Source organism: Psychrobacter sp. CCUG 69069 (genome assembly GCF_021023115.1).
Lineage (GTDB): Bacteria > Pseudomonadota > Gammaproteobacteria > Pseudomonadales > Moraxellaceae > Psychrobacter > Psychrobacter namhaensis.
In genome coordinates this window covers 1-57,671 of the sequence record NZ_QQAI01000001.1, presented here as the reverse complement: position 1 = coordinate 57,671, position 57,671 = coordinate 1, and the positions used below count along the sequence as shown (strand labels likewise).

Below are 57,671 nucleotides of genomic sequence, written 5' to 3'. Positions count from 1 at the left end.
AAACAGGCGGATTGGTCAGCTTCTACGGCAATGACTTTGACATGGGGGGCAACTTCTCCCAAGAACGCCGCGACACCTGAGATCAGGCCACCACCGCCAACCGCAACGAAAACATAGTCCATGCTGCGCCACTGCTGGGTGAGCTCCAGTCCAATAGTGCCTTGTCCGGCAATGACCAATTCATCATCATACGGCGGGATAAAGGTGAGTCCCTCGCGTTCAGCACGGTCAATCGCGTAACGGTTGGCTTGATCAAAGCTATCACCATGCAAATCGACGTTACCACCTAATGCTCTAACCGCATCTACTTTGATGTCAGGTGTGGTGGTTGGCATGACAATGATATTGTTGAGTGATAACTGGCGGGCAGAGTAGGCAACACCTTGCGCGTGATTGCCAGCTGACGCGCAAATCACCCCACGCGCTTTTTGCTCATCGCTCAGTTGGCTAATACGGTTATAAGCACCGCGCAATTTAAAGGATTTGACGGGCTGTAAGTCTTCCCGTTTGAAGCGAATGTCATTGGCAAAACGTTGGGTCAGCTTGGGTGCCGCTTCAAGTGGTGTTTGAATAGCAACGTCATAGACGGTGGCTTGCAGTATGGCTCGTACCCAGTGTGACAGCATAGTAATTCCTAAACAAAACGTAGATGAATGTAAAAAGTATAAGTGAATATAAATAATGAAATAGATTAGCCTATGCTGATTTTGATTGTCTTGCAAGACACAATTGCAGTTTTTGCAGCAATTTGATGGCTTGACGTCTATTAATTGAGGCCACGAAGGGCTGACACAGCTTTTTTTACCTAAAAAACTTGAATCATATTAATATGTCTGTATTATTGGACATATGGAAATAACTACTGCTATCGCAAGCTTTGCTGCGCTCTCTCAAGACACTCGTTTACAAGCTTTCAGGCTACTTGTCAGTCAAGAACCTGAGGGGCTGCCTGCGGGTGAAATAGCTCGGCAGCTATCCGTGCCGCACAATACGATGTCAGCGCACCTGTCGGTGTTGGCAAGAGCAGGATGGGTGGTCTCAAAAAGGCACAGTCGTCAGATAATCTATCGTGCTTCGTTGTCACACATGGAGGCGGTTGTTCAGTTTTTACTACAAGATTGCTGTGCAGGACACCCAGAATTGTGTGCATCGCTTCTGGATAGTTTGAGTGGATGCGAGGCAGTTAAAGCAGAGAGCCAAAATAATGATGAGTACATACCCTAACAAACGTAACGGTCAAATAGATGAGAGTGCCATGAAAACATTGAACCCATTAATTTTTCACAATCCTAATTGCGGTACGTCCCGTAATACTTTGGCTATTATGAAAGCGTCAGGTGAAGAGCCAGAAGTGGTGGAATATCTTAACACCCCACCAACACGTGACTACTTGGTTGAGCTATTGGCAAAAATGAAAATCTCTCCAAGAGAGCTTCTAAGAAGCAAAGAGCCAATCAATAATGAGCTGGGTCTGGACAATTCCAATGTCTCTGATGATGACATTATCGATGCAATGATTGCCCATCCTATTTTAATCAATCGTCCTATCGTCGTCACCGATAAGGGAGCAGCATTATGCCGACCTTCAGAGCGAGTGTTTGCGTTGCTAGAAAATCCAGTGAGTAGTTTTACGAAAGAGGACGGTGAGGTGGTTTATCATGACAAAGGCTAATACAGTGCCGATGAGCCTAGATGATTTGCCCAATATTGACCCAAAGAACATACAACCCATTGATGTTGAGTCTTTAATTGGTATGGACGATCCACGTCATCCGCCCAAAATACTAGTGTTGTATGGATCTCTACGCACACGCTCTTTTTCTAAACTGGCAGCCGAAGAGGCGAGCCGTTTACTGCGCTGGTACGGCTGTGAGGTCAAAATGTTTGACCCATCAGGCTTGCCGCTACCTGACTCAGTAGATGCAGAGCATCCCAAAGTACAAGAGCTGCGAGAGCTGGCACAGTGGTCAGAAGGCATGCTTTGGGTAAGTCCAGAACGTCACGGTAGTATGACCAGTATCATGAAAGCGCAAATTGATTGGATTCCGCTGTCACTTGGTGGCGTGCGCCCGACCCAAGGTAAAACGCTTGCTGTGATGCAAGTAAGTGGTGGCAGTCAAAGCTTTAACACAGTTAATCAGCTCCGTATTCTTGGTCGTTGGATGCGCATGATTACCATACCGAACCAATCCTCTATCCCAAAAGCCTTTTTAGAGTTTACCGAGGATAACCGTATGGATATGTCCCCATTATATCTGCGTCTTGTTGATGTTTGCGAGGAGTTAGTGAAGTTCACTTGGCTTACGCGTGGACGCTCAGCTTATCTAACGGACCGCTATTCAGAACGTGTAGAAAGTGCCGAGGCAGTCTCGCAGCGGGTGAATCAAAAGTCACTTTAATCTCATTACTACCTTTCTTGTACTCAACTGACTCTGCTTAATAAGGCGGTTTAATGCTCGCATTCACTATTTTTATCGTCACGTTGGTTTTAGTGATCTGGCAGCCTAAAGGATTGGGCATTGGCTGGAGTGCACTTGGCGGGGCATTGGTCGCCTTGGCTTTTGGTGTCGTGCAGCTGTCTGATGTAGGGATCGTTTGGGATATTGTCTGGGACGCAACTTTTACCTTTGTAGCGCTGATCATTATCTCGCTTATCTTAGATAAGGCGGGTTTTTTTGGTTGGGCAGCATTGCATGTAGCAAGGCTTGGCAATGGACAAGGGCGCTTGCTATTTCCTATGATTGTGATTTTAGGCGCATTTATATCGGCATTTTTTGCCAATGATGGGGCAGCGTTACTACTAACGCCTATTGTTATTGCCATTTTGCTGCGACTGAAGTTTTCGCCGCCCTCTGCTTTGGCTTTTATCATAGCCACGGGCTTTATTGCCGATACGGCCAGCCTGCCGTTAGTGACGTCTAATTTGGTCAATATCGTTAGTGCCAACTATTTCGATATTGGCTTTGGGCGTTATGCAGCAGTTATGGTGCCAGTTAACATCGTGTCTGTGATAGCAACGCTAGCGGTACTATGGGTTGTCTATTCTCGTCATATTCCAACACATTACTCCATCACCAATCTGAGCGCGCCTGCTTCTGCTATCGAAGATCCCTTAGTATTTAAGGCCGCTTTTCCACTGCTCGCACTGTTGCTGATCGCTTACTTTGCGACTGAGTCGTTAGGTCTGCCTATCTCTCTGGTCACAGGCGCCGCCGCGTTGTTACTCCTAGCAATTGCAAGTCGCTTTTGGCAAGGCGGTCGCGGAGCAGTTGTTTCTGTACGCAATGTCGTCAGTAACGCGCCTTGGCAAATCGTACTGTTTTCCATCGGTATGTATTTAGTCGTTTATGGCTTGGGCAATGCAGGACTAACCAGTTATGGCGCCCAAATTTTGACTTGGTTGGGGCAGCAGGGCGCGGTTACAGCAACGTTAGGTACGGGGTTCTTATCTGCTATTGTGGCTTCTGTCATGAATAACATGCCAGCAACGTTAGTAGGTGCACTGGCTATTGATAGCGCGCAAGTGCCTGCTGCAACTCGAGAGCTGATGATTTATGCCAATGTGATTGGGAATGATTTGGGACCAAAATTCACACCCATTGGTAGTCTGGCGACGTTACTATGGTTACATGTATTGGCAGACAAAGACTATAAAATTAGCTGGGGCCAGTATATGAAAATTGGACTGCTTATCACGCCGCCAGTATTATTTGCAACGCTGTTGGCTTTGGTGTTTTGGTTGCCTTACCTGTCTGGTATATAAAGTAAATTTGGAAAATCGAATGCAATGAGCAATGATTACAACGCCGATTACGCTGACATTCAGTAAAGTCATCGGTTATAATAGCCGCGCATTTTACCGCTTTTAGCCTTTTATTTTTAAAACAGTACGTTTATTTTACCAAGGATTTATGATGAGTGATCAGCAAGCACAAAAGCAAGCCGCCGCCAAAGCTGCTTTAAGCTATATCGAAGATGACATGATACTTGGCGTAGGAACGGGTAGTACGGTCAACTGTTTGATAGAGCTGTTGCCGACACTAAAGCTTGCTGGAGCCGTTGCAAGCTCGCAGGTGACGGAAGATAGATTACGTGCACTTGGTATCGAGATAGTAGATTTGAACTTTGCCGGTACGCTTGATGTTTATATTGACGGCGCTGATGAAGTCAACGCGAATCTGCAACTGATAAAGGGTGGTGGCGGCGCGCTCACTCGTGAAAAAATCGTGGCCGCGGCGTCCAATAAGTTTGTGTGCATGGTAGATGCCAGTAAAAGCGTTGAGACATTAGGACGCGCGTTCCCAGTACCGATAGAAGTACTACCGCAGGCGCGTTCTTACGTAGCACGCCAGTTGGCTAGTTTGAGCGGTGAACCAGTGTACCGTGAAGACTTTGTCACTGATTATGGTAATGTGATTCTTGATACTTATGATTTGGATGTTAGTGATCCGGTAGCGCTTGAAAAAACCCTTAATAATATCGTCGGCGTCGTCTGTAATGGTATTTTTGCGGCCAATCAAGCAGATGTACTGCTCAAGGCCAGCAGTAACGGGGTAGAGACATTCACTCGTTAATTAGTCATTAATGGTTGTACAAAAAGTAAAAAGGCAGATCACGATAAATGTGGTCTGCCTTTTTTCTTTTTTTCTGTATTGTGTGATTGAGAAATGGCTTTTAATGATAGCTATTGGTTTAGGTAGACAGCTTAATTTTGTCTTTTAGTAAAAACTCCATCAGGGCTTTTTGTGCGTGTAAGCGGTTTTCTGCCTCGTCCCACACCACTGACCGTGGGTCATCTAGCATATCGTGAGAGATTTCCTCGCCGCGATGCGCAGGCAAGCAGTGCATAAACACCACTTCAGGGTCGGCTTTGTCCAGCAATGACGGTGTTACTTGATAAGGCGCAAAACGGCGTGCGCGGGTATTCTGTTCAGATTCTTGCCCCATACTGGCCCATACATCAGTGACGATTAAGTTAGAGTCTTTTGCTGCATCTTGGACGTTTTCTACCAGGCTTACGCAATGAGAGAAACGTTCCATCAGTTTTGGGTCTGGCTCAAAGCCATAAGGCGCGGCCACACGTAGCTCAAAGCCAAATTGATTGGCCGCCTGCATAAAGGATGAGCACATATTGTTGCCGTCACCGACCCACGTTACGATCTTGTTTTCGATACTACCGCGATGCTCATAGTAAGTCTGCATGTCAGCAAGCAGCTGGCAAGGATGAAATTCATCCGTCAGGGCGTTAATAATGGGGACACTGGAGTATTCTGCAAAGGTTTCCACTTTTTCATGGCCAAAGGTGCGAATCATGATGATATCGACCATGCTTGAGATCACGCGTGCTGAATCTTCTAATGGCTCGCCGCGTCCAAGCTGGGTATCATTTGGCGATAAAAAGATCGCACTACCGCCAAATTGTCCCATACCCGTTTCAAAAGAAATACGCGTGCGGGTAGAAGATTTTTCAAAAATCATACCAAGCGTACGACCAACAAAGGGCTGATATATCTCGCCCGCGTGTTGCATCTTACGTAATTCGCTGGCACGTTTGATAAGGGTTTCTAGTTCTTGTTTGGTTAAATCAGATAGGGTCAAAAAATGGCGCAAACTCATAGTAATCCTAGCAGTCGATCGCAGTCAATGAAACGTTATCAGTCTTCAATAGCATCGCGTCAGTGCGTATACTGGGGTGACAACAAACTTTTAGTATAGCGCAATTACTTCCAATGTAAACGTCCAATTTGCTATGAGTGATAAGCCACTTAAGCGAACAGTAAGTTCATCGTTGTCTGATGATGATTATGCTTGTACACGCTTTGGCCGTATGCTTAGGCGGCATAGCAGCTCATAACTGATAGTATGGGCATGTGCTGCAACCTCATCGACGTGCGGGGCGTCGCCCCAAAGGATGACCTTGCTATCTAATAAGGACGTGTTGTCTGGTACTGCGCTGACATCAATGACAATCATATCCATCGCCACACGCCCAAGCACAGCGCACGGGTAGCTTCGGTTATTCGTACTATCAATAACAGACACATAAGCATCCTCACTAACCACACGAGGATAGCCGTCTCCATAGCCAATACTCACTAAGGCTGTTTCGGTGTCTTTTTGTGCGATCCAGCGACTACCATAGCCGATAGCGTCGTTCGCACTGACCGTTTGTAGAGCAATAATCTGTGCGCTAAAACTCATGGCTGGTTGCAAGTCTAATTCCTGCGCGCTTTTATCAATGACAGGGGCGCTACCATACAAAATAATACCGGGACGTACCCAATCATAATGATGATCTGAGAAGTTTACCACGCCAGCTGAGTTGCACAACGAGCCCTTAACGTCGTTGCTAACGGTTTCTTTTAACGTCGCTAACATATCTTTAAAACGCTGAATTTGCACTGCATTTAGTGGGTGATTTCGGTCATCAGCGTTGGCAAAATGGGTGGTTAAAATCAGTTGGTAGCCTGCCGCATGCAGGTGTTTAGCAGCGGCAATCACGCCTTCAGCATTGAAGCCTAAGCGGTTCATACCAGTATTGTATTTTAGCCAAACCACACGAGTTGCGCTTGCAGCTGGTGGAACGTTGTCCAGTGCCCACTCCAATTGTGGCACATGGTGAATCACGCAACTCACCTCATGATCAATGGCCTGCTGCCACTCATCAGCCGTAAATGCCCCTTCTACCAAACCAATCGTTTTGTCCCATCCCAACTGTCTGGCTTCTAATGCTTCTATCAAAGTAGCGACACCGATACCATCTGCTTGCGTTAACGCTGGTAGTACGGCTGCCACCCCGTGACCATAAGCATTGGACTTCACCATAGCAAGGACTTTGGAGTGTGGCGCCCGTTTTTTAACTTGATTGAGGTTGTGAGTGATGGCTATTGGTTTGATAGTAATGGTACGCATAATTGGCTTCTTTATTAGCAAAATTATAGATGAAGGTATAAAGCCAGTGACGCATCAATCAGGCTGAGGCATCACTGGCTATTGTTATTACTCACTGTTTAGGGGTGTTAGTGGCTTATGGTTGCGCGTTTCTTTTTATTTAGACAGTTACTCATCATTCTCGAAACTAACCCCTTGATAATACTCTGGCGTTAAATTAATAAAGCGGGTAAATTGTCCTTCAAAGCCCAATCGTATGGTGCCAATAGGGCCGTTACGCTGTTTACCAATAATGATTTCAGCCACACCTTTATGGTCTGAGTTTTCATTGTAAACCTCATCGCGATAGATGAACATAATCAAATCGGCGTCCTGCTCAATGGCCCCAGATTCACGTAAATCTGACATAATAGGTCGCTTATTGGGACGGTTTTCTAGACTACGGTTAAGCTGGGATAGAGCAATCACTGGACATTCAAGCTCACGTGCCAGCGCTTTTAAGCTACGAGAAATCTCAGAAATTTCGCCAACACGGTTGCCATCTAAGCTTGGTACTTTCATTAATTGGAGGTAATCGACTACGATAGCACCCAAACGCCCGTCATGGTTTTTGGCAATACGGCGACAGCGTGAACGCATCTCAGACGGTGGCAGTGCCGTGCTGTCATCAATATATAAGTGTTTAGATTGCAAATGCTGAATGGCATTCATCATTTTTGCCCATTCATCTTCGTTCATTTGCCCAGAGCGTAGGTGGGTTTGGTTAATCGCACCCCACGATGATAGTAAACGCATGACGATAGACTCAGCGGGCATTTCCATCGAAAATACCACGACTGGCAAGTCTTCATTAAATAAGATACCTTCTGCTAAGTTCATCGCAAAAGTGGTTTTACCCATAGAAGGACGGGCCGCCACAATAATTAAATCACCCGCTTGTAGACCTTGTGTCTTGTTATTTAGCTCAGCGAAGGGCGTTTGCAAACCAATCATACCGTCAGGATTAGACTTTAACTCTTGGATTTTGTCGATGACATTGGTCAAGACTGAAGTGATTCCAACAGGCCCACGCTGCTCAGCTCGTTTATTATGTTGCTCATTAATGCTAAATATCTTACCCTCGACATTGTCTAAAATGTCGCTGACGGTTTGGTCTTTTGGATTATAGGCGAGCGACAACATCTCGTTCCCAGTGGTAATCAGCTGGCGCAGAGTCGATAGTTCACGGACACGCTGGGCATAAGCGGTGAGGTTGAATAATGTCGCCGGGCTTTGGCTCAAAATATCCGCCAAATAACTGTCACCGCCTGCGCTTTTAAGCAATTTTTGTGCTTCTAACCAATCGTGAACCATGACCGTATCATAAGGCTCATTGACCGCGGCTAGATGCGCAATGGCGTCAAAAATATATTGGTGCCGCCCCGCATAAAAGTCATCTTTGGTGACGATGTCTGCAATCTTATCGTATGCCTCCTCGATACTCATCAAAGACGCGAGCAATGCCTTTTCGATATCGATATTGTGCGGCGGTGTTTGATTGAGTAAGTCGTCGGTTTTTTCGGTGTCTGCCATGAGTGCCCAATATTTGAAAAGTCGATATAAAAAATTATTTGTTATACGAATGTATTTTGGTGGTGATACAGCACAATAGACGCGTCAGACTGCTACGATAGAAGTATCAAAGCATGGTCTTAATGCTTGCGAGTAAATGCTACAATCAGAAGCGAAATTCTACCACACTATGACTGTTCTGATGATTATGATGACAAAATTATCTGGTGCTAAAGTCGTCAGACAACGGCTCAAAACGATAGCTTTGGTAAGAATATTATGACTAAAAACGCAATAAAATCGGTGCCTTAGATGAAAAAAAACGAGATTTCTATACAAGAAAAACAGCCGTTGCTACTGACCACGGGTGAACCTGCGGGCATTGGTATGGATGTTGTGCTGCTACTGGCGGCGGAGAATAAGTTACAAGATTTTCAGCGTCCAATTTGGGTAACGGCAGATGCTACCGCCATGCAAACACGCGCAGATGAGCTTATGGCGACAGGTGTCCTCAAACGCTGCCCCACTTGGCAAACCATTAATATAGATACTGATGATGTAAACAGTGAGCATTTAACGAAGCAGATATCACAACAAAATGCGGATGCCGATCCTGCTTTTATTCTACTGAACATTCCTTGTGCAGCGCCCGTATCTTGTGGTCAAATCAACATCAGTAACTCAGCGATGGTAGCAAAACAGTTAGAGATTGCTCATACACTAGCCACCAACAAGACAGCGGCGGCTATCGTCACAGGTCCATTGCAAAAATCAGCGTTAATAGAAGCCGGTATTAAGCTGTTAGATGGCACGATGTTCAGTGGTCATACCGAGTTTTTTATGCAACAAAGTGGTTGTAAAAAAGTGGTGATGATGCTTGCCAATCAAGCCATGAAAGTCGCGCTTGTGACCACTCATTTGCCACTCAAAGACATACCTGCGGCCATCACTGCTGACAATGTGCGACAAACGGTACAAATCGTCGTTGATGATATGCGTGAAAAGTTTGGCTTAATGCAGCCGCGTATTTTGGTCTGTGGTCTCAATCCGCATGCGGGCGAGGGTGGCCATCTTGGCGTTGAGGAGATTGATATTATCAACCCAGTGCTCAAAGAGTTTATCAAGGCTGGCGTAGATATTTCAGAGGCGATGCCTGCTGACACTTTGTTTACTCCCAGACATTTGGCAAATTGCGATGCTGTCATCGCCATGTATCACGATCAGGGGCTACCCGTACTAAAGTCGCATGGTTTTGGCGATACAGTTAATTTAACGTTGGGGCTACCTTATATTCGCACGTCAGTCGATCACGGTACTGCCCTTGACTTGGCAGGACGGGGCGGCGCAAGTGCCACCAGCTTGTACCAAGCACTCGTGATGGCAAATGAGATGGCAGACAGATCCACTGTCAGTAGACCTCTTGCATAAGGCGGTGGCTTAGTGAGATTTGTTCCGCAGTATTAGATAGCTCTAATATCAGTAATGCCTATTCACAAATTATCAAACGTTACCTAATATAAGCGGTTTCATTATAAAGCTCTATTTTGAGTGGTCTATTAATAGGTTTGGAGGGTGAAATGGTTGCTTCCCTTGGGTTATACCCTAAAATCACTAATCTAGAGTAAGCTAAGTTAATAATGAATGAGATATAACTATGCTATTACATACACATCATATAATCTAAAAATTTGATCCAAAAGGAAAGTTAACTCATCATGAACGCACGTCAACACAAGGCTCATTTTTTTAGGGTAATCATTACTTTTTTATGTCTCACGCTGTCATTAAATGCTAATGCAACAAACTCAATACTCGAAGCGGTTACCAATGCTGAAACTGAATTGGGCGCTAGAATCGGTCTAGCTGTGCATGACTTGGAAACGGGAAAACGCTGGGAATATAAATCTAATGAACGTTTTCCTCTAAGTAGTACCTTTAAAACACTTGCCTGTGCAAACGTTCTTCAAAGAGTTGATTTGGGTAAGGAAAGAATGGATAGAGTTGTGAGATTCTCTGAGAGCAATCTTGTGACATACTCCCCTGTGACAGAAAAACACGTAGGCAAAAAAGGGATGTCCCTTGCCGCGCTGTGTCAGGCTACACTGTCAACCAGTGATAATTCAGCTGCCAATTTTATTCTACAAGCCATTGGAGGACCTAAGGCGCTAACGAAATTTTTGCGTTCCGTTGGTGATGATACGACGCGCCTTGATCGCTGGGAAACAGAACTCAACGAAGCGGTGCCTGGAGATAAACGAGACACGACAACACCAATTGCAATGGTGACGACACTTGAAAAGTTACTAGTTGGCGAAACGCTATCTATCAAATCTCGTCAACAACTAGTAGCTTGGCTTAAAGGTAATGAGGTTGGCGATGCACTGTTTCGTAAAGGCGTTCCAAATGACTGGATAGTCGCAGATAGAACAGGCGCTGGTGGTTATGGGACGCGTGCTATTACTGCGGTGATGTGGCCTCCAAATCGCAAGTCTATCGTAGCCGCTCTATACATTACAGAGACAGACGCCTCGTTTGAAGAAAGAAACGCTGTCATTGCGAAAATTGGTGAGCAAATAGCGAAGACAGTATTAATGGAGAATAGTCGTCACTGACTGATAGTTCCATACCTGTATAGCGAACCGATAATATGCAATGCAAAGTAGTGTGATTGCCTGTTCTTATAACCTCAAGCCTACCTTTATTTATATTACTTTAATATGACAAAAGTTAGATAAGAATATATTGAAATAAGTAACTATTAACAATAACCTAAAATGGTAACTTTATTTAGCAATCTACTTATCATACTAAGCCATGGGGCTTTTGTCAGTTAAATAATAAATACAGTTAATTCACTCTAAAAAGAGTATAGGTGAGCTGAAAACAGTTTACATAGCCTTTGTGAAGACTTACAGATAACAAATAATTTTTCCTTAACTATGTATGTTCATCTGTTTTATTTAGGACTAAATATATCTATGGTATTAAATATTCCGAAATGAAAATTAAGGAAATTATCATGAATAATTTTAAAGAACTAAGACAGCAAATGATAAATGACCAACTTGTGGCTCGCGGCATTCGTGATCAAACTGTGCTCAATGCGCTAAATGCGGTACCACGTGAAGCTTTCATACCTGCCGATCTCGTCGAATTTGCTTATAAAGATGCACCCTTATCTATTGAGGAAAATCAGACCATTTCACAGCCTTATATTGTTGCATTGATGACGGCCGCACTTGAGTTGCAATCAGATGACCGAGTACTTGAAGTTGGGACAGGATCTGGATATGCCGCCGCCGTGCTCGGGGAGATCTGTGAGCAGGTCTATACGATTGAGCGCCACAAAGTTTTAGCCGATACAGCCCAAGCCAAGCTTAAAGAGCTGGGATATACAGATGTTCAGGTCAGGCATGGCGATGGCACGCTTGGATGGCCTGAAAATGCGCCTTTTAATGCCATTATCGTTGCTGCAGGAGGACCAGAAGTACCTCAAACGCTCAAAGAGCAGTTAGCCATTGGCGGGCGTATGGTCATTCCCGTTGGCACCTCCTTAAAGTCACAAAAACTGGTTCGTATTCAGCGCATCAGTAACAACGAATATAAAACAGAAGAATTGGAAGACGTTCGTTTTGTGCCGCTGATTGGCGCTGCAGGTTGGAAAGAGAAAAGTGATGGCACATCAAGGGCTAGGACTTTGCCTGAATTGATTGGTCAATCGAGTGAGTCTTTTACCAGTATTGATAACGTTAATCTGGATAATCTCTTAGAGCGTATCGGTGACAGCCGTGTTGTATTGCTTGGGGAGGCGTCACATGGTACTGCTGAATTTTATGACATGCGTGCCCGTATAACCAAGGAGCTCATAGAAAAGAAGGGCTTTACTATCGTCACCGCTGAAGCTGACTGGCCAGATGCCGCGCATATCAATCGTTATATTCAAGGACAACAACAGAAATCGGCGCTTCAAAATAAACCTTTTTCTAGATTTCCTACTTGGATGTGGGCCAATCAATCTACGCTTGAACTTACCCATTGGCTTCATGACTATAACAATAAAACCAAATCTTCAGAACAAAAAGTAGGGTTCTATGGTCTGGATTTATACAGCTTATATGGTTCTATTGACAGTGTGTTGGACTATTTACAAAAAGTCGATCCTAAGATGGCAAAGACTGCCCGCGAGCGTTATGGCTGTCTGATGCCTTGGTCAGATGAACCTTCTTTGTACGGTCGTGCTGTGATCACCCAGCAACACAAGGACTGTGAAATAGAAGTGCTTAGAAATTTACAGGATTTGCTCAAAAAACGTTTAGAGTATTCTGCGGCCAATGAGGAACAGTTTTTTGACGCCGAACAAAATGCTAAGCTGATAGTCGATGCCGAACATTATTACCGAACCATGTATTATGCTGAAGAGAACTCATGGAATCAGCGCGATCAGCATATGATTAAAGTCTTACAGGCGGTGCTTGATTTTAAAGACCCCAAATCAAAGGCTGTTGTTTGGGCACATAACTCTCATATTGGTGATGCGCGCGCCACCCAAATGAGCGCCCGTGGTGAACTCAACATCGGCCAATTGGCACGGCAAAAATATGGTGAAAAAGTCTATAATATAGGTTTTGGCACCGATCATGGTACGGTTGCCGCGGCTTCTGACTGGGGAGGGCCAATGGAGATAAAACAAGTTCAGCCATCGCATATTGACAGTTATGAACGTATTTTTCACGATGTTCCTACGGATAACTTTCTTTTACCCTTACGTTACCCACTGAATGAACACATCCGTAAAAAATTACTCCCAGAGCGACTAGAGCGAGCGATCGGTGTCATTTATAGACCTGAAACTGAGCGGCAAAGTCATTATTTTTACGCCTCTTTGCCATCTCAGTTTGATGAATATATCTGGTTTGATAAAACCCGTGCAGTTGAAGCGTTGACAAAAGAGATGGAAGAAGGAGCATTCGATACATTCCCGTTTGGTGTATAAAAAACGTTATGGCAAGTCGTTTGAGAACAAAAATCCATGGTGTTGGTTGCGCTACATTGCGGATGGTTTATAGATAAAGTGTCTCGAAAAAACCTCCTAATTATGAGCTGTGTTATAATTCGTTCTTATAGAAAAAGTACGTTGTTGCCACAGCGCTTAGCCCATTTATCATTTATACATGAAGACTCTTTTATGTCCAAAACTACGTTTGATGCTCAAACCATCTCCAACAGCTTAAAAGCTGCCAAACACCAACCGCGTAAACGCTTTGGTCAAAACTTTTTGCATGACACCAGTGTCATTCGCCAAATCGTTGACAGTATACGCCTAGAACGTGATGATAATTTAATCGAGATTGGGCCAGGTATGGGTGCGCTGACTGAGCCATTATTGGCAGAGGTGGAGGCGATGACGGTGGTCGAGCTGGATCGGGATTTGGCAGACAGCTTACGTATTCGTATTGGTGCCAACAGTCATCCAAATTTTACGATCATCAAAGACAATGCCATGCATGTGGATTATCGTGAGCTGTATAGTGAGGAGCGCGGTAAGCTGCGCGTGGTGGGCAACTTGCCTTACAATATTTCTACGCCGATACTGTTTCATTTGCTCAGCTATGCCGATGTGATTCAAGACATGCATTTTATGTTGCAAAAAGAGGTGGTTGAGCGTATCACCGCTGACGTCGGTAGCAAAACTTATGGTCGTTTATCGGTCATCATGCAGTATCACTGTGATACGGATTATCTGCTAACGGTTCCGCGTGGTGCATTTAATCCGCCGCCAAAAGTGACCAGTGCTGTTTTTCGCTTGACACCGCACGTTGATAAGCCCGTCGTTGCAGAAGATGAAGAACATTTTGCTATCGTTGTACGCGAAACCTTTAATCATCGTCGCAAGACGCTACGTGCTATTTTTAAGAAGTCAACTTTGTTACCGACGCTTAGCGAGGAGGACTTCTCTACTTGCGGTATCGACCCACAAGCGCGCCCTGAGACGTTAAGCGTTACAGATTTTGTGAATTTAAGCAATCGTGCGCGGCATCTAGAAGTGTAGTGAGTATTAGCTTATTGCTGTTACTTTGATGTTGGTTTTCTTGTCATTTTTACATCTAAACCATTGAGGTATTATGAGTTTTCGCCATCAGTATGTCATCGGTGACTTGCAAGGCTGCTATGCGGCCTATCTTCAGTTGCTTGAAACCTTGAATTTTGATCCAAGCCAAGACAAGCTGTGGTTTGCCGGTGACTTGGTAGCCCGCGGTGAGGACTCACTGAATACGTTGCGTGATGTCAAAGCGTTATGTGAACAAGGAGCAGCAGCGACGGTACTTGGCAACCATGACCTCAATTTGCTTGCTGTCTGGCGCGGTGCGACCAAAATCAAGAAAAAAGATAAAACGGCACCGATTTTTGCTGCTGAGGATTGCGATGAGTTGCTTGAGTGGTTGCGCCAGCAGCCGTTACTGGCTTATCCTGACGAGGATACGGTGTTGGTGCATGCTGGTATCCCGCCGCACTGGAGCATTAAGGCCGCAGAGAGCTACGCGCAGGAGTTGGAAGCACAGCTACAAAGCAGCTTAACACAGCTCGATCGGTTATTGCCGAACCTATACAGCAAACAAGCTGATGACTGGCACCCAGATATTAACGGATTTACCAAAATGCGCGCAATTGCCAATTACTTTACCCGTATGCGCTTGTGTAAGCAGGATGGGACTCTGGAGTTTAGCTTTAATGCCAGCTTAACTGAACCGATGCCAAAGGACTTTTTACCTTGGTTTGAGTGGCAAGTACCTCGCACGCGTAAGATATTATTTGGTCATTGGGCCGCGTTGCAAGGTGAGGTCGATCTTCCCCATGCTCGCGCGCTTGATGGTGGCTGTGTTTGGGGCAACTATCTATTAGCTTATAGATTGAGTGACGGAAAAGTCGTTAAATCAAGGGCGTACTGTCCGATTCCATCATCAGAGACGAACGACGACTGACTTGTTGCTATTTGAGCGGCCATGAAAGTTGTCAGGCCGTAGAAACCGCCTAAGCTGTCCGTTTAACTGGGCAGCTTGGGTGGTTTTTTAGGTTTTGGCAGTGGGGTTTTGGCATCGCCCGTGGTTTTGTTGTCGTGCTCAGCGCCACCTTGCTTATCACTAGTGTCGTTACTATTGTCGCTGTCAAAGGTATTTAGCGTTTTGGTTGCCTTGTCATACTGTATGTCATCGGTATAAGGCACGCTGTTTAGTTCTTCATCTACCAGACCATCATCAAGATCCACGACTTTCTCCGGAGAGACATGAGGCTGTGTATGACTGCCTTTGGGTTGATTGTCATAGTATATGTCTGTGTTTGTTTGTGCACTTTGCGTACTGGTTTGCCGAGATTCAGGCAGGACTCTGACGTCAGACAAGCGCCGCACTACATAATTACTGGGCAATGCTTTTCCATCTTTTTGCATTGAAGTATCGTCAAATATCATGTGTCCTTGACTATCGATACGTGCGTACTTCATGGGCTTATCACGGGGCCAGAAAAAGTCAGAAGGATGGCTAATAATATGACCAAAAATCAACTTTGTGAGGCGTCCCCACTCGAAGAAACGTACTTCTTTAGAACGCAGTGCCACAAACAATGCCAGTGAAAAACTGACTATTAGGTTGACGATACCAATAAGCGCCACACCCAGTATGGACACTAAAATAATATTCCAGCTTATTTGATCAGCCGATAAATTGAATAAGCCATGGGCTAAGTTCGCAGAGGCAAAGGCAATATGGCGAATATCAATTGGCAAGCCAAATATGTAGCCAAGGGTCGCCGTACTGCCAAGAAAGACCCCGAATAGAAAGTTACCCATAATGGCGCCTAAGTTGGCCTCTACAAACCCTCCTAAACGCTGAAGCCATGACTTGGGCAGTATCGCCTTTAGTAGTCTATGGCGTTGGATACGTGCGCCCACATGGTTATAAACCGCGAGATTGTCATAGTAGCCTGCAATCAGACCGGATAGAAACAAATAAACACCAGCAATCGCAGCATGAGGGAGGGCTAGGGAGTGAAACGGATCAAGGTCATGGAGCAGATGCCCAGCTTTTTCTGAGTCAATCATCGGCGTACCCGTATACTGTAGCCATGCAAAAGAAATCATAAGAGCAACGGGTATGGCAAGCATGACGTTACCCATGATCGCAATGAACTGAGTACGTAAAATATCGACGACCAACTCTGATAGTTTGGTCAACTGATGGGATTTTTTACCAGAGCCGTCAGAGATAGTGGAGGCGATCGCCGCCGCCGTCATGGCTGGCTGTTTGGTTGCCACTGTGCCACGAATGACATGAATAAATACGAAACCCAAACCATAAATCATACTGTTAATAAACGCGCGGCCCATCGGTGCGAGTGCCAACTGATATGCCAATATTTTGATGGTAGCCATAAAAGCAATAACGAAGCCACCAATAGATGCTTTTTTAAACATCTGTTTGTAGCCGGCTCTATCGGTACTGATATAGTGCTCACCAACGCGGCTGGCGTTTTCAGTCACTTTACGCGAGAGCAATTTGGTATTGTTATCGATCAGATAACCAATACTATAGCGGCGATTAGAAGTGGTGATTAGCGTTTGTATCAGTTCAATCACTGCACGATCACGCTTTTGATAGTCGTCTGTCACCAGTTGAGTTAAGATGCGTATGCGTTGTAAGCTTTGATCTAAACGCAGCATCATATTGGTCAAACGAATAGAGATACCCGTTTTATAGATGCGTTTGCGGACTGTGGCCACGATGTCTTCGCACTGCTCAATCATAACCAGTAATGGCGCTGGATCAACTGCATTTTCAGGCGTAATATCTGTTAAAGTATCGAGCTCATGCGCTTGCCTATACTGATTGACAAATAGCACGGCTTCTTGATTTTGAGCCACAAAAGACGCTGAGTAATTTAGAATTTGTGGATAAGACTCCATCAAGTCAGGATGCAAACCGATACCACTGACACGATAAGATAAAATGATAATAGCGTTTAAAATACTGTTTTTTGCCGTGGCCACTAAGTCTAAATGCTTTGCTTCTACTTTAATTAATGCAACCAGCTCATCCCATTTCTCTTTTTCGATATTGGCGAGCCAGCGCTCATCAGAACGCTTGCTAAACAAATATCCGACCAGCTCAACGACTGAGTCCTCTTGGGGGAGTAGTGGTAAAAATCGATGACCAACCAAACGGCGTAAACTGTTAAAAAACCCCTGATCTGACATGATACCAGTATCGGTATATAGGGCGATCTGACGATACTGGATAATAAGTCTTAAAACAAAGCTAGAAAGCCCATCTCCATACTCTGGGTGCTGATACAGGATATCAATAAGCGATTGAATCTTTTCATTCGCTAACGCAGGCTCCTTGTCGCTTACTCGCAGCTCATCTATCAAGCGTTTCAGTACCGCAGCGTCGGGCACATCGCTTAGCGCTGTAATCTGTTGTAAAATGAGTTTTAATTCTGACACGTCGCACCTTTTATTATCGTTGTTTCAATCGCTTTTATTATTTAATACTGTGCATCGTATAAGTGATAATAATAATGGCATTTGCTAAAAATTTGGTCACACCTGAGTTTAATTTGAGAGACACTTTATCTTGCGTTATTTTAATCATAACTGTGCATGGATAGTGAATTATTTTGTTAGCAGTTATTTTGACAAAAAAAAGGACAGTTATATTACTGTCCTTTTTATGAGAGAATTATCAGGCAATCACAATGACTACCTAGCTAGCAGGTACATCAAAGTAATCTAAATCAAAGTTCATCATTGGATCACTACCCGCTTTGACCATTTGTGCGTGAGCATCAATACGTGGCAAGATGCGGCCGACAAAATAATCCGCAAGCTTGGCTTTGTTGGTATAAAAGTCACCTTCTTTACCATTTGCCGCTTCCACCATCAATGCAAACATGTATGAATAGGCGAGGTAGCCAAAGGCATGCATATAGTCAACTGCACAGCCATTCACTTCATTCTTACGTTCGCCAATATTGCTAAGAACCGTTGTAGTGAGATCTTCAATCGTATCCGCCGCATCTAACGTGGCTTGTTTGATACCATGGTCTGCTTGCATGTTATTGACAAAATCACGAATCTCACCTAAGAAATGCGTGACATATTTACCATTGTTACGAGCCACTTTACGCCCTAGTAGGTCAAGCGCTTGAATACCATTGGTGCCTTCATAAATCTGAGCGATACGGGTGTCACGGACGATTTGCTCCATACCCCATTCACGGATATAGCCATGACCCCCAAAGACCTGCTGGCAATCAACGGTTGCTTCTAGCGCTTTATCAGTCAAGAACGCTTTAGCCACTGGCGTTAGTAGCGCCACACGAGCAGCGGCTGCTTTGGCTGACTCAGGATCGGTACTAAATTTTTCTTCATCAAGGTTTTTGGCAACGTACATCGCAAAGCAACGTGACGCTTCAGTATTGGCTTTGGCGTTTAATAGCATACGGCGCACATCAGCATGGTGAATAATGGCATCAGCCGGCTTTTCTGGGCTTTGTAGCTGCGTGTCGCTACGGCCTTGACCACGGTCATTGGCATATAAAGCAGCGTTTTGATAAGCAAGCTCAGAACCACCCAGGCCTTGTAGACCCATGGTAACACGCTCATAGTTCATCATAATAAACATTGAAGACAGACCGGTGTTTTCTGCACCGACCATCCAGCCTTTGGCATCATCAAAGTTCATGACGCAAGTAGCAGAGGCTTTGATGCCCATTTTGTGCTCAATAGAACCTACAGCCAACGTGTTGCGCTCGCCTAAGCTGCCATCTTCATTGACCAAGAATTTTGGTACCACGAACAGTGAGATACCTTTTGAGCCTTCTGGGGCATTGGGCGTTTTTGCTAATACTAAGTGAATGATGTTTTCAGTGAGGTCGTGCTCACCGCCAGTGATAAAGATTTTGGTGCCAGAAACATTGTAGCTGCCATCATCGTTAGGCACGGCTTTGGTCTTGATGATACCTAAATCAGTACCGGCATGTGGCTCTGTCAAACACATGGTACCAGACCATTCACCATTATACATTTTTTCTAGGTAAGTCTGCTTTTGATCTTCAGAGGCCGCTGCATTTAGGCAAAGCGTTGCACCCACTGTCAGGTTTGGATAAAGGGCAAAAGATTGGTTGGCCGTAAACACCATCTCTTCAGTAAGCATCGTGACCATCTTGGGGAAGCCTTGACCACCGTACTCAGCGTTACCACTCAAACCTACCCAGCCTGACTCCGCATACTGCTTATAAGCCTCTTTAAAGCCAGTCGGGGTGGTGACGACACCATCACCCTCAAAGGTTGCGCCTTCTTCATCACCGCTGCGATTGATAGGTAGTAGAATGTTTTTTGACAGTTTTGCCATTTCTTCTAAAATCATATCGACTGTTTCCATGTCGACATGCGCTAAGTTTTCGTTATTTTGCCAAAATTGTGGCGCTTTAAAGACATCATTTAAGATAAAGCGCATGTCATTTAGAGGGGCATTATAAACAGCCATAAACATTCCTTTGGTTCAAATAAATAAAATTGTAGTTGTTAAGAGTGTTAACGGTTCTTAAGGGATAACATTAGCGGTTCATAGTCAAAGTTTAACAAATAAGCTTGCGCGCAGGGATAATTCTTCGTGAATTGTGCGTGCACCAAAAGTTAGCAGCGACTATTGCAGTGCTTAAGCACAATGTAAACCACCGCCACGCACAAAGAGAGCCCATCAACGTCTATAAGCGTTTATAAACAATGCGACACACCTATGTCCATAAAAAATCGGCAACACACTGAAGTATGTTGCCGATAGCGAATACAGTATTTAATATTTTAGCCTGTTAATTAGAAGGCAAACTGATCAACGTCCATACTCATGTACGGCTCAACACCTGTGCTGATGCGCTGGACATGTGTGGTCGTGCGCGGTAACAACTTCGCAAAGTAGAATTGAGCGGTTTTAATCTTGGCATCATAAAATGCTTTTTCACCACTGCCGTCTTTAATAGCTGTTTGAGCAACCAGCGCCATACGAGCCCATAAGTAAGCAAGGGTCACATAACCACTGAAGTACATGTAATCAACAGCAGCACCGCCGACAGCGTCTGGGTTTTCAGTGGCTTGCATGCCAATGCGAGCCGTTAGGTCACCCCATTCTTTAAGATGCTTGGCAAGTGGGCGAATGAATTGACCCATCTCATCATTTTCTTTGTGCTCGTTGCAGAATTTTTGGATGATTTTGACAAAATTTGCAAGCAGCTTACCTTGTGAGCCCAACACTTTACGACCTAGCAGATCAAGTGCTTGGATTTCAGTGGTGCCTTCGTATAAGCAAGCAATACGCGTATCACGCACGTTTTGCTCCATACCCCATTCACTGATAAAGCCATGACCACCATAGACCTGTACGCCATGATTGGCAGCTTCAAGACCCGTTTCAGTTAGGAATGCTTTAGCAATTGGTGTCAATAGTGACAGCATTTGATCAGCAAATTTCAGATCATCGCCTTCGCCTTTTGCCACTGTATCGGCAAAATGTGCGAGGTAATAAACCAATGCGCGTCCGCCTTCAGCAAAGGCTTTTTCGGTCAATAGCATGTTACGAACGGCTGGATGTACGATAATAGGGTCAGCAACTTTATCAGGCGCTTTAGCACCGGATAGTGAACGCATGGCTAAGCGGTCTTTGGCATAAGTTAATGAACCTTGGAACGCATACTCTGCAGCGGTTAGACCTTGAACAGCGGTACCGATACGGGCAACATTCATAAAGGTAAACATGCACTGTAGGCCACGGTTTTCAGGTCCGATTAAGTAACCTGTTGCGCCATCAAAGTTCATCACACAAGTTGCAGAAGCTTTGATACCCATTTTGTGTTCGATAGAGCCACAAACGACGTTATTGTTTTCGCCTAAGCTGTTGTCTGCATTGACCATCACTTTAGGTACGATAAATAGTGAGATGCCTTTTGTGCCAGCAGGTGCGCCTGGTAGACGAGCCAATACAATGTGAATGATATTGTCTGTTAAATCGTGCTCACCGGCAGAGATAAAGATTTTTTGACCCGTGATGCTATAGCTACCATCTTCTTTAGGTTCAGCTTTGGTACGGATAATACCCAAGTCAGAACCAGCATGGGCTTCAGTAAGACACATGGTGCCTGACCATTCGCCAGTCACCATTTTTTCTAGATACGTTTGTTTTTGCTCGTCAGTACCGTGATGTTCGATGGTTTGAATGGCGCCATGTGATAGGCCAGGGTACATAGAGAATGACCAGTTGGCAGTACCAACCATCTCATTGATAACAGTAGACAATGAAAATGGCATGTTTTGACCGCCAAACTCTTCTTCAGCCGACAGAGCAGGGAAACCAAGTTCGCAATATGCGTCATAAGCTTCCTTAAAGCCTTTTGGCGTAGTCACTTTGCCATTGTCAAACTGGCAGCCTTCGGCATCACCGCTTTGGTTCAATGGTGATAGCTCGTTTTCCGCAAAGCTGGCAGCCATCTCAAACAGACTGTCCATCAGCTCGCGATCCGCTTCTTGAAAGGCCGGCAAAGTTTTATAGTGGCTTTCGCTGTCAAGTAGCTCATGCATCACGAATTGAATGTCACGTAAGGGTGCTTTGTATTGCATAACTTCCTGTCCTTTTTAGTATGTAATCGATGATAGTTCACAATAGGCACACGTCTGCACTATCACTTAGCGCATAGTCCTGCTTGCACTGAACCAATGTATTTACATAAATACTAGGCAGTAACGCAGATTGGTGACGTTATCGATTACATAAAATATGTATTGAAAAGAATGGTGATTGTCAGAGTCGGCTTGAGACTTAACAAGATCTAACAAATTCACTGTAAAAGATAGGCTTTCGTAGGCGATTATACAAGTTTGGTGACAGCACTGATAAGTCATGAACCTATGTTGCATCCGTTATGCAATCAACGTTAGACGCTAAAGCTTATGACAAATAACCGTATGAAAACACTCGTGATACTGAGAAAATAAACGTCAACGAACTTGGGGTCATTTAGTAGCGTCCTGCTGAATCAACATCTTGGTGGCAACGTCAGCGGTTACTGGTTTGCCAAACCAATACCCTTGACCATACTGACAATCCATTGCCAATAGCACGTCACGCTGCTCCTCAGTCTCGATGCCTTCAGCGATCACTTGCATGTCGAGTGCAACGGCTAGGTCTAAAATGGCTTTTACAATGGCATGCTGGGTACGATCAGTTTCAATATTCGTGATAAAGCTTTTGTCGATTTTAATAAAATCAAACGGATATTCTTGCAGATAACTTAAGGAAGCATAACCAGTACCAAAGTCATCCAACGCAAGAAAGACCCCTAGCTCTTTGAGCAAATCAAGCTGTTTTTTGACATTGGCATGGCGCTGAATTAAGGAGGATTCAGTCACCTCAATATGTAATTGATGCGCAGAAATATTATGCTGTATAAATAGCTTGCTCACCATCTCAAAAAAGTCAGGGTGGCTAAACTCAGCGGCGTCAGCATTGATACAGATGTGCTGACAAAAGCCTTGCTGTTGCCAAGCAGACAGCTGTTTGGCAATTTGGATGGCCATTTGTGAGAAAAGCTCAAACGACAGCTTATGGGTGAGAATCGCATTGATAAAATGTACTGGTTTTAGGAGTCCTCGCGTTGGATGTTGCCAGCGCACTAGAGCCTCAAAGCCCGTAATAATTCCGGTCGCTAATTCAAATTTTGGTTGATAATAAGGAACAAATTGTCCTTCCGTTGTGGCAGCTCGAAGCTCGGATTCTAACTGTAAGCTGCCATCAGTGGCTTCATCAATAGCGGTATCATACCAGCAGATATCATCTCCACCTTGCTGTTTGACATAGTGTAGCGCCTTTTCGGCTTTGGTTAACAATCCTATTAACGTGTCATCATTTTCAGGAAAATAACTGACACCAACGGAGATACGACAATAGATATTAGCTTCTGTTGCCGCATTTTCCCCTAAGGTGAAAGGGCGTTCACACATTTGCATCAGACTGTCTAGCTCGTGGCGTATCATATTGGCATCACTGCACTCAAACAGTAAGGCAAAATCATCGCCACCAAAGTGAGAAAAACAGTGCAAATTATCCAGTTTGAGTGCTTTGACACGTGTGACAAAGTCTTGTATTAAGAGGTTGATGCCATCAGGCCCTAGTAAGCTTGCAAGACTACGGTAACGGTCAATATTGAAACGCACGATGACGACTTCTTGGTAGCTGTCCAATAGCAAGTCACTGGTTTGGCTCAAAAACACTTTACGGTTCGGGAGGCCCGTCAGTTGGTCATAGTTGAGCAAATGCGCTACCTGTCTTTGGTCTTTGATGGCTGATGACACATCACGCACCATACCAACGTAATAAACAGTCTGTGCGATACAAATCTTGCGATACGTCATATGGCATTCTAGTATCTGTCCGTAGCGATTTGGCATCGAAAAATGGTTTTCATAAAAGCCACTACTGTCTAAGTGGCTAATAATATCTGCTAAAATCGCTTTTTCTTCCTCAGATAAAAATTCTGCTGCATATATACCAAGGGGCCGCCCAAGCATAAACGCCTCACGGTAGCCAATCATGATCTCGTAACTGGCATTGACCCATAAATAGCGTAAGTTAGCATCTAAGATAAATATGGCGTCATCAAGTTGCTCGCATAATTTGGCCAGCAACTGCTGTTTGTCTGCGACTGGAATAGGAGCAAAAGTAGTCATAATTGGGCTCATAACGTCAACATTAAATAATAAATAGGGTTACGCACACAGGGTCAGAATTATCAGTGGCTCAAAGCGTGCATCGTCGCCAGTGCTACCACCGGCGCAGTCTCGGTACGTAAGATCCTTGTGCCAATTTGCCATGGCTCAAAACTAACACTTGCTGCTTGCTTGCATTCATCTTGACTAAGTCCGCCCTCAGGGCCAATTAACAGCTCGATATAAGGTGTTTTTTGCTTTAGGACGGCGGGTAGCGAGGCTGGCATGGCAGATTGTCCCACTGCTGGCACGCTTAGCTGCATACGCAAGTCAGATGATTGCTGCAATATTTGATAATAAGGATCTTGGCTCAGTGTAGAGACAATGGAGCTGACATCAAGAGACTTCACAGTCATTTGCGCCTCTACAGTACTTGTATTTAGGCGTTGTAGCCACTCATGAATAGAGATAGGGGCAATAATAAGCGGCGGCCGATTGAGGCCGCACTGTTCACACGCCGCAATAGCGACTTGTTGCCAGTGAGCCAGCTTTTTTTCTACTTGTGCTGGCTTTAGATTGACCTCGCCATGATGACTGCTGAGTAATTGAATGGCAGTGACACCAAGCTCAGTCGATTTTTGAATCGCATAGTCCATTCGTTCACCGCGACTCATCACTAGGCCAATTTTAGTACGCACAGAGGCGCTGCGGTCATCCTCCAAATGAGCCAGTAAGGTCACAGAGGCATGTTTTTTACTGATGGTTTGTAGCTGTACCTGATACTCCCCGCCAAAGCCATCAAATAAGACACCTTGGTCGCCCGTATTTGCCCGTAAGACGCGGCACCAATGATGGACAATACTCTCTGTCAGCTCGATGCTAGCACCAATAGGTAAAGTGTTCAGCTGAGGGTAGCTGGGTTCTTTTTCATCATTGATGTCATTACTGGTGGCATAAAAAAAACGTCGCACAGTCGCTTAGTCCTATATTTTGAATAGTGTGTGTAAATATCTTAGCAGAATATCATTTACGTGGGTAAAGGGATTGTTGCTAGTAGAGGTTGCCGAATATTTTTTATCAACAGTTTTGCCCAAGCAATAAATAGTGGCAGCAATAAAAAAACTGGCGCTCCTAAGAACGCCAGTTATTCACTCTATGATTGAATCGTCGTTTACGCAGTCAGTCCCAGCGCTTCCACTAAGCGTTTATTGGGCTCAACTTTATTCATGCTGTAAAAATGCATGGCTGGTACACCCTCGGCGATTAAACGCTCACATAAGCGGTAAACTACATCGAAGCCAAACTCGCGAATGGCTTTACTGTCATCACCAAAGTCAGCCAGCCGTTTACGTACATAGCGAGGAATATCAGCGCCACAGCTATCAGCAAAACGCACTAGGTTGCTAGAATTGGTGATTGGCATAATACCAGCGACCAAAGGCTGGGCAGCCGTATCGATACCGCGTTTCTCTAGCGTGTCGCGCAAGTACAGATAGCTGTCGGCGTTATAGAAAAACTGCGTAATAGAAGCATTCGCACCAGCCTGATATTTATTGACTAAATTGTCTACATCAAACTCAAAACTACGCGCTTGTGGATGCATCTCAGGATAAGCGGCAACTTCGATATGAAAATGATCGCCTGAGTGTTCGCGAATAAACTTAACTAAGTCTAAAGCAAATGGCAGCTCACCCATACCAACTTGACCGGATGGCAAGTCACCACGCAGGGCTACCAAACGCTTAATGCCCAAACCTTTGTAAAGCTCCAGTAGCTCAGCGATTTCACTTTTGTCATCACCAATGCAAGACATATGCGGCGCAATGTCAGTGTCACCGCGCGCACATAAGGCTTGAACAATATTTAACGTGCGGCTACGGGTAGAGCCGCCCGCACCGTAGGTGACTGAAAAGTAGGTCGGTGACAACTTATTTAGCTCATCAAAAGTACTCAGTAGCTTTTCGTGACCTTGCTCTGTTTTTGCAGGGAAAAACTCAAATGAGAAAGCAGGCTTACTCATAGTTGCGCTCCTCAGTACGTTGACTAGTATTTATAAGCGTCAGGTTTGAATGGACCCTCGACAGGCACACCTAAGTACTCAGCTTGTTTTTGGGTCAGCTTAGTCAGCGTACCATTAAAGCCTGCCACCATAGCGGCAGCCACTTCTTCGTCAAGCTTCTTCGGCAATACTTTGACGTACAAGTTATCAAAGCGTTCATCAACTGGCAGGTCAGCGAATTTTTCTTCGAACAAGTACATTTGTGCCAATACTTGGTTGGCAAATGAGCCGTCCATCACGCGTGATGGGTGACCAGTCGCATTACCTAGATTCACCAAACGACCTTCAGCAAGCAAGATCAAATAGTCATTTTCATCATCTGAGCGGAAGATTTGATGAACTTGTGGCTTGATCTCAACCCAGCGCCAGTTGTCACGCATAAATTGGGTATCGATTTCGGTATCAAAGTGACCGATGTTACAAACCACTGCGCCAGGCTTCAACGCCGCTAGCATATGTCTGTCGCAAACATGATAGTTACCCGTCGTGGTGACGATCATGTCAGTGTTTTCGAGCAGCTGGGTATTGATATTGTCTGCGCCGCCCGTATTGTCGCCATTGAGGTAAGGAGACACGACTTCAAAACCATCCATACAAGCCTGCATCGCACAGATAGGATCGACTTCTGAAACCCGTACAATCATGCCTTCTTGACGTAAGCTTTGCGTAGAGCCTTTGCCCACATCCCCATAACCGATAACCAAAGCACGGCGACCACCAAGGAACATATCAGTCGCACGTTTGATGGCGTCATTTAAGCTGTGACGGCAGCCATATTTATTGTCATTTTTAGATTTGGTAACGGCATCATTGACGTTGATGGCTGGTACTTTTAGCGTCCCTTTGTTCAACATCTCAACCAGACGGTGGACACCAGTGGTGGTCTCTTCTGAAATACCATGGATGTTGTCAAGAAGCTCAGCATACTCATCATGAATCAGCGCGGTCAAATCACCACCGTCATCCAAAATTAAGTTGGCATCCCAAAGCTGACCTGATGCTTCGCCGCCAACGTGTACTTGCTGGCGTAGGCACCATTCATACTCTTCTTCCGTTTCGCCTTTCCACGCGTAAACAGAGATACCAGCAGCAGCAATGGCCGCCGCAGCATGATCTTGGGTTGAGAAAATGTTACATGAGGTCCAGCGTACTTCTGCACCTAGCGCGACCAATGTCTCGATAAGTACGGCAGTCTGAATCGTCATATGAATACAGCCAGCGATTTTAGCGCCTTTAAGCGGTTGCTCGGCTTCATAGCGACGGCGCAAGCCCATCAGGGCAGGCATTTCAGCTTCGGCAAGGGTGATTTCACGGCGGCCGTAATCAGCAAGGCTGATGTCAGCGACTTTATAGTCAGTGAAAGAGGGGTCGATCGTATGGGCAGATGGGGTGTTAGACACTGCGTCCATAATATGCTCCTATCAGTGGTTGAGTTATGATAAAAAGAATAAAAACGCAGGTGCCGTTATTTGCGCTGTGAATGACCAAAGAAGGATCACTAACAGTTAACCGAGCCTAACATAAGGAATGAAGAGTGGGCTTTTGAATACGAAAGCCGATATTAGTACTTATGGCGCAACACCTCTCGGAGGTCGTTATTGTAATAGATGAGGCCGAGCTTGTCACCTATTGGATAGTGTAAATGATAGGCCATGCTCGGATAGGCAGTTGCGATTTTGATAACCATAATAAAGGCCATCGATTGATGACCTTGATTCTTCTTCACTGTTATTGGCTTTTATGAATTCAAAGATTAAAACCAATTATAAGTGAGTGAGGTGAAGAAATTAGTGCCGTCTTGATTATAACGCGAAGCATATTGTCCAAAACTCTCATTAGTTGAATAGTCTACGTTGGTTAAGTTATTAATACGACTTGTCCATGTCAGGTTTGGGCTCAGATAATAATTACCGCTAATGTTGAACAACGTATAGTCATCTATAAAAGTGCTATTGTCTGCAACGTTATAGGTTTTACCCACATACTCTGCTTCAGTACGAATGTCAAAGTTTGCAGCTCGGTAACCTACATATACTAAGCCCGTATTTTCAGGACGATATACTAATTGTTTACCTTTATTAGTTCCTGACTTCTCTTCGGCATTAGTGCGAGTATATTGACCGCCAAATAAAATATTACTTAGCTGCCAGTCTGAAGTAAAGCTATAACCTGATAATCTTGCTTCATCAATGTTAAGTGCTTGATATTTTTTAATATTGTTATCGTATCTGTTATCAATAAGATTGTCGACATCACTATTAAATGCAGTCAGACGTGTGTTCTGTATGGCTGTGTTAGTCTCAATAAACGCTTCTACATTTTTACTCTTTTCAACTTTTAAATCTGCATTTGGAACATAGTAAAAGCTTTCAATATATAAGTCATTCAGAGTAGGGGCTCTATAACCAGTAGCGAAGCTAGTACCTAGACGTAAACCGGGTGCTAGCTTTACAGCGTAGCCAAGACCAAATGTAGTTTCGTTACCAAATTGTGAGTTATCATCAAAGCGGACATTGGCTTGGAAATCGTAAGTATCCTCATTCAATTGATAACCAGCAAAAGCACCCTTAATATCACGGTCATTTATTTTATACTTATCTTTACCGCTGGCACTAGGAGTGTTATCTGTCAGGTCGACTTCCTGCTGTAACCATTCTGCACCAGCTTGTACTTTTCCTAGAGGTAATTTATAAGTGCTTATTAGATTCGCTTGTTTCTGTTTGGTATCAAACGCATCACCAACTTTATTATCAAGCTTGTCTAAGCTTTGACCTGCTGATAAACGTACTGTTAACTTGTCATTTTCGTATTGTGAAAATGCTGATACTACACCATTTTCATGATCAATCTCCGCGTTTGGTCCTGGTCCAAAACTAAAATTATCAAACTCAGTAGTCGACTTAGCGAAAAGCCCAGTTGCGCCAACGCTGATATTTTGATTTAAAGGTATGCTTGCGTTTAGTGCAAAGTTATCACTTTTAAAGCCGTCGTCATCTTTATCATTGCCTGGTCGGTTTTCAAGAGCGCTGATACCTTTGGTTTGATTGCGACTAGCAGAAAGACTAAGTTTTGCGCCTTCTTCATTTACAAAATGTGCTGCTGCACCATATACATAGTGGTCATGCGATCCAACACCTACAGTAACTGAGAAGTTGGTTTGTTCAACATTATTACCTTTAGTGAAGATTTGAATAACGCCGCCCATAGCGTCAGAACCGTAAATACTAGAGCCTGAAGCACCGTATAATATTTCGATACGATCGATTTGGTCAGCAGGCAATAAGCCTAAAGCGGGTTGTCCAGTTGACATTGAGCCATAACGAATACCGTCTATTAGCACCAATACGCGTTTGCTATCATAGCCACGAAGATAAAAGTTACTGCTTTGACCCATACCACCATCTTGTTTAATACTAAAACCTGGCTGACGCCTCAGAACTTCCATTACGGTTTGGCCTTGGAAACGCTTTAAGTCTTCACTATCAATCACTCGCGTTTGCGCAATGACATTACTGGTTTTGGTAGGCGTACGCGTGGCCGTTACGACAATTTCATCAAGCTCAACCTGTGGTAACTCCTTAGCGTTGACAACCTCTATATCAGTAGTGGCAGCTGTAGCACTAACGGCACAGACCCCAAGCGCGCTTAGAATACACAACCGAAGATAAGTGGCCGAAGACGAACGTGATAAAACCATGTTTAATTCCAAATTAATCAAATAAAGACATTACAGAAGCGAGAGTTGAGCAGCTAAAAATTACAAAATGTAATAAGCAAATTATACGTCGCCATTATCTATAAAAGTGCTTCATTTATAAACCACTTTAACCTAATGTTTCTTCACGCTAAGCTGAGGGGTCTTCATGATGCATGGCTTTTGAGTATTTGAAGGCAAGTATTATCCAGTATAAGCGTTGTATATTGGCAATAGGGTGAGGTGGCCATGACAAATGAGGATATAAAGTAGCCCACACATGACTATGTGGACGATGATATAAACGGTTATAAAAACCCATAATCAAAAGTACTGCTGTTAGAAATAATTGCTATTATAGTCACAGTTTTTATCTATTTGGGTTGTAGTACTTATCAAATTAAGAGGTTTGTTTTGTCTATTGAGCGTAATCTGATTCTGAACACTGAGTTGTCTCCTCCATATCCAAGCATCAAAACGCCCTTAATGGTAATGGTGTTTTTGCTCGCGATGTTAGCAAGTCTGCTATTACCTAATCCGGCCTTTGCTGCTGAACCTGGAGCGCTTGGGATCGGGGGTAGCAGCAGTGAAGAGTCGGTAAGTACCCCGTTACCAGATTCGTTTGGGCGAGACACACCGCGGCACACGGTACAGGGGTTTATCAGTGCACTGGGCGAAAATGACTATTTGTTGGCGAGTAATTATCTAAACTTATCAAAGTCTGATAATCCGACCACCATTGTAAGGCAGTTTAAGCAAGCACTGGATGCTGGCGGCCGCTTTCAGCAGGATTTGCAGATTAACAATACGCCTGACGGTAATCTAACCGACCAATTACCACCTAGCCAAGAGAATGTTGGGGTCATTAATGTCGGGGAGAAAAGCGTGCCACTGCTACTTGAAAGAGTGGTGTCTGACCAAGGTGAGCAGTACTGGCAGTTTTCGACTGATACGCTCAGCTCAATACCAGAAGTAATAGAAAATACGGAACCAACCTTGGTGTCTCGTTACACCTTTGAGTCACTAGAAGGGAAAAAGCTCTTTGGCTATCAAATGGCTGACTTAGTGGCGGCACTAACCATGATCGTCAGTAGCTTTGTGTTCACGTATATTATGGTGTGGCTACTGTACCATCTATTGCGAATTGCCTATCCACGCGTACGCGGTGTGCCCTTACCATTACCAGACAAGGTCATACTGCCATTGGCTGTGGTTATTATGGCCCTGATATTGTCTGAGGTGATGGTTTATGCTGGCGTGTCAGTGACGCTGCGTGAGCCCATCAACCGCTTTACTGAGATTGCGTCTTGGCTTGCCTTAACTTGGCTGCTTCTTCGGGTCATCGACGCCATATTTACGCGAGCGGTCAATTTAAGCTACAAGAAAAACTATACAGAGCGAGTCTCAATTTTGGGACTGCTACGCAAGGTCGTCAAAGCCTTACTGTTAATATTTGCTGTCATTGTGATCTTTGGTAATTTAGGTTTTGACTTGACGACGGGTATTGCAGCCTTGGGTGTGGGTGGTTTGGCGTTAGCACTTGGTGCACAAAAGACCATTGAAAACCTTGTTGGTAGTGTCGTTGTAGTGGCAGACTCACCAGTACGGATAGGGGACTATTGTAAGTTTGGTACTTATGAAGGGACTGTCATTGATATTGGTATTCGCTCATCGCGTGTGCGCACATTGACACGTACTATTGTCACTGTACCAAATGGTGATTTTTCATCGATGCAGATTGAGAATTTTACTTCTCGTGATATGTTCCGCTTTTTTCATCAGTTATATCTTAAGCGTACCGCGGATATTGACGTGGTCTTCAAGATGGTAAAAGACTTAGATGAATTTATCAATGAGCACTATTTAACCAACCAAGAATGGAATCAAGTCAATATCTTAGAGCTGCGACAAGACTGCTATGTCATTCAATTGCAGGCTTACATTAATGCTAATGGTATTACTGAGTTTTATGACAAACAAAACGTTTTATTTGTCGATATATTGAACCAAGTGGCTAAATATAAGGTCGAGCACGCGCTACCAACGCAGCAGCTTATTGTTAATCAAGCGGAGCTTGAGCATCATAGGGGAAGTGGCGTTGAAGATGACGTTGCTGAATCAATAGAAGAGACGACAGACGGGCAGCCGTCTGATGACACGGATGCCTTTGCCAGCAATAACAGTGATGACCATAATGGTAATGACCATGGTGCGGTCGATTTAAATAAAGATCACGACGGCACTAAAGACGATGAAAAATCTAATCGGAAAGGGACTGGGTCAGCCAAAAGTAAAAAAAGCAGCTCATTCAGAGCGTTCAGAAATAGACACCGCCTGTTACAGAAAAGCAAATTTAAGCACGTAAGAGAAAAGTTTGGTTTCTCTATCAAAACCGCGAAAGAGGACGCCAGCCGACATTAGGGTGGCGGTGAATTTTGCCTAGCGCTTATTATGTATTCATACAAATTATGTACTGAAACAAGCTATAATAAACTTTAGAAATTATTTTAAAAAACACAGTGAATCGGCACTATGAAAATCAACAAAGCGTACAAATTTAGGCTTGAGCCTAATGCAGAGCAGGAGATTATCTTAAATAATCTTGTCGGCTCAGCACGTTTTGTTTGGAATCAAATGCTGGCAATATCGTTTGAGATATTTGCTAAAAATGAGTTTATCAATGCCACCAACCTCGTTAATAAAATCGTTAGTTTAAAGAACAATCCTGATTTTGCCTTTCTGAAATCTAGCTCTAATGCCGTGTCCTTACAACAAAAGGTACGTGACTTAGCAGCAGCTTGGTCACGATTCTTTGACCCCAAAGTACACGCCAGATTCAAAGAGAATAAAAAGAAACCCAAAAAGCCCAAGTTCTTTAAGCTGGCTAATGGCACAGAGATTCAACGACGGGCACTGATGCCACAATTTAAACACAAAGCAGATGGCTGTGACTCCATTCGCTTGGTTCAGTTTGATAAATACTGCCGTGTTGAGGGCAATCGCGTCAAACTCCCGAATGGCATTGGTCTGGTGAAATTCAGAAAATCGCAAGACATCATCGGCACGATTAAAAACGTCACCATCAGCAAAAAATCAGGGCACTGGTACGTGTCATTTGGCACTGAGCGCGAACTGGATGAGAACCCACGCCACCCTGCCACAAGCGCCATTGGCTTGGACATGGGTATCAGCAAACTACTCACCACCTCAAACGGTGAAACCATCAAACCCAAGAACAGCTTTAAAGCCAACCAACTCAAACTTGCCAAGCTGCAACGTGGGTTGGCAAAAAAAGTAACATTCAGTGAAAACTGGAAAAAACACAACCGTAAGATTCAAAAATTACACCACCATATCGCCAATATTCGTCATGACTACTTGCACAAAATCACCACCAGCATCAGCAAAAACCACGCCATGATTGCTTGTGAGGATTTAACAGTCGCCAATATGTCGACATCAGCCAGCGGGTCGGTGGAGAATAAAGGCCGTCATGTCAAAGCCAAGGCAGGATTAAACAGAGCTATCTTAGATCAAGGCTGGGGCATGATGGTCAATATGCTTGAGTACAAGCAGCAATGGCGGGGTGGATTACTCATTAAGGTAAATCCAAGATACACCAGCCAGACCTGCTTTGAATGCAAGCATATCTCTAAAGATAACAGACAAACTCAAGCAAAGTTTGAGTGCGTCAAATGTGGTCATAAAGCCAACGCTGATATTAATGCAGCTCGTAATATTTTATCGGCAGGACATGCCGTGTTGTCTGCGGAGGGAGGATGCAGTAAAGGTCGCCCGATGAAACAGAAAACTTGCGACGGTCGTGAGAAAGTCGCCTAAAGGCTAACGCTTTTAGAATCCCCCACTTGAGCTTGGCGAAAGTGGTGGGAGTATGTCAAATGGAATCAGCCTTAAAAGTATCAACTAAACAAATGTCTTAGATAAGGATGATTGTGAATTGTTTGCCTTACAAGGGAATGGCCGTTTTATTGCGTAACGAACCGTAGTAGGACCATAACAACAGACTGGCAGCGCTACGATGTGGTGACCAGTCTTGGGTTAGCCGCTTTAGGTGTTTGGGTGTGGGGCGCTCAGCCAAATCTAGTAAATGCATCGCTGCGACTTTAATGGCTAAGTCATCGACAGCCAGTACATCTGCTCGTTTTAATGAGAACAACAGGTACATCTCAGCCGTCCAGCGGCCAATACCAGTAACAGCGGTCAGTGTTTTTATGACGTCTTCATCGGGCATGGCAACCAATGCGCCAAAGTCTATATCATGCTCTACCAGTGAGCGGATATAACGCGTCTTTTGCTTAGAGAGCCCTTGTGCCCGTAAAGCTTCATCACTCGCTTTATTAATAGCCTGCGGAGCTGTCATATCTGCATCAATCAAACGTTGCCAAATGCTGGCTGCCGCTGCGACAGAGAGCTGTTGACCGACCATTGCTCTCATCAATTGCTCAAATCCGCCGGTATTGTGTCTCAGGCTTGGCATCCCAACTTGGTTATAGACAGCAGCAAATTTTGGCTCGATAGCGACCAATGCAGTGATGTGCTCCTCTAACTCGTGAGGGTTTTCAATGATGTGTGGGCGCATAATGGACTTGCCTTAACCGTTAAAACAGTGGGTACAAAGAGAGTAGGAAGATGCACTTTAGGGTAGTGATGGCACCAATGTACCATTCAATGATACAAAAAAGGACTGCTGATGGGCAGTCCTTTTTGTATTAGAACAGGAGTACTTACTCACCATCCACTTTTGGCTTTTTGAGCAATACCAGTACAGCACCGTTGCCACCGTCTTTTGGTGGGGCAGAACAAAACGCTAATACTTCTGGCAACTGACGTAGCCAACCATTGACGCAAGTTTTTAGAATGGCTTCACTACCTTTACCATGAACGATTTTTACCATGGTCTCGTTTTTTTGCTTTGCTTGACTCAGTAATTGCGTCATGGCCTCGCGAGCTTCTTCAATCGTACAGCCATGAATATCGACAGCATCATACCAACGCAGCTTGCCTTTTTTGAGTTGATCAAAAATTTTGTTTTGCAAAGTTGGCTGTTTGTAAGACAAGTATGCTTCACTAGCGACAGGGTTCAGTAGGGCTTGCATATCTGATAGGCCTGCCCCCAAATCGCTTGCCTCACTACCTTGAGCCGCAGCACGTTTGGACAGGGTGGCAGCATCAGGTTTGCGCGCTTTTTCTGCGTTTGAAGGGGGGCGAACGTTTTTGTCTTCAAGCTGGTTCACACCGTGCATCGCTTGCATAAACAGCACTTTATCATCATCGATATGTTCACTGTCTAACTGTTTTACCGTTTTTTTGACTTGCTTTTGGGTTGGTAGGGCAACAGGCTCTGTTGGCTTTTGATTCTCACCTTCAGGCGAGTTGGTATCACGGCCTTTGCTCAGTTGGCCTTTTAGCTCTTTGAGTTGGTCTTGCATTTCTTTTGAAAATAGAGAGTTTGACATAAAAGTTAACGTATCGTTGGTTGATGAATGAATGATTTCATAGTTAAGGTCTAGACTGTCTAGCTACTTTACCCGTCTGCTGCAACGCCCGCAAGTAAGGATTGTAACGCTTGTCCAGGGTGATCGGTTTTCATAAATTGCTCACCGATTAAAAAGTGTGGGATATTGTGATCTAACATCAAACGAATGTCATCGCTGCTATGGATACCGCTCTCGGTGACAATCAGCGGTTTAGGTGTGGTGCTATCAGCGTCAACCGCTAGTGCGTCTGTTAAGATGTTTTTTAAATCCAGTGTGGTTTGTAGGCTAACATCAAAGGTATTTAAATCACGATTATTGATGCCGTAAATGTTGTGTTCAGAACGAGGTAATTGGAGCGCGCGCTCAAGCTCAGCTTTGGTATGTACTTCGATCAGCACATCCATACCCAATTGGATACTGAGCGCATGTAGTTCTTTTACTTGCGCGTCATCTAGGCAGGCCATGATTAATAATACACAGTCTGCGCCCATGAGATAGGATTGATAAATTTGGTAGGTATCAATCATAAAGTCTTTACGCAGTATCGGCAGGCTTGCGGCATTAGATGCTTGAAGCAGATAGCGATCATCGCCTTGGAAGTAATCACGGTCAGTCAATACTGACAAACAGCAGGCCCCAGCTTGTTCGTACTGCTGTGCGAATAAGGCAGGTGCAAAATTGTGATTAATAACACCCTTAGAAGGTGACGCTTTTTTGATCTCGGCAATGATACCGATACCGTTTTTATGAGAACTGGCAGCACGTAGAGCAGCAGCAAAGCCTCGACGTGGCTTGTTATCAGCATCGACTTGCGCTTGCAAGTCTTCAAGGGATAGCGCCTCACGAGCCGCTTTCACTTCTTCTATTTTGGTGGTGACAATGCGCTGTAATACTGAGGGGATGTCTGTATTGGTTGTGGTCATACTGGTATCCAAATATCGTTAAATGTAAACAAACCGTGATGGCTAGGGCTGTGTACTAATGGTGTTTATTCCTTAATCTTTAGATGCCAGCTGCTGCGTGTAGGTGGCTAAAGTCTCAAGCTTCATTAAAGCATCCCCATTTTGGATGATTTTTTGTGCTCGGCTCACGCCATTAGGATAATTGCTGGCAAGCCCTGCGGTATATATAGCCGCGCCTGCATTTAACGCAATCATGTCACGGGCTTTTAGGACGGAGCGGTCGTTAGTTTCTAAACCCGATAGCGCCGCACGAATCAGCTCAAGACTTTGCGTCGAAGAGTCCACATCCAGACCAATAAGTGTCTGTGATTCTATACCCGCATCTTCTGGCATCATCTCATAAACGGATACTTCGCCGTCTTTTAACTCAGCGACGGTAGTAGAGGTTGCAAGGCTGATTTCATCTAGGCCATCTTTTGCGCCGACGACCATGACATGACGCGCGCCTAAATTCTTCATTACTTTAGCGATGGGTTCACAAAGTTGGGCCGTAAAGACACCAATGACTAGATTGGGGGTGCCAGCAGGGTTGGTTAGTGGACCTAAAATGTTAAAAATAGTACGGGCCTTTAATTCACGGCGCACTGGGTTGGCATAACGCATCGCACTGTGATGATTCGGCGCAAACAAAAAGCCAATCCCTTGATTTTCGATACAATCTTGCGCTTGTGCAGGCGTGAGCGCAAGACTAATACCTGCTTCTTCGAGTAAGTCTGAGCTACCAGACTTAGTCGATACACCGCGGTTACCATGCTTAGCAACTTGTGCTCCTGCAGCTGCGGCGACAAAAGCGGATGCCGTCGAGACGTTAAATAAATTAGCGCCATCGCCTCCCGTTCCAACAATATCGACCAGATTATCGCAGTTGTTTGGGGTGATGTTGGCTGCTAAGGCGCGCATGGCACTGGCAGATGCCGTGATTTCATCGATTGATTCACCTTTCATCCGCAAACCCGTCAAAATCGCTCCCATCATGGCATCACTACATCTTCCTTGCATAATGATAAGCATCACTTGATACATCTCATCAAAGGTTAAATCAATATGCTGAAAGATTCTACCTAAGGCTGTCGTCAGTACTTTATGCGTGTCCTCGTCAGACAGTTGAGCAACATTATCTGGGGTATGAGTATCCTTTACGCTGGCGGTATTCATTATTGTCTCGCTTAATATTTTTATGTATTGGTTTTAAATAAATGAGGGGTTACTTTGATTTTGTTGTTAACAACGTGTCATCTGTAAGCAGTCAACTGAAAGCAATCAACTGACTTGCGGTAACTCATCGGAGGTTAGTACGGCCAAATGATACGTTTGCAAAAAGTTATTGAGCAGCTGGTAGCCTGCTTCACTTAAAATAGACTCAGGATGGAATTGCACGCCTTCGATGGCCAATGTCTTATGCCGGATACCCATAATCTCTTCGATACTACCATCGGTGCTCTGTGTCCACGCGGTCAGCTCAAGACACTCAGGTAGACAGGTCTTGTCGATGACGAGTGAATGATAACGTGTGACTTGCGAGGGGTTTGGTAGGCCGGCAAAGGCACCTTGGTTATTATGGTAAACGGCTGATAAACGCCCGTGCATCACTTCACCAGCTTTAACCACTTGTCCGCCAAACGCTTGCCCAATGGCTTGATGTCCTAAGCAAATCCCTAGCATAGGAATGCGACCCTTAAACGTTTCGATAACTTCTAGCGATATACCAGCACGGTCAGGGTCGCATGGGCCAGGGCCAATGACAATAACGTCAGGTGCCAGTGTTTTAATCTGCTCGATAGTGGCTTGATCGTTACGCCAGACGGTGATGTCCTGTTGTAACTCACCGAAGTACTGTACAAGATTGTACGTAAAACTGTCGTAATTATCGATCATCAGAATCATTAGGTTTTCAACTTATTGACGGGCAGGTATTTTGGGAGGCTCTCTATATCTACATGCGTTTTAATGTCTCTCAACATTTGGCGTTAAGCTGTTTTAACGGGGCTGAGTGCTTTTTTAAGACGCCGTTATCTTACCACTATTTTGCTGTCTATCAAATGTGCTGTATAGGCGCCATAAATAAGGACTAAAGAAAAGTAATGTTTTTTTGTCTGATAGGTTCACGACCAGGCGTTGTAACCCAGATAAGCATTATAAATGCACCATAAAATAGCAACAATTATAAACCTTACATTTGATTATGATCTAATTTGGTGCTTTTTTTAACGTTTTTCTGCTGATAATAAAAAACGTTCAGTAAGATAGCTACTAAAAGACACGCTAAATATATATTTTATTGCGTTATAAGTGGCTGAAAAATATAAAAATTAACCCAGTTTTTGGCGCTTTAGTAAATAGCCAGCATAGAGAGTTGGCACAGCGTTTGCAATATTACAGTTAAGATTGCTTATGGCTATAGAGTGGGTCAACGCTCATTATTAGTCAGTGTCAGAAGAGTTCAGCACGATACGTCATATGTTGTTAGAATAATATCAGGATTGACTTGGCTTATGGTGATTCTGCTAAGATGCCTATGAGTCTTATGACTGATTTGTTTTAAACGAGTATATTGATTAATAACATTGACAGTGCTAATAATAAGCATAATATTGAATGCGCTATTTAGCTTCAGAAGCATATCTCATATTCTTAAACTAAAAAATTGCACCAATACCTTGAAATCGCAATAACATGATCAACACAACGGAGACTATTCATGTCGAACAAACTACTAGACCTTATCCAATCTTCTAACGCTAAGTGGGTTGACTTTCGCTTTACGGATACACGCGGTAAAGAGCAACATATCAGTTTTCCAGCGTCTACCGTTGACGAAGATGTGATGGAAGATGGCAAAATGTTTGATGGCTCATCTATCGCTGGTTGGAAGGGTATCGAAGCGTCAGATATGATCTTGCGTCCGGATCCAGAGACCGCTTTTATCGACCCGTTCTTTGACGCGGTGACAGTGGTAGTGACTTGCGATATCATCGAGCCATCAACGCTACAAGGCTATGATCGTGATCCGCGCTCTATCGCACGTCGTGCTGAAGAATACTTGAAGTCTACAGGTATCGGTGATACTGCTTACTTCGGTCCTGAGCCTGAGTTCTTTGTATTTGACGATGTTAAATGGTCAGTCGATATGTCTGGCGTTAGCCACAAAATCACGGCTGAAGAAGCAGCATGGTCGACCAATGAGAGTTACGAGTGGGGCAACATGGCGCATCGCCCACGTGTTAAAGGCGGTTATTTCCCAGTACCCCCAATCGATAGTTCACACGATATGCGTGCGGTCATGTGTGAACGTATCGAAGAAATTGTTGGTGAAGGCTCAGTTGAAGTACATCACCATGAAGTGGCTTCTTGTCAGTCTGAGATCGGTGTGGCATTCAACACCATGGTGCGTAAAGCGGATGAAGTTCAGCAACTAAAATACGTTGTGCACAATGTCGCGCATCAGTTTGGCAAAACTGCCACCTTTATGCCTAAGCCAATCGTTGGTGACAATGGCTCAGGTATGCACGTACATATGTCAATCTCAAAAGACGGCGTAAACACATTCTCTGGTGATGAGTATGCTGGTCTGTCTGAAACAGCATTGTACTTCATTGGCGGTGTGATCAAGCATGCTCGTGCGTTGAATGCGATTACCAACCCATCAACCAACAGCTACAAGCGCCTAGTGCCACATTATGAAGCACCGATCAAGCTTGCTTACTCAGCCTCTAACCGTTCAGCATCTATTCGTATTCCACATGTGAGTAGCCCAAAAGCGGTCCGTGTTGAAGCGCGCTTCCCTGATCCAACGGCGAACCCATACCTAGCGTTTGCTGCATTGTTAATGGCTGGCCTTGACGGTATCCAGAACAAAATGCATCCAGGCGAAGCTGCGGACAAAAACTTGTATGACTTGCCACCAGAAGAAGAAGCACAAATCCCAACAGTTGCAGAGAGTTTGGATGTGGCGCTACAAGCTTTACGTGATGATCATGAGTTCTTGTTAAAAGGTGATGTGTTCACGGAAGACATGTTAGAAGCGTTCATTGCGTTAAAAGAAGAAGAAGTACAACGTCTGAACGTGACTGTACATCCAGTTGAATTTGACATGTACTATAGCTGCTAATCTATCGTATAGATTCAAAATTACTCTAGTTAATTCATTCAGTTAAGAAGGACCAGTCAAGTTGAGCTTGGCTGGTTTTTTTATACCTGTTGCCAAGGCCACCACATTCATTGACAAAGTTTCTCAGAAGTCGTTACTGATTTCATGAGAAAATTATCGCATAATGGTTTTTTATAAAACCCATTAACAGTCGACACGAATCAGGTAGGCGGACTATGACTACATTATCAAAACCGAGATTTCTAAAAGGTGGCTTCACAGTAGGTTTACTAGGGGCTATGATTATTAGCGCTGCCACTCTGTGTGTGACGTTCGCAAATGCCGCACCTATCTATAAGGTTATCGATGAAAAAACGGGTCAAGTTACTTTCACTGACCGCCCGCAAAGTTATGAGCAGCAAGCTGATAAAAAAGTGAGTCAGATCGCTATTACGACTGATGCCACCAGTGATACAACCAATCAACCAAATAACAGTCATACCAACAGTCAGCCTGCTGCTATTGCCACACGGCAAACTGCTGCTGTGCCGAGCTCAAACCCTAAAACGGTAGCTCCCATCAATTATCAGCTTGCTATTACTGAGCCTAGCGAGGAACGTGCTTATCGCCGTCCAGCGCAAACCATCAATGTGAGAGTGCAAGTGACACCCGCTCTACAAGCAGGTCATAGTATCAGTATTTATTTTGATGAGAGTGAAGTGGCGCAAGGTTTAAGTGCCTCAATTGCGACTATAGATCTCTTGCCAGGGTCACATGCTATAAGAGCCGTGGTAAAAAACGAGAAGGATCAGATACTTCAACAAGTGACCCGTACTGTTTATGTGATCCAAAATAATACAACGCTACAAAATAATAAGAAAATTGCTCAGCAGCTTTTGGCTTATCAGAACTTGCCGTGGCACCAAAAAGTCTTGTTGAAATTGCGTCAAAAAGAAACTGCTACGCCTTAGCCTTAAGTGGGTTTATAAATCTAACCGTTTACTAGTCATAACTGAGTCTTCATTGAGCGTATTAAAAAAGGCAAGCACTATAATGGTGCTTGCCTTTTTTAATACGCATGGCTAACGTCACTTTAGAGATAAGCGGCTTTATTTATTCAACTCAATCGTCCCATTAGCGGTCACTGAGATAGTACTGTTGCCAGACTCAAAGTTTTGGCTTGGTACGGATTCATCTGCTACGCCTGCTTTCATATTCATGCTGCTGTACATTGGACGTGGGTAGTTGCTCCCTGTGTTTAAGTTGACACTCACCACCCGATAGCCACGAGCGTCCCACGCACGGGAGAGATTTTTAGCTTGCTGCTGAAAGGCGCGTGAAGCATCAGTCATCAGCTTTTGCTCTAGAGTGTCCTTTTTGGTATCGGAGACACCAAAGTTTAAATTGTCCATGACTAAGGTTTCTTGCAAGTCAGCAATAAGCTGGCTAGTCGCAGCAAAATCTGTACTCTTTAAATCGATATTTGCCTGTCCTGTCCAGCCAATAATTTTGTCGTTTTTATCATAACGGGGGTAAGTGCGCTGCTGTCCGGTGCTGACCGTAACGCTGGGGTAGCGCTTGGCTATTTTCATCGCATTGTTAATGGCTGTGTTGAGGGTGGTGGCTAGAGTCTTAGAGTCCGTTGCTTGTGCTTTTTTATATAAGCTCGCACGCACTTCATCGTTTTGGATTTCTTCTTTTACTTCTGCCTGAAAAGTAAGCTGATCATAGCCTGTTGGTTCTGCATGCGCGTAGCCCATCATAGTGGTTAGTAGAAGTGCAGTGCCTGTCGTTAGAGCCGCTTTATTAAGTAACGTGGTTTTCATGTGATCTCCTAAGGGAATATTAATAGTACAGATATGAATTCTATTTAGATAAAACGTAAATACAACTCATAATCATATTAGAAGCTGTTCATTTTATTTGTTAGATGACAGTGAGCGCTCAGCTTCAGTCACTAAAATAGCAAAATTTAGCTGCGCTGCTGTGAGAATTTTGTCACCTAGGTTACGGTTTGTTTTAGGCCATAAAAAACAGTTTTATAATAGGGGTTGTAATAATGAAAAATTCTTGTATAATTTGCAACTGGTGGCTCCATTGGTAGCCTCGCAACATTGTTCTATGAATCCCGCCAGGACCGGAAGGTAGCAACGGTAATAGTCACAATGTGTGCCGAGGATGTGCTTTTGGAGTCGCTTTTTTTTGTCTAAAATTTGACATCTGTCTCTATAAATAACTAAAAATGCTCGTGTATTGTATTAAGCCCTTTATTATAAAGGGCTTTTTTTTTTGCTCTGAATTTGTCTGATTCTGTACTAACGGACTCAGTTGTTTCTTCTTTGCCAACTGTGGGACGGATTGAGAGTGCGCCTCATGGTCTGTTCAATCACCTTAGATTGGCTGAACGTACGATTTTTTAATCAGTGGGGACCATTGTGTATTGTACAAACTGCTGATGATCGGCATTTTAATTGGGCAAAGAATAGGACAACGATACGAGCAGCGCTGACTAGATAATGGTGTGAAGGTAAATAGCCTAAGCAAAAAAATACAAAAATTGTGTTTCAGTCACATTATTAACCGGCATCCGTAAAACCGATCATACGGTTGATAATTATTGAGACAAACAACAGGGCAGTCTTCAAATAGATTATAATAACGGTAAAAATAGCCGCCATCCTGATAATGCCACGAATAAATCATTATTATACTTATAATGATGACCAACAGTGGCTGGGTACATTGCATACGATGGTGTTACACGATACGATAGTCAGTCAAGATGAGTATGATTGTCGGCTTTTACTGTCAGAGCACGGGCTCAGGGTGCGGCAGCTTTTTTGACTGACTTAAAACAAGCTTGATGTAGCCAATATTTGGCTGCCAAGGTGCTACCTATATGAAGGTATTGTCTAAAATAGACGTTTGTAAACCCATTTGTGATAAATAGGATAGTAGACCCGCATGAGTGATATCCAAGACCCGTTAGTTGTATTGCAACACCGTATGCAGCAGCGTCAGATTTTAGCGTTAATGGGTATTAATCAGTGGGTGCAGCCAAGCTCAGAAACCATTAATATCGCAGACATCTCTGCTCCTAATGTCGCCGATAGTATCGTTCAGCCTGTTGCTTCGAGCACAAGTCTTGAGCAGCCTCATATGGTAAAACCAAGTATTGACAATACAAACGGTAATATGTCAAATGTCACGTCTGAGGACTTTGGATCAGCTCTAGTCGATGAGGACTCTTATAGCACTTATTACCATGACGATAACGATGCTGGCTTAAGCCGCCCTCATGAACAAAGCCCTGTAATCTATAGTTTTGATACCAGTACCTCTGACACCGCTACCACCTCTCGTGTAGAGCCAGCTGTCCCACAAGCAGCCGTTGAATCAATCCATCCTCCTGAAAGAAGTCACGACACTAACAATCTTAAAATAGCGCCATTTGATTTACAAGGTGGCCGCTATGGGGACTGGGTGTTTTTTGTTGATATCCAAGCCCTTAATAATGATAGCCAAAAACTGTGGCAAAATATCACGCAGGCATTGTCCATAACCTGTGAGACAACATCGTTCCCCATCTGCGAAGGTATGGATACTGCCGAGCTTGCCAATGCCAGCCTAGCAGGCTATGTGTTTAAAATAGGGAGAAGTGAAGAGATACAAGTAGCCGCATTGACCGCGCTACCTGAGGGACTTGAGCATCCCAATATGACCACTGTGCCGACATTGGATGAGATGCTTAAGGATAGCCTTTTGAAACGACAATTTTGGGAGACGCTCTCTCATTAGCTATATATAGTTATTTTAAGCCAAGTGAAAAATTTAAGACCCAGTTTAGAATGTTTTAACGTTCAGTTTTTAAAATCCCACTAACAACGATGACCTCATCATATTTAGGATGAAAGCTATGTCTACCAACCCAGAGTCTACACCAACTTTCAATACTGCGACTCCTAATCGTTTACCTAATTTTTCTGCAGGACCTGCCACGATACCGACTGCGGTTTTATCACGTGCTCAGGCAGAGCTACTCGACTGGCAAGGCCGCGGTATGTCGGTAATGGAAGTGAGCCATCGTAGTAAAGAATACATGGAGATTACTGAAAAAGCGGAAACCAAACTACGCTCATTGATGGACATTCCAGACAATTATAAAGTGCTGTTTTTACAAGGCGGTGCCAGCTTACAGTTTTCAGCGATTCCATTAAATCTGTTAAATGGTGGTCGCGCAGACTATCTGACTACTGGCACTTGGTCAGGCAAAGCAGTCAAGGAAGCGCAGCGTTATGCCAATTTAGGCCTTGGTGAGATTAACTTGGTGGCCACGGGTAAAGACTGTAACTTTACCGATGTGCCAGCCCAAAGTGGTTGGAGCTTGAGCGATGATGCAGCGTACTTCCATTACTGCGCCAATGAGACCATTCATGGTTTGCAGATATTTGAGCCACCTCAAGTCGATGCACCGATCATCGCTGATATGTCGTCTTGTATCTTGTCTCAGCCCATCGATGTGTCTAAGTTTGGTATGATTTATGCCGGCGCGCAAAAGAATATTGGCCCGGCAGGACTGGTCATTGTTATCGTCCGTGAAGACTTATTGGGACAGGCAAGCGAGTGGTGCCCTATGCTTCTAAACTATGAACATCAGGCTGATAAGGAATCCATGTCAAACACGCCAGCGACTTACTCTTGGTATCTGGCAGGACTGGTCTTCGATTGGTTAGAAGAGCAGGGCGGCGTGGCAGCTATGGGTAAAATTAATCAGCAAAAAGCAGAGCTACTCTATAAGACTATTGATGATAGCAGTTTTTATAGTAACCCCGTAGCCCCTCAATATCGTTCTATCATGAACGTACCGTTTACTCTCGCTGATAGTAGTCTTGATAAACGCTTCTTAGAGGAGTCAGAAGCCGCGGGTTTGATGAATCTAAAAGGTCATCGTGATGTCGGTGGTATGCGTGCTAGTATTTACAATGCGGTGCCTCTTGACTGGGTACAGCAATTGGTTGGCTTTATGACAGCATTTGAAAAAAAGTACGCATAACGACCCATGTCGTTTAAACTAAAAAAGACGCAATTCTTATGAACTGTGTCTTTTTTTATTGATTCTCGTGTACCCTTTGGCGTATCGAAACGTGATATGCCTGTCTTAATATGGCAAACCATTAGGTTAAAAAACCTAAGTTTGTTATGATAAAATTTTGCGATACTGACGTTTTTAGTATTCTGCAGTCATTTACCATACCTTTTAGTCATTAGGTAAACTCTCATACATCCATTGGTTTGGCATAGGGGTTTGTATAACTTTATTATGATAAAAAATACTAGGTTACAAACCGTCTTATTTGCCACTGTCCTCAGCTGGATGCCAGTCAGTTTTGCCGCACCAATGACAACGACGGCGCTTGGTCATAACAGTCCGACTGAGTATATGGGCGCGGCTTATATGCCCTACGCCAATCCAAATGCACCAAAAGGTGGCACACTCTCATTAGATGCACGCGGTACCTTCAATAGTGCCAATAAATGGATGACCACTGGTGTGGCGATGATTGGGACTGATTATCTGTATGATACCTTGATGACTGGTTCATTAAATGAAGCGTTTACCATGTATCCGCAGTTGGCAAGCAAGGTCACCTATGATCCAGAGGACACCAGCTGGATTATTTATCATATCGACCCCAATGCGCGCTTTTGGGATGGCTCACCGGTGACGAGTCATGACGTTAAAGCGACCTATGATGCGCTATTAAGTAAAGGACCGATGTACATCCGCAGTTATTTGGGTGATATCCAAGAAGTGCAGATTATTAACAAGCAACAAGTAAAGTTTGTTTTTGCCTCTGATGACAATAAAGAGATTTTATTAACCGTCGGGCAGTTTCCGATATTTGCTAAGTCATCTATCGAAGCTGACTTTGAAAAAATTACTCTGACGCCTTTGATGGGTAGTGGGCCTTATAAGCTTGGTCGCGTCGATGCAGGTCGTTCGGTCAGCTACGTGCGTGATCCCAACTATTGGGGGCGTGATCTGATGGTCAATCGTGGTCGTTATAACTTCGATATGATTAAGTTTGTGTATTATCAAAGTGATGAGATTGCTTTTGAAGGGTTTAAATCTGGCCAGTATCGTTTTCGCCCCGAAAACAAAGCTTCTAACTGGGCAACGGGCTATAACTTTCCTGCCGTCAAAGCAGGCATGATCAAAAAAGAAACGATAAGCAGTCAAAACCCAGTACCGATGCAAGGTTTGGTTATGAATATGCGCCAGCCTATTTTTCAAGACATTCGAGTGCGCCAAGCATTAACAGCCGCTTATGACTTTGAATGGATGAATAAGACTTTGTTTCATGGTCAGTATGAACGCTTGCAAAGCTTTTTTCATGGCTCGGAGCTGGCAGCGACAGGAACGCCATCTGTGGCCGAGATGAAAGTGCTCAATCCATTATTATCCAAACTTGAACCGACGCAGCGTCAAGCAGTGTTAGCAGAATGGCAACTGCCAACCAGTGATGGTAGTGGTTTTAATCGACAAGGGTTGCTTGCAGCACGGCAGTTATTGTTAGATGCGGGATTTTATTATGATGATATGAAACTGTATCAACCGAATGGACAGCTTGCGAAAATTGAGCTGTTGATGACGGGCGAAACGATGGGACGTGTGTTGCTACCTTATATTCGTCACTTAAAGCGGTTAGGGTTCGATGCGACGCTGCGCCAAGTTGATGGACCACAATATTATGAGCGCATGCGCAATTTTGACTATGATATGGTGGTGGATGTCTTTGCCCAAAGTCTGTCACCAGGGGCAGAGCAGTTCAGCTTTTGGGGCAGCGCTGCCGCTGATCAAACGGGTAATAGAAATACCGTTGGTATCAAAAATCCGGTGATTGATAGAGTAATAGAAAAGTTAGGTGGGGCTAAGAACCGTGAAGAGATTGTGCTCTACACTCATGTGCTGGATCGCTTATTGCGCGCAGGTCACTATGTCGTGCCACTATACGGCAAATCTGGTACCAATGTCGCTTACTGGGATCAATACCGGCATACTGAAAAGTTGCCTACCAACGCCGTTGGTATTGACTATTGGTGGACAGATAAAGCAGCAGAGGCACGGGTTAATAATTACTTAAAGCAATAAGCACGTCTCATCTTTAGTGACTAATTTAGTCACTAAATTTTTAGTCATTAGTATTTGAACAAAAAGCACTCGCAATAAAAACAACGATTGGTAAGGATTTAACATGAGTATTCGTATTCACCCGATTAAAGCGTTTAATGACAATTACATTTGGACATTAATTAATGAAAGCAATAAGCAAGCGATTGTCATTGATCCGGGTCAAGCCGAGCCTGTCGCCGCCTATTTAGAAGAGCATGCGTTGGAGCTGACCTCGATTTGGACCACGCATCATCATCATGATCACGTTGGCGGCGTCGCGGGGTTACAAGAGTCTTATCCCATGACGCATTTGGTCGCCCATCCTGAGCACAATGTAGATGAAGATCAGACGATAAAGGACGGTAGTACGGTGAGTGCATGGGGCTGTGCGGCCCAAGTGTGGGACGTGTCTGGTCACACTGCTAGTCATGTGGCCTATGTACTAGATGTCGATGGTGGTAAGCATTGCTTTTGCGGCGACACCTTGTTTAGTGCGGGTTGTGGACGTGTTTTTACTGGTACGATTGAACAGTTATATGACAGCTTTAAACGCTTAAACACCCTACCAGCCGAGACGCTGCTGTATCCTGCTCACGAGTACACCGCTAGCAATCTACGTTTTGGCTTATCTATTGAGCCTGACAATGCCGCCATGCAGCACGCTTTGAGACAAGCAGAAGAAAAAACAGCGCAAGGCATACCAACCTTACCCGTGACCTTAGAGCATGAGCGCGCGGTTAATGTGTTTTTACGCACCCAAGAGCCGAGTGTGATCGCAGGCGTCAAATCCAAGATGACTATTGAAGATGATAAGTCTTTGACCGTGTTTGCCGCGCTACGTGAGCTTAAAAACAACTTTTAAACCCGTATGTTTTAATCACCGCCCCGCTTTGGGAACGCTATACTGCTCATTTTCTCTGTTGTCAAAAACATTTATTGTAGGAAGCCACCACTATGGGTCGTTATATCTTAAAAAGGTTATTGCTGATATTACCGACGCTTTTTTTGATATTGCTGGCAAATTTTGTGATTGTACAAGCAGCACCAGGTGGACCTGTGGAACAACAGCTGGCACTCATTGAGCAAGGGGCAAAAGATAACGCACTGGGTGGTAATATTGGTGCGGGTAGTGCAGGTGGCAACAGCAGTACTTATCAAGGGACGCGTGGCTTATCGGAGGAGATGGTTACTGCTATTAATGCGCAGTACGGTTTTGATAAGTCTGCGCCTGAGCGCTTTTGGCTGATGTTAAAAAATTATGCTCAGCTAGATTTCGGTGAGTCGTTTTTTAAAGGGCAATCAGTGACAGAGCTTATTGTAGAGAAGCTACCCGTCTCTATCTCACTTGGACTTTGGAGTACGCTGCTCATTTATATGATAGCCATTCCGCTTGGGGTTTATAAAGCCATGCATCATGGTTCAGGCATCGATAAAGTCACGGCCATGCTCCTCGCCATCGGTCATGCGATCCCCGTGTTTGTCTTTGCGGTCATCTTATTGGTGTTTTTTGCGGGCGGTAGCTACTGGAATATTTTTCCGCTTCAAGGGCTAACCTCTGAGAATTTTGATCAATTAAGCACCCTTGGCAAGGTTAAAGATTACTTTTGGCATCTGGCACTGCCGTTGTTGGCAAGTACGGTTGGTGGCTTTGCTGGCTTGACGTATTTGACCAAGTTTAGTTTTTTAGAGGAGCTTGGTAAGCAATATGTGCTCACCGCTCGCGCCAAAGGGTTGGGGGAGCGTCAGGTTTTATATGGGCATGTGTTTCGCAATGCGATGTTGATTATTATTGCGGGCATACCAGCTGCAATCGTTGGGATTTTCTTTGCGGGCAACTTTCTTATTGAGATTATCTTTAAATTGGATGGTTTGGGACTACTTGGTTTTGAAGCCATTCAGCAACGCGACTATCCAGTGATATTTGGCACGCTATTTATCTTTACTTTGGTGGGGCTGTTACTACAGTTAATCAGTGATTTAAGCTATCACTTAATTGATCCCCGTATTGATTTTGAGGGGCGCTAATGTCAAGTCAATCTCTAACCCCATCCGCTACATTTGTAAAAAAGAAACGTCGTTTAAATCCTATATGGCAGGCGCGCTTCACTCGATTTCGCCGCAATCGACTTGGTGTGATATCACTGTTTATTTTTGTGGTGATATTCATTATTTGTATGGCAGCCAATGTCATTGCTAATGATAAGCCGCTTTTTGTGCAGTATGAAGGTGACTATTATTTCCCCATTCTAAAAGCGTATCCTGAGACAACCTTTGGTGGTGTGTTCGAAACCGAAGCCAATTACAAAGATCCTGCAGTGCAAGCGCTAATTGATGAGCAGGGCTATTATGTGATGCCGCCCATTCCATTTGCTGATCAGACGCCCAATGTTGAGCTGGGGGTGCCATATCCAGCGGCGCCCAACAGTCAAAACTGGCTTGGCACCGATGATTTGGGCCGTGATGTGCTGGCGCGAATACTGTATGGGATGCGAGTGTCTTTATTATTTGGACTGGCCTTGACGCTCGCGGGCGCTTTGATTGGTATTATCGTCGGTGCGATACAAGGGTATTATGGTGGGTGGGTAGATTTGGCAGGACAGCGCTTCATGGAAGTGTGGGGCGGTATGCCGCAGCTGTTTATGATCATTATTTTGGTCAGCTTGTTTAGTCCTAGTATCACGACGCTTTTTGCCATGATGCTGTTATTTGGTTGGATGGGGTTGGTTGGTTTGGTGCGGGCAGAGTTTTTGCGTGCGCGTAATTTTGATTATGTACGGGCTGCTCGCAACCTTGGCGTTTCGGACAGTCAAATCATGCTAAGACACATTCTACCCAATGCGTTGGCGTCGAGTTTGTCGCAACTGCCGTTTATTTTAACCGCCAACATCATCGCCTTAACGGCGCTCGACTTTTTAGGGTACGGGTTGCCACCTGGTTCACCGTCACTGGGTGAGCTGATGGTGCAAGGGAAAAACAACCTTGATGCACCGTGGCTTGCGCTATCAGGATTTTTTAGCTTAACTTTTATTCTATCATTGCTGATCTTCGTTGGTGAAGCACTGCGTGATGCGTTTGACCCGAGGCGCTCTTAATATGATCGTAGCTACTGAACAAAAAAATAATGGTCTAAAAGAAAACCATAGCAATGCACCAAACAGGCTCATGCTGAGCGTGGATAAACTCAGTATCACTACTGTCACAGGCGTCCAATTGGTTGACGAGCTGTCGTATGAGCTAAGACAAGGGCAAACCTTGGCTATCGTTGGTGAATCAGGCTCCGGTAAATCGATTGCGAGTCTTGCACTGTTGGGTTTATTGCCAGACAGTTTGATGGTTGCAGGAAAGGTGCAGCTAGCCTGTCCCACCGAAATGACTACGCTGCCAATAGACAATGACAAGGCGCGTAACGCTGCGTTACGCTCTGTCCGAGGGTGGCGTGTCGGTATGATTTTCCAAGAGCCGATGACGGCATTAAACCCATTACATACGGTTGCCAAGCAAATCGCTGAATCACTACGTCTAAGCGGTGTGCCCAAAAAGCAGTGGCGAGACAAAAGTATCGCTTTGTTAGAAGATGTCAATATCACCGACCCTGCTGATAAACTAAAACGCTACCCTCATGAGATATCAGGGGGTCAGCGACAACGCGTGATGATTGCCATGGCATTGGCACAGCAGCCTGACATATTAATCGCTGATGAACCAACGACCGCACTTGATGTCACTTTGCAGCATGAAATACTTGAACTATTAGAGCGTCTCAAGCGCCAACACAATATGGCGATGGTGCTAATCAGTCATGATCTAAATCTGGTCAGGCGTTATAGTGATGAGGTCATCGTGATGCGTCAAGGACAGACGATCGAACAAGGCGACACTGCGTCTGTGTTTGAGTATCCCAAGGCCGAATATACGCGTACGCTTATCAAGCAAGACTTTGGGCAAGCATTAAATCTAATAGACAACAACGAAAATAAGCAAGCAAGCGTACTGAAAGTGAACCATCTTAGGGTACAGTTTCCAATCGAAAAAAGCTTGTTTGGCGGTACCAAGTGTTGGTTTGATGCGATCAAAGATGTGGATATGATGCTACAAAAAGGGCAGGCCCTAGGTGTCGTTGGGGAGTCAGGTTCTGGAAAAACCACGATTGCCCTTACGCTCAGTCAATTACTTAGCACTCAGGCGCGTGTGAGTGGTCAGATACTAGTCAATGATCAAGATATCTCGGCATTATCTAAAAAAGCCTTACGGCAGTTTCGTTCGCAGATACAAATGGTCTTTCAAGACCCATTTGCCAGTATTAACCCGCGTATGACTGTGTTGCAAATCGTTGAAGAAGGACTGCTAGTACAAGGTGTCGACAAAGTGACTCGTCAGCAAGCGGTGATGGATAGTTTGGCCACGGTGCATCTGCCAGCTGAGTTTGCGCAGCGTTATCCCCACGAGCTATCAGGTGGGCAGCGTCAGCGCGTGGCATTGGCGCGTGCCCTCATTATGAAGCCCAGTCTGTTGATATTGGATGAACCCACTTCGGCGCTTGACAGTACCACGCAGGTGACTGTGGTCAGTCTATTACGTGAAATTCAAGAAAAGCAGCGTATCAGCTATGTGTTTATCAGTCATGATTTAAAGGTAGTACGCGCCTTGTGTCAGCATGTTGTGGTGCTCAAAGACGGTATGTGTGTGGAGTCTGGACGTACCGAAGATATTTTCAATAAACCCCAACATCCGTATGCTAAGCAGTTACTGCAGGCGAGTATCAGTTAGTTCACACAAATAAAACACTGTCTACAATGGGGCTCTTTTATGATGAACTGACGATACCTATATCTTTATACGCTGTAAGCAAGCAACACATAGCAGTTCACAATAATAGCGGCATACTAAAAATGGCAGTGGTACAATAAGTTTGGACAGTCGTTGACTTAATGTAGACGCTCACGCTATTTATGTATTATCTATGATAACAGCGGCCAACATGGTTGTTTCGCATGATCGTCATTGCTATTGTTAACATTATTAAAAAGGATTTTGTGCCCATGAAAAAACAAAACAGTATGACCAAATTAGTCAGTACCAATGGTTTACAGTATGCAGGTTATGTGGCGGTTGCCAAAACGCGCGCCAAGGTATTAAAAGTATTTTCTTACGTCATACCCGTTAGACGACCAATGTTGTTTGTCGGTGAGACTTCTTGTGATGAGCTATGTGATATGCTCATCAATGAAGGTAGTACCAATGTCTTTATCGTCACTGATTCGGTGCTAAATAAGCTTAGCATACCCGCTAAAGTCATCGATTATTTAAAGGCAAAAAATATCAGCTATAAAGTCTATGACGGTATTACGCCAGATCCTACGTTTAAGGTGATTGAAGAAGGACTGCGCCAATCAGTTGCGGCTAAGTGCGATTCGATACTTGCCATTGGCGGCGGCTCAGTGATTGATGCGGCTAAGATGATTGCGATGGCGCAAGGTAATAATTGCCAACCCAAAAAACTCATCGGCATTCTGAAGGCAAGAAAGCCTTCCGTGCCGCTCTATTGTATCCCTACCACTGCTGGTACTGGCTCAGAAGCGACGCTTGGGGCAGTTGTGTCAGACGATACAACCCATCAAAAAGCACTGTCAATCGACCCAAGAATGGTGCCATTGGCAGCGGCTATTGACCCTACGATTATGAAGGGCATGCCAGCACATATCACAGCGGACACTGGTATTGATGTGTTGACGCATGCGCTTGAAGCATGGATGAGTGTCAATGCCAGCGTCGAAACCGATTACTATGCGGCTTCAGCTGTTAAATCAGTGATGCATTACTTGCCAGTGGTTTATAAAGAGGGCGGGAATCTAAAAGCAAGAGAGGAGATGGGTATAGCAGCGCATTATGGCGGTATCGCCTTTAACAAAGCGGGTCTTGGTTATGTGCACGCCATTGCACACCAATTAGGAGCGTATTATAGTATTCCTCATGGTCGTGCCAATGCTATCGTGTTACCTTATGTACTTGAAGTGAACCGTGAGGCCAGCAAAAAAAGATTGGCTGAATTGGCCAAAAAAACCGGTATGATAAAGGATGGTCAAGCCATTGGTAATGATCGTGATATTGCAGACCATCTTATTACTCAAGTACGTGACCTGATTAATACCCTAAACATTGATCCAACCGTTAAGGGTATGCAGGCCAGTGATTTTGATCATATTGCCAAAGCAGCTGCTAAAGAAGTCAGTGATACTTATGCAGTCCCCACTTATTTATCAGCGTCTGAGATAAAAAATATCCTAACGAAAATTAAGCAGGTAAGTGACGAGCGTGTGGATACTGATACTGATACTGATATTAAAGGTAATAAAGTGGCTTAAAAACATAGGGTTGCTAAAGAACGTAGTGTCGCTAAGATGGTACATCTGTTAAACCGTAGTACCAATAAAGAGTGCTAGTAATCATTCATACATAAGGCACTTAAAGGCGGTAAAACAAAAAAGGACACTGCATAAGTGTCCTTTTTGATAGGTACTGATTTAATGCGTGCTAACCCAGTAATTTAAAACGCTGGTTGACGTCTAGGAATCGCACTCAAAAACTCCATGCGTGCCTGATTGTCATGAACAAACTCGCCCAGCATCGAGGTGGTACGAGTGGTGGTGTGCTGTTTGCTCACACCGCGCATCATCATACACATGTGTGATGCATCCATAACGATAGCGACACCGCGACAGCCAGTCACATCCATAATAGTTTGTGCTATCTGATCGCTCAGGTTTTCTTGCACTTGCAAACGGCGGGCGAACATGTCGACAATACGGGCAAATTTTGATAAGCCCAGTACTTGACCGTTGGGTAAGTAGCCCACATGTGCAATACCATGAAACGGCAACATATGATGCTCGCACAATGAATAAAACTCGATGTTTTGTACCAATACTAGCTCGCGATTGTTCGAGGGGAATAGGGCGTCATTGACGACTTCATCTAAGCTTTGATGATAGCCTTGGGTCAAATGAGCAAACGCTTTTGCGGCCCGCATCGGGGTCTCTTCAAGACCAGGACGTTCCAAGTCTTCGCCCGTTGAGAGAATCAGTTGACGATAAGACTCAACGCTTTCTTGGTAATCTGATGTTATGGTTGGGGTGATACTCATAAGTTTGGCAGCCATCCAAAATGTGGGTGTAGCTTAACGCTAAATCCTATTATGTAAAGGATTTTTATAAAAATTGTGCAAGCTGGGAGGGCTGTGATTATACTTGAAATCTGCTTAACTTCATACTGCTGTGGTGAGCAGTTGTACGTTTAATCCATATTCAGCCCCAGAAAAAGTGAATACAGTTTACGACTGTTTACTTAAATCAATTCGTGTATAATATCTTCTTTCATTTGTATTTGGTCACTACACGTTATTTCTCACATCTGACTATTCTAAATAACTTTATCTTCTAAATAATTTCGTTCGATTCAAAAGGAAATACTATGCTACTACAAGGACAACGTTTTGTCGTAACTGGCATCGCAAGCAAACTTTCTATCGCTTGGGCAATTGCTGAAGCGCTACACCGTGAGGGTGCATCATTGATCCTGACTTATCCAAACGATAAAATCAAAAAACGCGTGGATATGGCAGCAGAAGCCTTTGAGGCGGATTTGGTACTCGAATGTGATGTGGCATCTGATGAGTCTATTGCTGCCTGCTTTAAGCAAGTCACGGCTCACTGGGGTGATGGTATTGATGGTGTGGTACATGCGATTGGCTTTGCACCCATGGATCAGCTGGACGGCGATTTTGTCAGCGCCACGACTCGTGAAGGCAGTCACATTGCCCATGATATCTCAAGCTATAGCTTTGTGGCTTTGGCTAAAGAAGCTCGTGAGTTGCTGGCCATGCGTCATGGCTCGATGTTGACATTGACTTATGAAGGTAGTATCTCAGTATTGCCAAACTATAATGTGATGGGTATGGCCAAAGCCAGTCTTGAGGCCAGTGTACGCTATCTTGCCACCTCTATGGGCGGTGAAGGCATTCGTGTTAATGCGATCTCAGCAGGTCCTATCCGTACGCTAGCTGCCAGTGGTATCAAATCGTTCCGTAAGATGCTCGATATCAGTGAAAAAATTGCGCCGTTACAACGTAATATTACCCAAACAGAAGTAGGTAATGCAGCGTTGTTTTTACTGTCGCCATGGGCTTCAGGTATTACTGGTGAGATTATGTTTGTAGATGCAGGCTTTAATACGGTCGCTATCAGTGAGCAGTTAATGACGCTTGATGAGCCTAAATAACGGTTTGTTATTAGCATTTATAGGGTTTGATATAAGAGAGAGGCAGCCAATTGGCTGCCTTTTTTGGTTATACTAGGGGCAATTTTGAGACCAGCCTTTAGGCGTTATATACATATGATAACTAAGTTACCAAGGTGGATATTGTGGGGCGGTGCGGTACTGGCATTTAGTGCAGGCTGCGTTAATACAGCAGCATTAATGGGTTTTGCGAATTTATCGGTCTCGCATGTTACGGGTAATGTGAGCTTATTTGCAGCGGCCATTGCCTATTTGGATGCTCGTAGTATTTTATATATCGGTACGCTACTGTTGTCCTTTTTAGCAGGGGCAATATTGAGTGGCTTTATCATTGGACAAGACGCATTGAAATTGGGCAAACGCTATGGACAGGCGCTGTATATTGAAGCGGCATTACTATTGGTGAGTTATTGGCTGTACCAGCAGCATGATTTTTTGGGACAGCTGGCAGCAGCGATGGCATGTGGCTTACAAAATGCCATGGTAGCGACTTATAGTGGTGCAGTTATTCGTACCACTCATTTGACAGGGCTAACATCCGATATGGGGGCTGCAATCGGTAACTGGCTGGCTGGTCGCGCGATTAGTAAGCCGACATTGGGTTTTCAAGCGGTTATTTGGTATTGCTTTTGCGGGGGTAGTGCAGTCGGGGCGTACTTGTTTGCCAAAGTTGGCTATGAGGCTCTATTTGTACCGATTACGATCGTTTTAACAGCGGCATTTATATATAACTATGCCTCAGATCGCTTGCCAGAAAAAAGAGAGCCAAAACGCGAGAGACACTCATCATAAGATAAGTGCCTCTCGTTGTATACGTTTTATCTTACAGTCGCACAATGGGTATTTGGGTGCCAAAGCACTAAATTACTTTTCGTCTTCTTCTTTATGATCTTCATGTTCGTGCATGCCCTGCATCATATCAAGTGCTGAGTCATCGGTGCGCTGTTGATCTTCTTTGGCCAGACCATCTTGGTTGATATCTTTTCGCGCCATTTTGGTGGTCGAGTCGGTTTTATTTGTGTCTGTCATAAAGTGCTCCTATACGTTTTATGAATGTTTCAGCTCTAACAAAATTATGGTTTCAATCTATTATTATTAACTATTTATTGGTGTTTTAGTGGAATTGCAACAGTTTAGTATGAGATATGGCCTCTGTGTTGTACATATAGGATATGGGCTTATTTAGTGACGTTGTGTAACAAAATACCCTGTGGCGACTGAGTAAGAAACGGGGCTAGAACTTATGATTAGATAGAAATGTAATGCACATCAGTGTCTAAATTTACAGCCTAATTCGAAGTAGGGGCTGATATAAAGCAAACCCATGCTTCATCAAAGGATTTTTTTGTTGTATATCTGCTATGATGGCGACGTATTTTTTTGGGGTACGAGAAACAGAAGGTTGACGAGTAGTACACGTCTTTATATATGGGATTTCCCCACTGTCTTTGAGGAACTAAGGACATTTTATGTCAGAGCAAAAACTAGATAGCCATCTTCCTAAAGATGGCAATGAGTATTTATTTACAGATACCTTTCCAAAGGGTACGGGCAAAGGGTTGATCGTTGTCGTTATTGCAGCGCTTGTTATAGTCAGTTTAAAATAAAACTGTTATGCCTTGGACAAATATCATAAAACAATTTGGATAAATCATTCTCCATCCAGCCTTGGCGTAGAAACTTCACCTGAGCCCATTTTTTCTCGATAGGGTTTA

General features: G+C 44.3%; 45 protein-coding genes and 1 other RNA gene (1 of these 46 running past the window's edge). 26 read left to right on the top strand and 20 right to left on the bottom strand.

The annotated features are described in order from the left end of the window. A protein-coding gene (gene ilvA, locus DVY93_RS00230) for a threonine ammonia-lyase, biosynthetic (protein WP_193006907.1) crosses the window boundary here: on the bottom strand, positions 1 to 626 show its 5' end (the start). It extends 928 nt beyond the left edge of the window; 626 of the gene's 1,554 nt are visible here — the first part of the coding sequence; its start codon is at positions 624 to 626; its stop codon lies beyond the left edge, outside the window. A 223-nt stretch (positions 627 to 849) separates the two neighbouring features. Here ilvA and DVY93_RS00225 point away from each other — a divergent pair, with 223 nt between their 5' ends. The 5 genes from DVY93_RS00225 (at position 850) to rpiA (ending at position 4,574) form a co-directional block, all read left to right on the top strand. After that, positions 850 to 1,224, top strand: a complete 375-nt coding sequence (locus DVY93_RS00225) for an ArsR/SmtB family transcription factor (protein ID WP_193006906.1) — start codon at positions 850 to 852, stop codon at positions 1,222 to 1,224. 40 nt (positions 1,225 to 1,264) lie between these two features. After that, entirely contained in the window at positions 1,265 to 1,672 is a 408-nt protein-coding gene (gene arsC / locus DVY93_RS00220) for an arsenate reductase (glutaredoxin) (RefSeq protein WP_193007009.1), read from the top strand. After that, positions 1,659 to 2,399, top strand: a complete 741-nt coding sequence (gene arsH / locus DVY93_RS00215) for an arsenical resistance protein ArsH (RefSeq protein WP_269062795.1) — start codon at positions 1,659 to 1,661, stop codon at positions 2,397 to 2,399. Before arsC ends, arsH begins: the two co-directional genes overlap by 14 nt. 53 nt (positions 2,400 to 2,452) lie before the next feature. Then, positions 2,453 to 3,763: an arsenic transporter gene (locus DVY93_RS00210; protein WP_230708338.1), complete on the top strand. Its 1,311-nt coding sequence runs from the start codon at positions 2,453 to 2,455 to the stop codon at positions 3,761 to 3,763. Positions 3,764 to 3,914: 151 nt separating this feature from the next. Further along, positions 3,915 to 4,574 (top strand): ribose-5-phosphate isomerase RpiA, encoded by a 660-nt coding sequence (gene rpiA / locus DVY93_RS00205; protein ID WP_230708337.1) that lies wholly within the window; start codon positions 3,915 to 3,917, stop codon positions 4,572 to 4,574. A 118-nt stretch (positions 4,575 to 4,692) separates the two neighbouring features. Here the strand turns inward: rpiA and argF are convergent, their stop codons facing one another. The 3 genes from argF to dnaB all read right to left on the bottom strand — a co-directional run bounded on the left by argF (position 4,693) and on the right by dnaB (position 8,463). Next, complete coding sequence (argF, locus tag DVY93_RS00200) at positions 4,693 to 5,616, bottom strand: ornithine carbamoyltransferase (RefSeq protein ID WP_193006902.1); 924 nt, start codon at positions 5,614 to 5,616, stop codon at positions 4,693 to 4,695. A gap of 186 nt (positions 5,617 to 5,802) precedes the next feature. Continuing rightward, entirely contained in the window at positions 5,803 to 6,912 is a 1,110-nt protein-coding gene (gene alr / locus DVY93_RS00195) for an alanine racemase (RefSeq protein WP_198333703.1), read from the bottom strand. 147 nt (positions 6,913 to 7,059) lie between these two features. After that, a complete protein-coding gene (dnaB, locus tag DVY93_RS00190; protein ID WP_193006900.1) occupies positions 7,060 to 8,463 on the bottom strand; it encodes a replicative DNA helicase in 1,404 nt (467 codons plus the stop codon). A 291-nt stretch (positions 8,464 to 8,754) separates the two neighbouring features. Between dnaB and pdxA the strand changes: the two genes are divergently transcribed. The 5 genes from pdxA to DVY93_RS00165 all read left to right on the top strand — a co-directional run bounded on the left by pdxA (position 8,755) and on the right by DVY93_RS00165 (position 15,422). Continuing rightward, the gene (gene pdxA / locus DVY93_RS00185) at positions 8,755 to 9,870 is read left to right on the top strand and encodes a 4-hydroxythreonine-4-phosphate dehydrogenase PdxA (RefSeq protein WP_230708336.1); all 1,116 of its coding nucleotides are present in this window, start codon (positions 8,755 to 8,757) and stop codon (positions 9,868 to 9,870) included. A gap of 287 nt (positions 9,871 to 10,157) precedes the next feature. Further along, on the top strand, positions 10,158 to 11,054 hold the full coding sequence (gene blaRTG, locus DVY93_RS00180; protein ID WP_230708335.1) for an RTG family carbenicillin-hydrolyzing class A beta-lactamase: 897 nt from the start codon (positions 10,158 to 10,160) through the stop codon (positions 11,052 to 11,054). Positions 11,055 to 11,461: 407 nt separating this feature from the next. Then, positions 11,462 to 13,435, top strand: a complete 1,974-nt coding sequence (locus DVY93_RS00175; RefSeq protein WP_230708334.1) for a protein-L-isoaspartate(D-aspartate) O-methyltransferase — start codon at positions 11,462 to 11,464, stop codon at positions 13,433 to 13,435. 192 nt (positions 13,436 to 13,627) lie between these two features. After that, the gene (gene rsmA, locus DVY93_RS00170) at positions 13,628 to 14,491 is read left to right on the top strand and encodes a 16S rRNA (adenine(1518)-N(6)/adenine(1519)-N(6))-dimethyltransferase RsmA (protein ID WP_193006897.1); all 864 of its coding nucleotides are present in this window, start codon (positions 13,628 to 13,630) and stop codon (positions 14,489 to 14,491) included. A gap of 73 nt (positions 14,492 to 14,564) precedes the next feature. Further along, positions 14,565 to 15,422: a symmetrical bis(5'-nucleosyl)-tetraphosphatase gene (locus DVY93_RS00165; protein ID WP_230708333.1), complete on the top strand. Its 858-nt coding sequence runs from the start codon at positions 14,565 to 14,567 to the stop codon at positions 15,420 to 15,422. A gap of 62 nt (positions 15,423 to 15,484) precedes the next feature. Here DVY93_RS00165 and DVY93_RS00160 read toward each other — a convergent pair whose 3' ends face one another. The 8 genes from DVY93_RS00160 to DVY93_RS00125 form a co-directional block, all read right to left on the bottom strand. Further along, positions 15,485 to 17,938, bottom strand: coding sequence for a site-specific recombinase (locus DVY93_RS00160; protein WP_230708332.1), 2,454 nt, complete (start codon positions 17,936 to 17,938; stop codon positions 15,485 to 15,487). Between the two features lie 259 nt (positions 17,939 to 18,197). Beyond that, a complete protein-coding gene (locus tag DVY93_RS00155) occupies positions 18,198 to 19,982 on the bottom strand; it encodes an acyl-CoA dehydrogenase C-terminal domain-containing protein (protein ID WP_230708331.1) in 1,785 nt (594 codons plus the stop codon). Between the two features lie 329 nt (positions 19,983 to 20,311). Continuing rightward, positions 20,312 to 22,105 carry an acyl-CoA dehydrogenase C-terminal domain-containing protein gene (locus tag DVY93_RS00150; protein ID WP_198333699.1) on the bottom strand — a complete coding sequence of 598 codons (1,794 nt, stop codon included), beginning with the start codon at positions 22,103 to 22,105 and terminating at the stop codon, positions 20,312 to 20,314. A 393-nt stretch (positions 22,106 to 22,498) separates the two neighbouring features. Further along, a complete protein-coding gene (locus DVY93_RS00145; RefSeq protein WP_230708330.1) occupies positions 22,499 to 24,211 on the bottom strand; it encodes a putative bifunctional diguanylate cyclase/phosphodiesterase in 1,713 nt (570 codons plus the stop codon). Positions 24,212 to 24,273: 62 nt separating this feature from the next. Further along, positions 24,274 to 25,161 carry a 16S rRNA (uracil(1498)-N(3))-methyltransferase gene (locus DVY93_RS00140; RefSeq protein WP_230708329.1) on the bottom strand — a complete coding sequence of 296 codons (888 nt, stop codon included), beginning with the start codon at positions 25,159 to 25,161 and terminating at the stop codon, positions 24,274 to 24,276. Positions 25,162 to 25,361: 200 nt separating this feature from the next. Next, on the bottom strand, positions 25,362 to 26,210 hold the full coding sequence (locus DVY93_RS00135; RefSeq protein ID WP_230708328.1) for a methylenetetrahydrofolate reductase: 849 nt from the start codon (positions 26,208 to 26,210) through the stop codon (positions 25,362 to 25,364). A gap of 23 nt (positions 26,211 to 26,233) precedes the next feature. Further along, positions 26,234 to 27,658 (bottom strand): adenosylhomocysteinase, encoded by a 1,425-nt coding sequence (gene ahcY / locus DVY93_RS00130; protein WP_198333695.1) that lies wholly within the window; start codon positions 27,656 to 27,658, stop codon positions 26,234 to 26,236. 344 nt (positions 27,659 to 28,002) lie between these two features. Next, positions 28,003 to 29,967 carry a TonB-dependent receptor domain-containing protein gene (locus tag DVY93_RS00125; RefSeq protein ID WP_230708327.1) on the bottom strand — a complete coding sequence of 655 codons (1,965 nt, stop codon included), beginning with the start codon at positions 29,965 to 29,967 and terminating at the stop codon, positions 28,003 to 28,005. A gap of 390 nt (positions 29,968 to 30,357) precedes the next feature. On the opposite strand from DVY93_RS00125, the gene DVY93_RS00120 reads away from it, so the two are divergent. Together DVY93_RS00120 and DVY93_RS00115 are read left to right on the top strand one after the other, a co-directional pair. Then, the gene (locus DVY93_RS00120; RefSeq protein WP_230708326.1) at positions 30,358 to 32,364 is read left to right on the top strand and encodes a mechanosensitive ion channel family protein; all 2,007 of its coding nucleotides are present in this window, start codon (positions 30,358 to 30,360) and stop codon (positions 32,362 to 32,364) included. A 111-nt stretch (positions 32,365 to 32,475) separates the two neighbouring features. Further along, complete coding sequence (locus tag DVY93_RS00115) at positions 32,476 to 33,783, top strand: RNA-guided endonuclease InsQ/TnpB family protein (RefSeq protein ID WP_230708325.1); 1,308 nt, start codon at positions 32,476 to 32,478, stop codon at positions 33,781 to 33,783. A 127-nt stretch (positions 33,784 to 33,910) separates the two neighbouring features. Here the strand turns inward: DVY93_RS00115 and DVY93_RS00110 are convergent, their stop codons facing one another. From DVY93_RS00110 to DVY93_RS00090, 5 genes are all read right to left on the bottom strand, one after another. Beyond that, complete coding sequence (locus tag DVY93_RS00110; RefSeq protein WP_198333694.1) at positions 33,911 to 34,543, bottom strand: DNA-3-methyladenine glycosylase family protein; 633 nt, start codon at positions 34,541 to 34,543, stop codon at positions 33,911 to 33,913. Between the two features lie 145 nt (positions 34,544 to 34,688). Further along, the gene (locus DVY93_RS00105) at positions 34,689 to 35,420 is read right to left on the bottom strand and encodes a Smr/MutS family protein (RefSeq protein WP_198333693.1); all 732 of its coding nucleotides are present in this window, start codon (positions 35,418 to 35,420) and stop codon (positions 34,689 to 34,691) included. Between the two features lie 68 nt (positions 35,421 to 35,488). Beyond that, a complete protein-coding gene (trpC, locus tag DVY93_RS00100) occupies positions 35,489 to 36,364 on the bottom strand; it encodes an indole-3-glycerol phosphate synthase TrpC (RefSeq protein ID WP_230708324.1) in 876 nt (291 codons plus the stop codon). Positions 36,365 to 36,436: 72 nt separating this feature from the next. Continuing rightward, positions 36,437 to 37,558 (bottom strand): anthranilate phosphoribosyltransferase, encoded by a 1,122-nt coding sequence (trpD, locus tag DVY93_RS00095; protein ID WP_230708323.1) that lies wholly within the window; start codon positions 37,556 to 37,558, stop codon positions 36,437 to 36,439. A 105-nt stretch (positions 37,559 to 37,663) separates the two neighbouring features. Further along, positions 37,664 to 38,287, bottom strand: a complete 624-nt coding sequence (locus tag DVY93_RS00090; RefSeq protein WP_230708322.1) for an aminodeoxychorismate/anthranilate synthase component II — start codon at positions 38,285 to 38,287, stop codon at positions 37,664 to 37,666. Positions 38,288 to 39,101: 814 nt separating this feature from the next. On the opposite strand from DVY93_RS00090, the gene glnA reads away from it, so the two are divergent. Together glnA and DVY93_RS00080 are read left to right on the top strand one after the other, a co-directional pair. Further along, complete coding sequence (gene glnA / locus DVY93_RS00085) at positions 39,102 to 40,511, top strand: type I glutamate--ammonia ligase (protein WP_193006882.1); 1,410 nt, start codon at positions 39,102 to 39,104, stop codon at positions 40,509 to 40,511. Between the two features lie 215 nt (positions 40,512 to 40,726). Continuing rightward, the gene (locus tag DVY93_RS00080) at positions 40,727 to 41,461 is read left to right on the top strand and encodes a DUF4124 domain-containing protein (protein WP_230708321.1); all 735 of its coding nucleotides are present in this window, start codon (positions 40,727 to 40,729) and stop codon (positions 41,459 to 41,461) included. A gap of 138 nt (positions 41,462 to 41,599) precedes the next feature. On the opposite strand, the gene DVY93_RS00075 is transcribed toward DVY93_RS00080, so the two are convergent. After that, the gene (locus DVY93_RS00075) at positions 41,600 to 42,316 is read right to left on the bottom strand and encodes an SIMPL domain-containing protein (RefSeq protein ID WP_230708320.1); all 717 of its coding nucleotides are present in this window, start codon (positions 42,314 to 42,316) and stop codon (positions 41,600 to 41,602) included. A 269-nt stretch (positions 42,317 to 42,585) separates the two neighbouring features. On the opposite strand from DVY93_RS00075, the gene ffs reads away from it, so the two are divergent. The 9 genes from ffs (at position 42,586) to DVY93_RS00030 (ending at position 54,026) form a co-directional block, all read left to right on the top strand. After that, an RNA gene (gene ffs / locus DVY93_RS00070) (signal recognition particle sRNA small type) lies at positions 42,586 to 42,682 on the top strand. Positions 42,683 to 43,454: 772 nt separating this feature from the next. After that, positions 43,455 to 44,288 carry a hypothetical protein gene (locus tag DVY93_RS00065; protein WP_230708319.1) on the top strand — a complete coding sequence of 278 codons (834 nt, stop codon included), beginning with the start codon at positions 43,455 to 43,457 and terminating at the stop codon, positions 44,286 to 44,288. Positions 44,289 to 44,406: 118 nt separating this feature from the next. Continuing rightward, the gene (gene serC / locus DVY93_RS00060; RefSeq protein ID WP_230708318.1) at positions 44,407 to 45,543 is read left to right on the top strand and encodes a 3-phosphoserine/phosphohydroxythreonine transaminase; all 1,137 of its coding nucleotides are present in this window, start codon (positions 44,407 to 44,409) and stop codon (positions 45,541 to 45,543) included. Between the two features lie 267 nt (positions 45,544 to 45,810). After that, a complete protein-coding gene (locus DVY93_RS00055) occupies positions 45,811 to 47,643 on the top strand; it encodes an extracellular solute-binding protein (protein WP_230708317.1) in 1,833 nt (610 codons plus the stop codon). Between the two features lie 103 nt (positions 47,644 to 47,746). Continuing rightward, positions 47,747 to 48,526, top strand: a complete 780-nt coding sequence (gene gloB / locus DVY93_RS00050) for a hydroxyacylglutathione hydrolase (protein WP_230708316.1) — start codon at positions 47,747 to 47,749, stop codon at positions 48,524 to 48,526. A gap of 92 nt (positions 48,527 to 48,618) precedes the next feature. Then, positions 48,619 to 49,689, top strand: coding sequence for a microcin C ABC transporter permease YejB (yejB, locus tag DVY93_RS00045; RefSeq protein ID WP_193006875.1), 1,071 nt, complete (start codon positions 48,619 to 48,621; stop codon positions 49,687 to 49,689). After that, positions 49,689 to 50,756: an ABC transporter permease gene (locus DVY93_RS00040; RefSeq protein ID WP_193006874.1), complete on the top strand. Its 1,068-nt coding sequence runs from the start codon at positions 49,689 to 49,691 to the stop codon at positions 50,754 to 50,756. Before yejB ends, DVY93_RS00040 begins: the two co-directional genes overlap by 1 nt. Before the next feature lies 1 nt (position 50,757). Continuing rightward, positions 50,758 to 52,431 carry an ABC transporter ATP-binding protein gene (locus DVY93_RS00035; protein WP_230708315.1) on the top strand — a complete coding sequence of 558 codons (1,674 nt, stop codon included), beginning with the start codon at positions 50,758 to 50,760 and terminating at the stop codon, positions 52,429 to 52,431. 272 nt (positions 52,432 to 52,703) lie between these two features. Continuing rightward, entirely contained in the window at positions 52,704 to 54,026 is a 1,323-nt protein-coding gene (locus tag DVY93_RS00030) for an iron-containing alcohol dehydrogenase (protein WP_230708314.1), read from the top strand. Between the two features lie 182 nt (positions 54,027 to 54,208). On the opposite strand, the gene folE is transcribed toward DVY93_RS00030, so the two are convergent. Beyond that, on the bottom strand, positions 54,209 to 54,805 hold the full coding sequence (folE, locus tag DVY93_RS00025; RefSeq protein WP_193004784.1) for a GTP cyclohydrolase I FolE: 597 nt from the start codon (positions 54,803 to 54,805) through the stop codon (positions 54,209 to 54,211). Positions 54,806 to 55,131: 326 nt separating this feature from the next. On the opposite strand from folE, the gene DVY93_RS00020 reads away from it, so the two are divergent. Further along, a complete protein-coding gene (locus DVY93_RS00020; RefSeq protein WP_193004785.1) occupies positions 55,132 to 55,938 on the top strand; it encodes an enoyl-ACP reductase FabI in 807 nt (268 codons plus the stop codon). A 114-nt stretch (positions 55,939 to 56,052) separates the two neighbouring features. Then, the gene (locus tag DVY93_RS00015; RefSeq protein WP_230708313.1) at positions 56,053 to 56,748 is read left to right on the top strand and encodes a YoaK family protein; all 696 of its coding nucleotides are present in this window, start codon (positions 56,053 to 56,055) and stop codon (positions 56,746 to 56,748) included. 72 nt (positions 56,749 to 56,820) lie between these two features. Here the strand turns inward: DVY93_RS00015 and DVY93_RS00010 are convergent, their stop codons facing one another. Continuing rightward, the gene (locus DVY93_RS00010) at positions 56,821 to 56,985 is read right to left on the bottom strand and encodes a hypothetical protein (RefSeq protein ID WP_193004787.1); all 165 of its coding nucleotides are present in this window, start codon (positions 56,983 to 56,985) and stop codon (positions 56,821 to 56,823) included. A gap of 440 nt (positions 56,986 to 57,425) precedes the next feature. Between DVY93_RS00010 and DVY93_RS00005 the strand changes: the two genes are divergently transcribed. Next, the gene (locus DVY93_RS00005) at positions 57,426 to 57,563 is read left to right on the top strand and encodes a hypothetical protein (RefSeq protein WP_230708312.1); all 138 of its coding nucleotides are present in this window, start codon (positions 57,426 to 57,428) and stop codon (positions 57,561 to 57,563) included. Positions 57,564 to 57,671: the final 108 nt, after the last annotated feature.

Bases quoted from the DNA above. Each gene is read 5' to 3' on its own strand.
- DVY93_RS00225 (WP_193006906.1), top strand. From the start codon at position 850: ATGGAAATAACTACTGCTATCGCAAGCTTTGCTGCGCTCTCTCAAGAC.
- arsH (WP_269062795.1), top strand. From the start codon at position 1,659: ATGACAAAGGCTAATACAGTGCCGATGAGCCTAGATGATTTGCCCAAT.
- DVY93_RS00210 (WP_230708338.1), top strand. From the start codon at position 2,453: ATGCTCGCATTCACTATTTTTATCGTCACGTTGGTTTTAGTGATCTGG.
- rpiA (WP_230708337.1), top strand. From the start codon at position 3,915: ATGAGTGATCAGCAAGCACAAAAGCAAGCCGCCGCCAAAGCTGCTTTA.
- argF (WP_193006902.1), bottom strand. From the start codon at position 5,616: ATGAGTTTGCGCCATTTTTTGACCCTATCTGATTTAACCAAACAAGAA.
- alr (WP_198333703.1), bottom strand. From the start codon at position 6,912: ATGCGTACCATTACTATCAAACCAATAGCCATCACTCACAACCTCAAT.
- dnaB (WP_193006900.1), bottom strand. From the start codon at position 8,463: ATGGCAGACACCGAAAAAACCGACGACTTACTCAATCAAACACCGCCG.
- pdxA (WP_230708336.1), top strand. From the start codon at position 8,755: ATGAAAAAAAACGAGATTTCTATACAAGAAAAACAGCCGTTGCTACTG.
- blaRTG (WP_230708335.1), top strand. From the start codon at position 10,158: ATGAACGCACGTCAACACAAGGCTCATTTTTTTAGGGTAATCATTACT.
- DVY93_RS00175 (WP_230708334.1), top strand. From the start codon at position 11,462: ATGAATAATTTTAAAGAACTAAGACAGCAAATGATAAATGACCAACTT.
- rsmA (WP_193006897.1), top strand. From the start codon at position 13,628: ATGTCCAAAACTACGTTTGATGCTCAAACCATCTCCAACAGCTTAAAA.
- DVY93_RS00165 (WP_230708333.1), top strand. From the start codon at position 14,565: ATGAGTTTTCGCCATCAGTATGTCATCGGTGACTTGCAAGGCTGCTAT.
- DVY93_RS00155 (WP_230708331.1), bottom strand. From the start codon at position 19,982: ATGGCTGTTTATAATGCCCCTCTAAATGACATGCGCTTTATCTTAAAT.
- DVY93_RS00150 (WP_198333699.1), bottom strand. From the start codon at position 22,105: ATGCAATACAAAGCACCCTTACGTGACATTCAATTCGTGATGCATGAG.
- DVY93_RS00145 (WP_230708330.1), bottom strand. From the start codon at position 24,211: ATGACTACTTTTGCTCCTATTCCAGTCGCAGACAAACAGCAGTTGCTG.
- DVY93_RS00135 (WP_230708328.1), bottom strand. From the start codon at position 26,210: ATGAGTAAGCCTGCTTTCTCATTTGAGTTTTTCCCTGCAAAAACAGAG.
- ahcY (WP_198333695.1), bottom strand. From the start codon at position 27,658: ATGGACGCAGTGTCTAACACCCCATCTGCCCATACGATCGACCCCTCT.
- DVY93_RS00115 (WP_230708325.1), top strand. From the start codon at position 32,476: ATGAAAATCAACAAAGCGTACAAATTTAGGCTTGAGCCTAATGCAGAG.
- DVY93_RS00110 (WP_198333694.1), bottom strand. From the start codon at position 34,543: ATGCGCCCACACATCATTGAAAACCCTCACGAGTTAGAGGAGCACATC.
- DVY93_RS00105 (WP_198333693.1), bottom strand. From the start codon at position 35,420: ATGTCAAACTCTCTATTTTCAAAAGAAATGCAAGACCAACTCAAAGAG.
- trpC (WP_230708324.1), bottom strand. From the start codon at position 36,364: ATGACCACAACCAATACAGACATCCCCTCAGTATTACAGCGCATTGTC.
- trpD (WP_230708323.1), bottom strand. From the start codon at position 37,558: ATGAATACCGCCAGCGTAAAGGATACTCATACCCCAGATAATGTTGCT.
- DVY93_RS00090 (WP_230708322.1), bottom strand. From the start codon at position 38,287: ATGATTCTGATGATCGATAATTACGACAGTTTTACGTACAATCTTGTA.
- glnA (WP_193006882.1), top strand. From the start codon at position 39,102: ATGTCGAACAAACTACTAGACCTTATCCAATCTTCTAACGCTAAGTGG.
- DVY93_RS00080 (WP_230708321.1), top strand. From the start codon at position 40,727: ATGACTACATTATCAAAACCGAGATTTCTAAAAGGTGGCTTCACAGTA.
- DVY93_RS00075 (WP_230708320.1), bottom strand. From the start codon at position 42,316: ATGAAAACCACGTTACTTAATAAAGCGGCTCTAACGACAGGCACTGCA.
- DVY93_RS00065 (WP_230708319.1), top strand. From the start codon at position 43,455: ATGAGTGATATCCAAGACCCGTTAGTTGTATTGCAACACCGTATGCAG.
- serC (WP_230708318.1), top strand. From the start codon at position 44,407: ATGTCTACCAACCCAGAGTCTACACCAACTTTCAATACTGCGACTCCT.
- DVY93_RS00055 (WP_230708317.1), top strand. From the start codon at position 45,811: ATGATAAAAAATACTAGGTTACAAACCGTCTTATTTGCCACTGTCCTC.
- gloB (WP_230708316.1), top strand. From the start codon at position 47,747: ATGAGTATTCGTATTCACCCGATTAAAGCGTTTAATGACAATTACATT.
- yejB (WP_193006875.1), top strand. From the start codon at position 48,619: ATGGGTCGTTATATCTTAAAAAGGTTATTGCTGATATTACCGACGCTT.
- DVY93_RS00040 (WP_193006874.1), top strand. From the start codon at position 49,689: ATGTCAAGTCAATCTCTAACCCCATCCGCTACATTTGTAAAAAAGAAA.
- DVY93_RS00035 (WP_230708315.1), top strand. From the start codon at position 50,758: ATGATCGTAGCTACTGAACAAAAAAATAATGGTCTAAAAGAAAACCAT.
- DVY93_RS00030 (WP_230708314.1), top strand. From the start codon at position 52,704: ATGAAAAAACAAAACAGTATGACCAAATTAGTCAGTACCAATGGTTTA.
- folE (WP_193004784.1), bottom strand. From the start codon at position 54,805: ATGAGTATCACCCCAACCATAACATCAGATTACCAAGAAAGCGTTGAG.
- DVY93_RS00020 (WP_193004785.1), top strand. From the start codon at position 55,132: ATGCTACTACAAGGACAACGTTTTGTCGTAACTGGCATCGCAAGCAAA.
- DVY93_RS00015 (WP_230708313.1), top strand. From the start codon at position 56,053: ATGATAACTAAGTTACCAAGGTGGATATTGTGGGGCGGTGCGGTACTG.
- DVY93_RS00010 (WP_193004787.1), bottom strand. From the start codon at position 56,985: ATGACAGACACAAATAAAACCGACTCGACCACCAAAATGGCGCGAAAA.
- DVY93_RS00005 (WP_230708312.1), top strand. From the start codon at position 57,426: ATGTCAGAGCAAAAACTAGATAGCCATCTTCCTAAAGATGGCAATGAG.